General features: G+C 68.0%; 47 protein-coding genes, 1 tRNA gene and 4 pseudogenes (1 of these 52 running past the window's edge). 25 read left to right on the top strand and 27 right to left on the bottom strand.

Features of this window, described 5'->3' with window-relative positions; genetic code table 11:
- The 7 genes and pseudogenes from EPN51_RS12195 to EPN51_RS12165 form a co-directional block, all read left to right on the top strand.
- Window positions 1-459 carry the end of an acyl-CoA dehydrogenase family protein gene (locus tag EPN51_RS12195; RefSeq protein WP_293042576.1) on the top strand. Its footprint begins 492 nt before the window's first position, so only the last 459 of its 951 coding nucleotides appear in the window; the start codon falls outside the window, past its left edge; its stop codon occupies window positions 457-459.
- Window positions 456-1,229 carry a PIG-L family deacetylase gene (locus EPN51_RS12190; protein ID WP_293042574.1) on the top strand — a complete coding sequence of 258 codons (774 nt, stop codon included), beginning with the start codon at window positions 456-458 and terminating at the stop codon, window positions 1,227-1,229. Before EPN51_RS12195 ends, EPN51_RS12190 begins: the two co-directional genes overlap by 4 nt.
- 70 nt (window positions 1,230-1,299) lie before the next feature.
- Window positions 1,300-2,064 carry an endonuclease/exonuclease/phosphatase family protein gene (locus EPN51_RS12185; RefSeq protein ID WP_293042572.1) on the top strand — a complete coding sequence of 255 codons (765 nt, stop codon included), beginning with the start codon at window positions 1,300-1,302 and terminating at the stop codon, window positions 2,062-2,064.
- A 585-nt stretch (window positions 2,065-2,649) separates the two neighbouring features.
- A complete protein-coding gene (locus tag EPN51_RS12180; RefSeq protein WP_293042727.1) occupies window positions 2,650-3,420 on the top strand; it encodes an NmrA family protein in 771 nt (256 codons plus the stop codon).
- Complete coding sequence (locus EPN51_RS12175; RefSeq protein WP_293042569.1) at window positions 3,417-3,815, top strand: heme-binding protein; 399 nt, start codon at window positions 3,417-3,419, stop codon at window positions 3,813-3,815. The genes EPN51_RS12180 and EPN51_RS12175 overlap by 4 nt, the downstream gene beginning before the upstream one ends.
- Before the next feature lie 181 nt (window positions 3,816-3,996).
- Window positions 3,997-5,052: pseudogene (locus tag EPN51_RS12170) on the top strand (DNA topoisomerase IB).
- 267 nt (window positions 5,053-5,319) lie between these two features.
- On the top strand, window positions 5,320-7,113 hold the full coding sequence (locus EPN51_RS12165; protein WP_293042567.1) for a thiamine pyrophosphate-requiring protein: 1,794 nt from the start codon (window positions 5,320-5,322) through the stop codon (window positions 7,111-7,113).
- A 22-nt stretch (window positions 7,114-7,135) separates the two neighbouring features.
- Here the strand turns inward: EPN51_RS12165 and EPN51_RS12160 are convergent, their stop codons facing one another.
- Entirely contained in the window at window positions 7,136-7,651 is a 516-nt protein-coding gene (locus tag EPN51_RS12160) for a uracil-DNA glycosylase family protein (RefSeq protein ID WP_293042564.1), read from the bottom strand.
- 90 nt (window positions 7,652-7,741) lie between these two features.
- Window positions 7,742-8,302, bottom strand: coding sequence for a hemerythrin domain-containing protein (locus EPN51_RS12155; protein ID WP_293042562.1), 561 nt, complete (start codon window positions 8,300-8,302; stop codon window positions 7,742-7,744).
- 219 nt (window positions 8,303-8,521) lie between these two features.
- On the opposite strand from EPN51_RS12155, the gene EPN51_RS12150 reads away from it, so the two are divergent.
- Both EPN51_RS12150 and EPN51_RS12145 read left to right on the top strand, forming a co-directional pair.
- Window positions 8,522-9,532: a sensor domain-containing protein gene (locus EPN51_RS12150; protein ID WP_293042559.1), complete on the top strand. Its 1,011-nt coding sequence runs from the start codon at window positions 8,522-8,524 to the stop codon at window positions 9,530-9,532.
- Between the two features lie 96 nt (window positions 9,533-9,628).
- Window positions 9,629-10,600: an aldo/keto reductase gene (locus EPN51_RS12145; RefSeq protein ID WP_293042557.1), complete on the top strand. Its 972-nt coding sequence runs from the start codon at window positions 9,629-9,631 to the stop codon at window positions 10,598-10,600.
- Between the two features lie 8 nt (window positions 10,601-10,608).
- Here EPN51_RS12145 and EPN51_RS12140 read toward each other — a convergent pair whose 3' ends face one another.
- From EPN51_RS12140 to EPN51_RS12125, 4 genes are all read right to left on the bottom strand, one after another.
- Window positions 10,609-11,376 (bottom strand): SDR family oxidoreductase, encoded by a 768-nt coding sequence (locus EPN51_RS12140; protein ID WP_293042725.1) that lies wholly within the window; start codon window positions 11,374-11,376, stop codon window positions 10,609-10,611.
- 92 nt (window positions 11,377-11,468) lie between these two features.
- Window positions 11,469-13,268: a sensor domain-containing diguanylate cyclase gene (locus tag EPN51_RS12135; RefSeq protein ID WP_293042555.1), complete on the bottom strand. Its 1,800-nt coding sequence runs from the start codon at window positions 13,266-13,268 to the stop codon at window positions 11,469-11,471.
- Between the two features lie 91 nt (window positions 13,269-13,359).
- Window positions 13,360-15,537, bottom strand: a complete 2,178-nt coding sequence (gene glgX / locus EPN51_RS12130; protein ID WP_293042552.1) for a glycogen debranching protein GlgX — start codon at window positions 15,535-15,537, stop codon at window positions 13,360-13,362.
- A gap of 137 nt (window positions 15,538-15,674) precedes the next feature.
- Entirely contained in the window at window positions 15,675-16,382 is a 708-nt protein-coding gene (locus EPN51_RS12125) for a GAF and ANTAR domain-containing protein (RefSeq protein WP_293042550.1), read from the bottom strand.
- A gap of 366 nt (window positions 16,383-16,748) precedes the next feature.
- Between EPN51_RS12125 and EPN51_RS12120 the strand changes: the two are divergent.
- A pseudogene (locus EPN51_RS12120) lies at window positions 16,749-17,502 on the top strand (FAD-dependent oxidoreductase); the annotation flags it as partial.
- 91 nt (window positions 17,503-17,593) lie between these two features.
- Here the strand turns inward: EPN51_RS12120 and EPN51_RS12115 are convergent.
- Window positions 17,594-18,130, bottom strand: a complete 537-nt coding sequence (locus tag EPN51_RS12115; protein WP_293042547.1) for a DUF1360 domain-containing protein — start codon at window positions 18,128-18,130, stop codon at window positions 17,594-17,596.
- 65 nt (window positions 18,131-18,195) lie between these two features.
- Complete coding sequence (locus EPN51_RS12110; protein WP_293042545.1) at window positions 18,196-18,570, bottom strand: helix-turn-helix transcriptional regulator; 375 nt, start codon at window positions 18,568-18,570, stop codon at window positions 18,196-18,198.
- A 142-nt stretch (window positions 18,571-18,712) separates the two neighbouring features.
- Between EPN51_RS12110 and EPN51_RS12105 the strand changes: the two genes are divergently transcribed.
- Window positions 18,713-19,162, top strand: a complete 450-nt coding sequence (locus tag EPN51_RS12105) for an HSP20 family small heat-shock protein (protein ID WP_293042722.1) — start codon at window positions 18,713-18,715, stop codon at window positions 19,160-19,162.
- A gap of 90 nt (window positions 19,163-19,252) precedes the next feature.
- Window positions 19,253-19,933 (top strand): annotated as a pseudogene (locus EPN51_RS12100) (PAS and ANTAR domain-containing protein); the annotation flags it as partial.
- A gap of 89 nt (window positions 19,934-20,022) precedes the next feature.
- Here the strand turns inward: EPN51_RS12100 and EPN51_RS12095 are convergent.
- Window positions 20,023-20,691, bottom strand: a complete 669-nt coding sequence (locus tag EPN51_RS12095; protein WP_293042542.1) for a response regulator transcription factor — start codon at window positions 20,689-20,691, stop codon at window positions 20,023-20,025.
- Window positions 20,692-20,900: 209 nt separating this feature from the next.
- Between EPN51_RS12095 and EPN51_RS12090 the strand changes: the two genes are divergently transcribed.
- Complete coding sequence (locus EPN51_RS12090; RefSeq protein ID WP_293042540.1) at window positions 20,901-21,326, top strand: pyridoxamine 5'-phosphate oxidase family protein; 426 nt, start codon at window positions 20,901-20,903, stop codon at window positions 21,324-21,326.
- Here the strand turns inward: EPN51_RS12090 and EPN51_RS12085 are convergent, their stop codons facing one another.
- The 7 genes from EPN51_RS12085 to EPN51_RS12055 all read right to left on the bottom strand — a co-directional run bounded on the left by EPN51_RS12085 (window position 21,327) and on the right by EPN51_RS12055 (window position 31,446).
- Entirely contained in the window at window positions 21,327-22,301 is a 975-nt protein-coding gene (locus EPN51_RS12085; RefSeq protein WP_293042538.1) for a nitroreductase family protein, read from the bottom strand.
- A 185-nt stretch (window positions 22,302-22,486) separates the two neighbouring features.
- Window positions 22,487-23,680 (bottom strand): cation:proton antiporter, encoded by a 1,194-nt coding sequence (locus EPN51_RS12080; RefSeq protein ID WP_293042720.1) that lies wholly within the window; start codon window positions 23,678-23,680, stop codon window positions 22,487-22,489.
- Between the two features lie 32 nt (window positions 23,681-23,712).
- A complete protein-coding gene (locus EPN51_RS12075; protein WP_293042536.1) occupies window positions 23,713-24,789 on the bottom strand; it encodes a PDR/VanB family oxidoreductase in 1,077 nt (358 codons plus the stop codon).
- Between the two features lie 14 nt (window positions 24,790-24,803).
- Window positions 24,804-25,721 (bottom strand): alpha/beta fold hydrolase, encoded by a 918-nt coding sequence (locus tag EPN51_RS12070; protein ID WP_293042534.1) that lies wholly within the window; start codon window positions 25,719-25,721, stop codon window positions 24,804-24,806.
- Window positions 25,722-25,738: 17 nt separating this feature from the next.
- Window positions 25,739-26,662 (bottom strand): metal-dependent hydrolase, encoded by a 924-nt coding sequence (locus tag EPN51_RS12065; RefSeq protein WP_293042532.1) that lies wholly within the window; start codon window positions 26,660-26,662, stop codon window positions 25,739-25,741.
- Between the two features lie 19 nt (window positions 26,663-26,681).
- The gene (locus tag EPN51_RS12060) at window positions 26,682-29,933 is read right to left on the bottom strand and encodes a thioester reductase domain-containing protein (protein ID WP_293042529.1); all 3,252 of its coding nucleotides are present in this window, start codon (window positions 29,931-29,933) and stop codon (window positions 26,682-26,684) included.
- Window positions 29,934-30,414: 481 nt separating this feature from the next.
- Window positions 30,415-31,446, bottom strand: a complete 1,032-nt coding sequence (locus EPN51_RS12055; RefSeq protein WP_293042718.1) for a diacylglycerol kinase family protein — start codon at window positions 31,444-31,446, stop codon at window positions 30,415-30,417.
- Between the two features lie 184 nt (window positions 31,447-31,630).
- Here EPN51_RS12055 and EPN51_RS12050 point away from each other — a divergent pair, with 184 nt between their 5' ends.
- From EPN51_RS12050 to EPN51_RS12035, 4 genes are all read left to right on the top strand, one after another.
- On the top strand, window positions 31,631-32,512 hold the full coding sequence (locus EPN51_RS12050) for an oxidoreductase (RefSeq protein WP_293042527.1): 882 nt from the start codon (window positions 31,631-31,633) through the stop codon (window positions 32,510-32,512).
- A 105-nt stretch (window positions 32,513-32,617) separates the two neighbouring features.
- Window positions 32,618-33,535: a DMT family transporter gene (locus tag EPN51_RS12045; protein WP_293042524.1), complete on the top strand. Its 918-nt coding sequence runs from the start codon at window positions 32,618-32,620 to the stop codon at window positions 33,533-33,535.
- A 158-nt stretch (window positions 33,536-33,693) separates the two neighbouring features.
- Window positions 33,694-34,230, top strand: a complete 537-nt coding sequence (locus EPN51_RS12040; RefSeq protein WP_293042521.1) for a hypothetical protein — start codon at window positions 33,694-33,696, stop codon at window positions 34,228-34,230.
- A gap of 23 nt (window positions 34,231-34,253) precedes the next feature.
- Window positions 34,254-34,742, top strand: coding sequence for a glutathione peroxidase (locus tag EPN51_RS12035; RefSeq protein WP_293042519.1), 489 nt, complete (start codon window positions 34,254-34,256; stop codon window positions 34,740-34,742).
- Window positions 34,743-34,764: 22 nt separating this feature from the next.
- On the opposite strand, the gene EPN51_RS12030 is transcribed toward EPN51_RS12035, so the two are convergent.
- Window positions 34,765-35,559 carry an RsiV family protein gene (locus EPN51_RS12030; RefSeq protein WP_293042517.1) on the bottom strand — a complete coding sequence of 265 codons (795 nt, stop codon included), beginning with the start codon at window positions 35,557-35,559 and terminating at the stop codon, window positions 34,765-34,767.
- A 226-nt stretch (window positions 35,560-35,785) separates the two neighbouring features.
- Window positions 35,786-35,862: transfer RNA gene (locus EPN51_RS12025), tRNA-Met, on the bottom strand.
- Between the two features lie 199 nt (window positions 35,863-36,061).
- On the opposite strand from EPN51_RS12025, the pseudogene EPN51_RS12020 reads away from it, so the two are divergent.
- Window positions 36,062-36,193, top strand: a pseudogene (locus EPN51_RS12020) (AraC family transcriptional regulator); the annotation flags it as partial.
- Window positions 36,194-36,196: 3 nt separating this feature from the next.
- On the opposite strand, the gene EPN51_RS12015 reads toward EPN51_RS12020, so the two are convergent.
- Both EPN51_RS12015 and EPN51_RS12010 read right to left on the bottom strand, forming a co-directional pair.
- Entirely contained in the window at window positions 36,197-39,178 is a 2,982-nt protein-coding gene (locus tag EPN51_RS12015; protein ID WP_293042514.1) for a UPF0182 family protein, read from the bottom strand.
- 74 nt (window positions 39,179-39,252) lie between these two features.
- Window positions 39,253-40,278: a PDZ domain-containing protein gene (locus tag EPN51_RS12010; protein ID WP_293042512.1), complete on the bottom strand. Its 1,026-nt coding sequence runs from the start codon at window positions 40,276-40,278 to the stop codon at window positions 39,253-39,255.
- A 92-nt stretch (window positions 40,279-40,370) separates the two neighbouring features.
- On the opposite strand from EPN51_RS12010, the gene EPN51_RS12005 reads away from it, so the two are divergent.
- The 3 genes from EPN51_RS12005 (at window position 40,371) to EPN51_RS11995 (ending at window position 44,102) form a co-directional block, all read left to right on the top strand.
- Window positions 40,371-41,774: a zinc-dependent metalloprotease gene (locus EPN51_RS12005; protein ID WP_293042509.1), complete on the top strand. Its 1,404-nt coding sequence runs from the start codon at window positions 40,371-40,373 to the stop codon at window positions 41,772-41,774.
- 36 nt (window positions 41,775-41,810) lie between these two features.
- Window positions 41,811-42,668, top strand: a complete 858-nt coding sequence (locus EPN51_RS12000) for a cyclodehydratase (protein WP_293042507.1) — start codon at window positions 41,811-41,813, stop codon at window positions 42,666-42,668.
- A gap of 90 nt (window positions 42,669-42,758) precedes the next feature.
- Complete coding sequence (locus EPN51_RS11995) at window positions 42,759-44,102, top strand: AarF/UbiB family protein (RefSeq protein WP_293042504.1); 1,344 nt, start codon at window positions 42,759-42,761, stop codon at window positions 44,100-44,102.
- Between the two features lie 82 nt (window positions 44,103-44,184).
- On the opposite strand, the gene EPN51_RS11990 is transcribed toward EPN51_RS11995, so the two are convergent.
- The 3 genes from EPN51_RS11990 to EPN51_RS11980 all read right to left on the bottom strand — a co-directional run bounded on the left by EPN51_RS11990 (window position 44,185) and on the right by EPN51_RS11980 (window position 47,008).
- Window positions 44,185-44,466 (bottom strand): WhiB family transcriptional regulator, encoded by a 282-nt coding sequence (locus tag EPN51_RS11990; RefSeq protein ID WP_293042501.1) that lies wholly within the window; start codon window positions 44,464-44,466, stop codon window positions 44,185-44,187.
- Between the two features lie 142 nt (window positions 44,467-44,608).
- Complete coding sequence (locus EPN51_RS11985) at window positions 44,609-44,779, bottom strand: hypothetical protein (protein ID WP_293042498.1); 171 nt, start codon at window positions 44,777-44,779, stop codon at window positions 44,609-44,611.
- A gap of 117 nt (window positions 44,780-44,896) precedes the next feature.
- Window positions 44,897-47,008, bottom strand: coding sequence for an ATP-dependent DNA helicase UvrD2 (locus EPN51_RS11980; protein WP_293042716.1), 2,112 nt, complete (start codon window positions 47,006-47,008; stop codon window positions 44,897-44,899).
- A gap of 259 nt (window positions 47,009-47,267) precedes the next feature.
- On the opposite strand from EPN51_RS11980, the gene mrx1 reads away from it, so the two are divergent.
- Window positions 47,268-47,522: a mycoredoxin Mrx1 gene (gene mrx1, locus EPN51_RS11975; protein ID WP_293042495.1), complete on the top strand. Its 255-nt coding sequence runs from the start codon at window positions 47,268-47,270 to the stop codon at window positions 47,520-47,522.
- Between the two features lie 21 nt (window positions 47,523-47,543).
- Here the strand turns inward: mrx1 and nudC are convergent, their stop codons facing one another.
- Genes nudC through EPN51_RS11955 form a run of 4 tightly spaced genes read right to left on the bottom strand, consistent with a single transcriptional unit; the run spans window position 47,544 to window position 56,085 of the window.
- Window positions 47,544-48,476, bottom strand: a complete 933-nt coding sequence (nudC, locus tag EPN51_RS11970) for an NAD(+) diphosphatase (protein WP_293042493.1) — start codon at window positions 48,474-48,476, stop codon at window positions 47,544-47,546.
- Complete coding sequence (locus tag EPN51_RS11965; protein WP_293042490.1) at window positions 48,476-49,546, bottom strand: potassium channel family protein; 1,071 nt, start codon at window positions 49,544-49,546, stop codon at window positions 48,476-48,478. The genes nudC and EPN51_RS11965 overlap by 1 nt, the downstream gene beginning before the upstream one ends.
- Before the next feature lie 48 nt (window positions 49,547-49,594).
- Window positions 49,595-52,948, bottom strand: coding sequence for an ATP-dependent DNA helicase (locus EPN51_RS11960; RefSeq protein WP_293042488.1), 3,354 nt, complete (start codon window positions 52,946-52,948; stop codon window positions 49,595-49,597).
- A complete protein-coding gene (locus tag EPN51_RS11955) occupies window positions 52,945-56,085 on the bottom strand; it encodes an ATP-dependent DNA helicase (RefSeq protein WP_293042485.1) in 3,141 nt (1,046 codons plus the stop codon). Before EPN51_RS11955 ends, EPN51_RS11960 begins: the two co-directional genes overlap by 4 nt.
- Window positions 56,086-56,207: 122 nt before the next feature.
- Here EPN51_RS11955 and EPN51_RS11950 point away from each other — a divergent pair, with 122 nt between their 5' ends.
- From EPN51_RS11950 to EPN51_RS11940, 3 genes are read left to right on the top strand one after another with little or no spacing between them, the layout of a single operon-like run.
- Complete coding sequence (locus tag EPN51_RS11950) at window positions 56,208-56,411, top strand: hypothetical protein (RefSeq protein ID WP_293042482.1); 204 nt, start codon at window positions 56,208-56,210, stop codon at window positions 56,409-56,411.
- Between the two features lie 45 nt (window positions 56,412-56,456).
- Window positions 56,457-57,242 (top strand): alpha/beta hydrolase, encoded by a 786-nt coding sequence (locus tag EPN51_RS11945; RefSeq protein WP_293042479.1) that lies wholly within the window; start codon window positions 56,457-56,459, stop codon window positions 57,240-57,242.
- Window positions 57,243-57,244: 2 nt separating this feature from the next.
- Window positions 57,245-57,553, top strand: a complete 309-nt coding sequence (locus EPN51_RS11940; protein WP_293042476.1) for an MGMT family protein — start codon at window positions 57,245-57,247, stop codon at window positions 57,551-57,553.
- Window positions 57,554-57,671: the final 118 nt, after the last annotated feature.

The following is a 57,671-nucleotide window of genomic DNA, read 5'->3' as shown; positions in this document are numbered from 1 at the left end:
GGAGACTACCTGAATCGGCCGGGGTTCTGGCACGGCGCAATCGGTGTCGCCGCGTGTTGGCTCGGCGGTGCACGCAGGGTCGCCGACCCGCTATATCGTTGCGCCGCAAGCAAATCAGCCGACGCGTATTCGCTGGCGCACTTGGGTGCGGTGGATGCCGCGCTGGCCGCCAGCGACGCGATGCTGGCCGAAGCGGCGATCCAGGTCGACGCCGATCCGTTCGACCGATTCGGTACCGCGCAACTGCTGGCCCGCCGGGTCCGTACGGTCGTGGAACACGCTGTCGACGAAGCAATTACGCGCAGCGGGCGCGCCCTGGGCCCCGGCCCGCTCTGCCAGGACGGACGGCACGCTCAACGGGTCGCCGATCTGAGCATCTACATCCGGCAGAGTCATGCGGAACGAGACCTGGCCGAGCTCGGGCGGCTGGCGGGCAAGCAGGCGATGAGGGCGCCGTGATCACCGTGCCGGCAGGCAACTGCGCAAGGTTTGCGGCCAAGCCGCTGACCCGCGGCGGTACCCCGGTGCCGTTGTGGCTGGCCGCTTTCGAGGAAAGGCCCCTGCCGGCACTGGATCTGACCGAGTGTCGACGGCTGATCGTCGTCGCCCCGCATCCCGACGACGAGACCCTGGGCTTGGGTGCGATGACCACGCAACTGACCGCGATGGGGGTTGACGTCCGGGTGGTCTCGGTCAGCGATGGGGGCGCCGCTCAACCCGGCGTGTCGGCTTCGGACCGACTTCGGATGGAAACCATCCGCAGATACGAATTGGGCAGGGCGGTCAGCCTTTTGAATATCCCCAGTCCGACCTCGCTGGGTTTTCCCGACGGTGAGCTGACAGATCACGAGGACGCGCTGGCCGAAACGCTGGCGGAGATCCTCGAGGGTGACGGTCCGGAGACCTGGTGTGCGGCGACGTGGCGGGGTGACGGGGACCCCGATCACGAAGCCGTGGGACGTGCGGCCTCGGCCGCGTGTGCCCGCACCGGCGCGACGCTGCTCGAATACCCGGTGCTGATGTGGCATTGGGCGCATCTCGCCGATCCGGCGGTGCCGTGGGGCCGGGCCTATTCGGTGCCCTCACCCAGCTGGGCAATGGGTCGCAAACGCCGCGCGGCGCAATGCTATCGAAGCCAGCTCGAGCCCGCCGGCGGGGAACCCTCACCAATATTGCCCAGGTTCGTGCTTCAGCGCATCCTCGCGGTGGGCGAGCTGGTATTTCGGTGACCCGCGCACCGACCCGCCGCGGGAATGCCGCGGTGCGTGCGCGAGCGGGAAAGTGGGTAGGCGAAAGCCTATGCGCGTGGCGACATTCAACATCCTGCACGGCCGCACGGTCGGAGATGGCGTCGACGTTCGGCGCCTGCGCGACTGCGTACGCCGCCTCGATCCGGACGTGCTCAGCTTGCAGGAGGTCGACTGTGATCAACCACGCTCCGAGCGGGCCGACCTGACCGCTGCGGCGGCCGAAGCCATGGGCGCGGTCGAGCACCGGTTCGTGGCGGCGATTTCCGGAACCCCGGGGGCGACCTGGATGGCCGCCACCGGCCGCGAACAGCCCGGGACCGCCGCTTACGGAATTGCCCTGCTGTCGCGATACCCGGTGGCCAGATGGCAGGTCTTGCGACTACCCCGCATCCCGATGCGGTTTCCGATGTACCTGCCCGGCCCCAACCGGGTGATGGTCGTCGATGAGGAGGCGCGCGCCGCGGTCATTGCGCAGCTGCACACCCCGATGGGCGGGCTGACGGTGGCCAACACGCACCTGTCCTTCGTTCCGGGCTGGAACCGGCGCCAGCTGCGCCGAGTGGTTCATGACCTGCGCGGCTTCCCCGGGCCGCGGCTGTTGACCGGCGACTTGAACATGACGCCGCAAACCGTTGGTCGCTGGTCGGGCATGCGCGCATTGGCTCTCGCGGAAACCTTTCCCGCCGATAATCCCAACCGCCAGCTCGACCACATCTTGACCGACGATCCCGGATTGCGCGGCGATGCGGTCGAGGCCAGCCGCATGCCGATTTCCGATCACCGCCCGCTGGTGGTGGACCTGCAGCGGGTGTGAGTCCGCGGGTTTAGCGCCGGTGGCCAGGTCACCCTGATGATCTCCACCCGACGTCGATGCTGTCGGCCGGGTGATGCTGGGGTACAACACGTTTCCCGGCGATGGTCATGACTTCCTCGCCGGCCGGCCGGCGCGCGGGACGGGCGGCCGGCACGCAGAAACGCGACAACTCTGGACACGCGAGCTCCAAAGCCCGTGCTCCACTTGGCTATTCCACCGCACGCCACGCACCGGCGGGCGGGTCATGCCAGGGACAGCCGGGCGCGGCGGTTTGAACACTGCGCGCGAAAAGGGGCCCGGCCCAACAATTGGACCGGACCCCCTAACGAAACGGCTTACTGATCTTTCTTTTGGCGCTCTTCGGCGGCGTCCGCGCCGGCTCGTGCCGACTCAGCTTCGGCTTCCTAGGGCGTTCCCGCCGCAGCCCGCACCAAACGCCCCGCCTCGCGTTGCGCCTGGACAGCGCCGGAAATGTGCGGGTGATCACGTGAATGGCTTTGCCGCCCAAGCTCACATATCAGACCGCCGGTCAAGCGGTTTGAACGGGGATTTACCGGGTAGTACTAGCCGGCGGCTCGAAGGGGGCTGAGCGCGGTGACCACGATCGCCGTGATAGGGGCGACCGGTACGGCCGGATCCCGCGTTGTTGCCCGACTGAGATCGCGTGACGTCGCGGTGGTGGAGATCTCACGCGAACACGGGATCGATCTATTCAGCGGGCGAGACCTCTCCGAGGCGCTCACGGGGATCGACGTCGCAATCGACGTATCCTATCCGGTGCCGCCCGAGCTCTCCGACATCAGCCGGACTCTGGCCATCGCTTCCCGCAACGTCGTGTGCGCGTGTGCCACACGAGAAGTGCAGCGTCTGGTGGTGCCGACGATTGCGGGCATCGAAAACCCGGAATTCGACGGCATCCCCTACTACGAAGCCAAACGGGAGGCGAAGAACATCCTGCTCGACGGCCCGGTACCGACCACGGTGGTGAAGTCAACTCAGTGGTATGAATGCACCGCCCATTGCGAAGCCGTGCGCTGTGAAGGTGAGCAGGTGATCGTCGAGGACTGGCTGATTCAGCCCATCGCCGCCGACACCGTCGCCGACGTACTCGTCGAAGCGGCCCTGGGGCAGTCGCGCACCCCGCGCACCATCACCGGGCCACACCCCATCCGGTTACCCGAACTGACCTCGAAGTTGCTTGCCCAGCAAGGTGATAGCCGGCGGGTGCGCGCCGTACCACCCGCGGTCGCCGCACTCGCCAACGGAGCGCTGTTGGGCTCCGCTACTTTGGATTTCGAGGATCGGGAGCCTCTGTCGAGAAAACCATTTCGTTTCGAAGGACAACAAACATCATGAAAATCAGCAGTATTGTCGCGCGCCGGCGAGTGGCCGGCATCAGCGCCGGCTGCCTGCTCGGGGGAATGGCCATGGGCGTCATCGGTGCGCCGTCGGCGGCCGCAGCACCCGACTGCAGCCCGGCCGGTGTGAACTCCACCGTCTCCTCGGTGCAGGGGTCCGCCCAGGACTATCTGGCGGCACACCCGGGGGCCAACCAGGCGGTGATGGCCGCCTACGGTCAGCCGCGGCCCGAGGCCGCAGCCAGCCTGCGCGGCTACTTCACCGGCCATCCGCAGGAGTACCACGACCTGCGCGGCATCCTGGCGCCGATCGGCGACACCGAACGGCAGTGCGGCGTCACGGGCCTGCCGCCGTACCTGGAGTCGGCCTACCACGAGTTCATGGCCGGCTGATCCTGCCACAGAGGCGACCCGCCACGATCCCGTTTCGGGCCGTGGCGGGTCGTTTCGTCGTTTCGATGCCGGCCTCGTTTCGATGTCCACCTCGTTTGATCGCGCCGTGTGAACGGCTTTCCCGGCGGGTACTTTCTGGCCAATATTTGTGCAGTCGGCAAACGGAACCGGAGGGTCGAAGATGCGACTGCGCCGCAGCGTGTTGAGCGAGCCGGGAATCGCGCGCAAGCGACGCGGGAAGGGTTTCGCCTACTACGCACCGGACGGCAAGGCGCTTCGCGATCCGCAAACCGTGGCGCGCATCAAGGATCTGGTCATCCCGCCGGCCTGGAAGAACGTGTGGATCTCGCCGTATCCCAACGGCCATATCCAGGCCGTCGGCGTCGACGCGGCCCGCCGCCGGCAGTATCTCTATCACTCCGCCTGGCAGCGGGAACGCGCTGAGGAGAAGTTCGATCGCGTGCTGGAGCTGTCGGCGCACCTCCCCGCGTGGCGGGCGGAGATCGCCAAAGACCTGGCGCGCAAGGGTTTAACGCGCAAGCGGGTGCTGGCGCTGGCGCTGCGGCTGCTCGATCGCGGTTACTTCCGTTCCGGCGGCGAGCAATACGCCGAGGAACACGAGTCCTACGGGCTGTCCACCCTGTTGTGTCAACATGTGGTGGTTCGGCGTGACGCCGTCGAATTCGACTTTCCGGCCAAGAGCGGGATCCGGCGCACCGTGGAAATCGAGGATGCCGATGTGGTCCGGGCGGTGCGCGCGCTGATGCGCCGACCGAACCGTACCGGGTGATTGTTGGTGTGCCGCAATGCTTCCGGGTGGATAGATGTGCACGCAGATGACCTCAATGCCCGATTCAAGGAGCTGGCCGGCGACGGCTACACCGTCAAGGATCTGCGCACGTGGCATGGCACCGTGCTGGCGGCGGCTGCCTTCGCCGCCGCCGGCCCGGCGGTCTCGCGCCGGGCCGCCAAGCGCATCGAGGCCGCCGTGATGAAAGAGGTGGCCGAGGAGCTGGGCAATACGCCGGCGGTGGCGCGCGGTTCCTACGTCGATCCCCGCGTCGTCACCGGCTATGAGCAGGGACTGACCATCGCCGCCGCGGCGCGCCGCGCCGAACGCGCTCGTCAAACCGACGTGACCCAGGAGATTCTGGACAAGGCCACCCGGATGCTGATCCGGCGCGTGGCCAGGGGCGACAGCGCCAACGCATCGGCCGCCCTGGGCAAGACGTCGTGAACAAATCCGCGATCACCAGCTTATAACTGGCTGTGAGTCACCTGGCCGGCTCGTTGAGGCGAATAACAAAAGCGATTCCGGGTAATCCGGCCGGTGTGGGAAGTGCCAGAGCGGGCTATCGGCGGCTGCCTGCCGTAGCGGCGCTGTCGGTGCCGGCGGCGATCCCATGGCCCGCACGTCCCGGGGCGATACGGGCAGGTGGTTCAAACAACAGCCACCGGCGCCCATCCGCCAGCACTGAAGAATCGTCTGCCCAGGAGGGAAATCATGTCCAAACAAGAGGTCTCCGACTACCTGCTGGAGCGGTTGCGGGCGTGGGGCGTCGAGCACGTGTTCGGTTATCCCGGCGACGGCATCAACGGGCTCCTCGCCGCGTGGGGCCGGGCGGACAACAAGCCCAAGTTCATCCAATCGCGCCATGAGGAGATGAGCGCCTTCGAGGCGGTCGGCTACGCGAAATTCACCGGCCGGGTCGGAGTGTGTGCGGCCACGTCGGGCCCGGGCGCGGTCCACCTGCTCAACGGCCTCTACGACGCCAAACTCGACCATGTTCCGCTGGTGGCGATCGTCGGTCAAACCAACCGCAGCGCCATGGGCGGGAACTACCAGCAGGAGGTCGACCTGCTGAACCTCTTCAAGGACGTCGCGAGCGACTACGTCCAAATGGTCACCGTCCCCGAACAATTGCCCAATGTCCTGGACCGCGCGATCCGCATAGCGATGACCCAGCGGGCGCCGACAGCGTTGATCATCCCCAGCGACGTCCAGGAGCTGCCCTACTCGCCGCCCGAACATGCGTTCAAGATGGTGCCCTCCAGCCTGGGCATCGAGTACCCGGACATCGTCCCCGAGGACACCGCCATCGCGCAGGTGGCCGACATCCTCAACGCCGGCAAAAAGGTCGCGATGCTGGTGGGTACCGGCGCGCGCGGGGCTCACCAAGAGCTGGCCGAAGTCGCCGACCTCCTTGGTGCGGGTGCGGCCAAGGCACTGTTGGGCAAGGATGTCCTGTCGGACGAATTACCTTGGGTCACAGGTTCTATCGGGCTGTTGGGGACGCGGCCGAGCTATGAGCTGATGATGGGCTGCGACACGCTGCTCACGGTGGGATCCAGCTTCCCCTACACGCAGTTCCTGCCCAAGTTCGACCAGTGCCGGGCGGTGCAGATCGACGTCGACGGCCGACTCATCGGGATGCGCTACCCGTACGAGGTCAACCTGGTCGCCGACGCGAAGACCGCACTGCGAGCCCTGATTCCGCACCTGCGCCGCAAGGAAGACCGGTCGTGGCGGGAAGGCATCGAGAAGAATGTGGCGCGCTGGTGGGAGACCATGGACAGGGAAGCGATGGTCAGCGCCGACCCGATCAACCCGATGCGGCTGTTCTCCGAGCTGTCCCCGCAGCTGCCCGACAACGCCATCGTGACAGCCGATTCCGGCTCGTCGGCCAACTGGTATGCGCGCAACCTGCGCTTCCGGGGCGACATGCGCGGCTCGCTGTCGGGCACGCTGGCGACAATGGGTCCCGGGGTTCCCTACGGCATCGGCGCGAAATTCGGCCATCCGGACCGGCCCGTCATCGTGTTCGCCGGTGACGGCGCCATGCAGATGAACGGGATGGCCGAGCTGATCACGATCAAGCGCTACTGGAGCGAGTGGAAGGACCCCCGCCTGATCATCGCGATCTTGCACAACAACGACCTCAACCAGGTCACCTGGGAAATGCGCGCCATGGCCGGTGCACCGAAATTCGCTGAGTCCCAGACCCTTCCGGACGTCGACTTCGCCGCGTTCGCGGCCAGCCTGGGCCTGAACGCCATGGCCATCAAGGACCCGGACGAATTGTCGGACGCGTGGCGCACTGCCTTGTCCGCCGACCGTCCCACGGTCCTGGACGTCTTTACCGATCCCGACATGCCGCCGATCCCGCCGCACGCCACCTGGGAGCAGTTCAAGTCGGCCACCGCGGCGGTGCTGTCCGGTGACGAGGACCGCGTGGGCTTCGTCAAGGTTGGCCTGAAAACCAAAGTGCAGGAGTTCATGCCGCACAAGAAGAGCTGACCCGGGCGGGGGTCGGCCGCCGTTACGCCAGCCCGGAGCGCGCGCTGCGCAGGTCGTCGACGAACGACCGGTAGACCTCGTCGTGTCGGTCGCTGCGGTCGCGCAACACCGACGAGGGATGAACGGTGGCCACCACGATCGGCTCGGGTGTCATCCGTACGTCGATGGACGACGGGAGCTCGACCTCCTGACCGCGCCGCACGGAGACCCGAAAAGCGGCTCCCAGCAACGATTGTGCGGCGGTCGCACCCAGACACACGATGACCTCGGGCTGCACGGCCTCGATCTCGGCGATAAGCCAGGGCCGGCAGGCGACGACCTCGGTGCGGCCCGGCTTGTGGTGTATGCGGCGTTTGCCGCCCTTGCGCGTGAACTTGAAATGCTTGACCGCATTGGTCTGATAGGTCAGCTCCGGGTGGGTGGCATCTTCGAAAGGCGAGCAGCCCTGGCATGTTTCGGCCGCGCTGCGCAGCGCGTCGATGCCCCGCTGCTCGGGGAGGTAGCGGGCGGCGCCGGGAATCTTCGATGTGGCGGTCACGTACTTGCGAGCCGACGGATACGAGTGCCCAGACGGCGTGGGTACCCCCGCTCCCCCACCGAGCGGGGGTACCCAGCCTCGGGCGGCTCGTCAGCCCTTGCCGATGATGGCGTCGCGGGCTCGGTCGAGCATCGCGGCGAACGGGCCCGCGGCCAGATTGGCCACCTGGGATTCCACCCCGGCGTGCGGCCGGGTGGGTGCGACGGCTTCGGCGAGCTGCGCGGCACGGCCCATGCGATCCAGCTCGTCCGCGCTCAATTCCTCACCCAGCTTGGCGAATTCATCCTGCTCCTCGTGCTCGGCGTGGTCGATCACCGCGTCACGCAGCTTGGTCAGTTCGCGGGTGAACTCCTCGCTGTCGACGTCGAGTGATTCGAGCTGCTGCAGGACGGCCTTGGCCTCGTGCTCTTCGTGGAGGCGCTCGTCGACTACGGCGGTGCCGTCGGAAATCTTGCGCTTGGCACGCGGGTGAACGATTTCCTCTTCCGCGGTTTCGTGCACGGCAAGCAGTCGCCGAAGTTCGACGAAGGCCTTCTCGCGTACTTCTCCGGATGCCGCCAGGGTTTCGGCGAACAGCACCTTGATCTGCTCATGCTGACTGACGAGAAAGTCGACCACGTCGGTGGGCGACTTGATGACGGTGTGTGCCATGGAGTCCCTCCCATCTCCTTTGGTGTCGGCGCGCGGGGCTGTCGCGCGCTCACCGAAGCGGCTACCCGACGAATACCGCCGTCAAACGGGTGGGCCGCGCCCAGGCGGGGTATGTGGTCAGCATCGCAAAGCCGCGCCTGTGACGGCCTCGGCTCAGGCGCGGGGGGCCCGTTATCGGCTACATTTCGGGCAGGTTCTCCCCGAGAAGGAGGCACCGGCGTGACCAACCCGCAGGACCCGTACTGGCAGAACCCGCTGAGCTACGACCCGCTCGGCCGGGTCCCGCCGCCCACGCCGCCGATGGAGCCGCCGGCGGAACCGCCCGCGTTCGCGCCGCCGCCGGCGCCCCCGCCGTACCGCCCGGCCGTCAACACCTTGGCAACGCTGTCACTGGTTTTCGCGTTCGTGTTCGCGCCCGCGGGAGCGATTTTGGGACACCTCGGGTTGGCGCAGATCCGGCGTACCGGCGAACTCGGCCGGGACCGCGCCCTGGTGGGGGTGACGCTGTCGTACGTGTTCATCATGTTGGCCGTCGTCGCGGTGGCCGGGTGGGCGACGCTGGGCGGTTCCCCCTCTTCCCATCGGGTGGCGCACGACACGACCACGTCCGCCGGGCCCCCGCCCCCCACGGTCCCGCCAGACACGATCACCACGCTGTTGCCGGGGCTGGATGCGCTGAGGAACATCACCGCCGATGCGAACCTCGAGGTCGGGCCGACGTGGAACAGCCCGGGCCGCTCGGCGCAGGACGGCAGCATCGACCGCCCGGAATGTTGGGGCAGCATCGCCGCCGGGAGCCCGGACGCCTACGTCCCCGGCTCCTTTACCGGCTACCACGCGGGCGAATTCACCGACACGCGCAGCATGCTGAAGTCGATGCAGGTCATCCAGGGCGTGGCGGCATTCCGCGATCCGGCCGGGGCGCAGTCACAGCTGGGCACGTTGCTGTCGGGATGGCGCCAGTGTGGCGGCTCGACCGTCACCGTGACAGCTCCGGGCGGGCAGCCGATCGCGATGTCGGTGAGCGCTCCCGCCGACGCCGGCAACGGCATCACCACATTGGACTTGACCCCCAAGGGAATACAGGTGCGCTCGGCGCGGGCCGTCGCGGCCAAGGCCAACGTCGTCATCGACCTGAACGTGTCCGCCAGCGGCACCACGGACAGCGAGCGGCCCCGGCTGGCCGCGGTCAACATCGCCAACTACATCCTCGGCAAGATCCCCGGCTGAACGGCCCAGCCGCACTTGCGATCGCCACCCGACTCATGCGTGGCGACCCGCTGCGCCCGGCCCAACCGCACTTGCGATCGCCACTAGGCTGAGCGGATGAAATATCTCGACGTCGACGGGGTCGGACAAGTCAGCCGGATCGGCTTGGGCACCTGGCAGTTCGGCTCGCGCGAATGGGGTTACGGGGACAGCTACGCGGCCGGCGCCGCGGGTGACATCGTGCGGCGCGCCCGCGCCTTGGGGGTGACGCTGTTCGACACCGCCGAGGTCTACGGGCTGGGCAAAAGCGAGCGGATCCTGGGCGAGGCGCTCGGCGACGAACGCGCCGAGGTCGCGGTGGCCAGCAAGATCATGCCGGTCCTTCCCTTCCCCGCCGTAGTCAAGCAGCGCGCACGGGCCAGCGCCCGGCGGCTGGGGCTGGACCGCATCCCGCTCTACCAGATCCACCAGCCCAACCCGGTGGTGCCGGACTCGGTGATCATGCCCGGGATGCGCGACCTGCTGGAGCACGGCAAGATCGGCGCGGCCGGCGTCTCGAACTATTCGCTGCAGCGCTGGCAGAAGGCCGACGCCGCGCTGGGCCGGCCCGTGATCAGCAATCAGGTCCATTTCTCGCTCGCCTATCCGAAGGCGCTCAAGAACCTGGTGCCGTTCGCCGAGCGGGAGAAACGCATCGTCATCGCCTACAGCCCGCTGGAACAGGGGCTGCTGGGCGGCAAGTACGGCGTCGAGAACCGTCCCGGCGGTGTTCGCGCGGTGAACGCGCTGTTCGGCACCGAGAACCTGCGCCGCGTCGAGCCGCTGTTGCAGTTGTTGCGCGACGTCGCAAGGCAACTCGACGCCAAGCCGGCACAGGTGGCGCTGGCCTGGTTGATCAGCTATCCGGGCGTCGTGGCCATTCCCGGCGCGTCCAGCGTCGAACAGCTCGAGTTCAACGTCGCGGCCGCCGACATCGAGCTACCCACCGAATCCCGGGACGCGCTGACCGAGGCGGCCCTGGCGTTCCGGCCGACGTCGGCGGCGCGCTTCCTCACCGACCTGGCGCGAGAGAAGCTGATCCGCCGCTGACCGGCCCGTTACGACTGATTGGCCTCGGCGAACGCGGCGGGGCTGGCCGGCGCGCCGCGGGCAACCACGAGCGGCATCGACGTCGAGGAGTTGGTGCGCAGGATCGTGTGCACCACGTCGATGAGGTCCTCGACGGGCATCAATTTGCCGGGCATGCAGCCGCGCGACGACCACAGCGGCACCGCCTTCATGGCGAGGTCCATGTCCCAGCCCTCGTTCATTCCCGTCGCCGCGTCGCCCTCTCCACCCGCGCACTCCCCGACGATCAGGCAGGTGAAGCCGACGTCGGAATGTTCGGCCCGCCACGCCTCCACCAGCCGTTCCAGGGCCGCCTTGCTGACGCCGTACGCGCCCAGGCCCGGCCAGGGCGGCCCGAACGTCCCGGCGTCCGAGGAGAGGTACACGGCCTTGCCGGCCGAGGCGGTCAGGTGCGGTATCGCCGCGGCCGTCACCAGCGACGCGCCGATGACATTGGTGTCGAAGATGCGCCGCCACGTGTCGGCGTCGGTGTCGACCATGCGGACCAGCGGCCCGACGGCGGGTGTGTAGACGATGTTGTCGATCCCGCCCAGGGCATCAGCGGCACCGTCGATGGCCGAGCGGCAGGATGCCTCGTCGGTGACATCGCATTCGACGGCGATCGCGTTCAGGCCGGCCTCCTCGGCCGCGGCTTCGATGCGCTGCAGACGCCGGGCAAGAAGCGCGACGTGCTCGCCGCGCTGCGCGAGACCGACACCTATGCAACGGCCCAGTCCACTGGAAGCGCCGACCACCACTGTCCTTGACATATTCGCCCTCTCTTGTAACGCAAGACGCCGTCGCGAGAAACCTACCGGATACGGCGCGGCGGGTGGTGATCACTCGCTACTTACGTCCGATCGGCGGTGTTTCGGTGGCCCGACTTGGCCCGGTACATGGCCTCGTCCGCTCGCGCGGTGACGGCGTCGACGGACTCGGCGGGACGGGCAAGCGAGGCGCCGATGCTCAAGGTGGCGCAGACCGTGTTGCCGGATACGTGGATCGGCTCGGCGACGCGGCGGCGAATCTTCTCCGCGATCTGGGAGAGCTCGTCGGCGCTGCGGACGCCGGGCAACAGGATGAGTATTTCGTCGCCGCCCGTCCGCCCCACGGTGTCCCCGCGGCGAACGCTCGCCCGGATCCGCGCCGCCACGGTTGCCAGTACGACGTCCCCCATGCCGTGTCCCCATTTATCGTTGATCGCCTTGAAGTGGTCGACGTCGCAGAACAGGACGCCGACGCGCGTTCCGAGGGGTTGCGGTTGCTCCAGCGCGGCCTCGAGCCGGGCGAGGGCCTCGGTCCGGTTCACCAACCCGGTGAGGGTGTCGAACCGCGCCAACCGTTCCAGTCGCTGTTCGGCCTCGACCTGATCGTCGACCACCCGCAACGCCGCGATCAGCCCATCGGTTTTGCGCTGGGCGTCGGTGTAGGGCTTTCCGTGACCGTCGACCCAGTGGTAATCGCCGTCGACGGAACACACCCGGAACCGTTGGAGGACCTGTTCGCCACCCGCGATCCGGCGCAGGGCCGTTTGGAGTTTGCCGCGATCCTCGGGGTGGATGCGGCGGGCGAGATCCGAGCCTGTCCACCGGTGCAGCGGACCGCCCAGCGCGGGTTCCACGGACGGCGAGATCCACGCGACCTCACCGTCGCGAAAGTGCACGATGATGTCCACCGCATTGTCCGCGAGAAGGCGATACCGCATCTCGGCCTCGGCGCGTTGCGTGCTGGCCAGCTCCTTGGCGATCAGGAGTTGCTGCTCGCGCTGGCTGAAGTAGAAGGTCACCGCCCCGACGATTGCGGCTCCCAACAGGATCGAGAAGGTCCACTGCGCGTTGTCGTCCGGGCCGAGCCCCAGAAAGATCGGTCTCGACAGGGCCACGCCGAGCGGAAAGCCGGCGAGGATGCCGAGCAACCGAACCAGTGACCGCCGGTCGGGACGGGCGAGCAGCCACGCCAGCGGAAACCGGTCCGGGCGTGCCAGCGAGGTGGCGACGGCCAGCAGCAGCAGAGCCAAGGCCGCGAGGAACGCCTGCCCCTTTGACGGCGAGACGCCCACCAACGCCAATGCATCGAACAAGTAGGCCGCGACCGTGACGAACGGGATGGCCGTACCACCCACAATGCACATCGGCCAGACCACGCGGACCCAACGGTCCACCCGGATCAGCGCAACGGCGGTCGCCGAAGGCAGGGCCGACAACGCGGTCTGAACGCTCGGGCGCCCCGGCCAGGACCACTGGTATGTGCCCACCGCGTTGCCGAACCAGACCCTGTCCAGGGTGAACGGGCCGACGCTCACGTACTCCGCGAGGACGATGACGGCGGACACACCCACGCCTGCGGCCAAGGTGCGTCCGACCCATACCCGTTCGCGCGATGGCCGGCCCCATTGCGCCAGGATCGCCGCACCCAGCCCGGCCAGCCACAGCGCGGTCCACGGCATCATTGGCGGCCAGGTCGGATAGATCCGCGTCAGCTGCTCGATGCCGGCCGCCCAACCCACCCACGTCAACACGGCGACGGCGAGCACCACCAGCGCGGCGACCCGCCCGGAGGTGTTCATCGGTGATTCCAGGCGCGCGTCGGGCCCCGGCCTGTCCATCTGCTGTCCCTCTCGTTCCCGGCGATCGACGCGCGGCATCGACATGTGCGAAAAAGTTAGCCGATGCGGCCTTGTCGGCGAGAGCAATTCGCTCGATCCGCGGAAAACGCCGCCGTCCCGAGCCGACGACGATCGGCTAGTTCGAGGGAAGTCCGCGCAGGACGACCGCGGTGTGGGCTGGCACGTCGAGCCCGCCGGCCCCGGGCACCTCGTCGGCGGGCGTGGTCTCGTCGGGCCCGGTGTACACGACGACCTGCCAGGCTGCACCGAATTCCTTTGGTGGAAGGGTGAATTCGATCGGTTCATAGTGCGCGTTGAAGCACAACAGGAACGAGTCGTCCAGCACCCGTTGGCCCCGCTCATCACGGCCCGGAATGCCGTGGCCGTTGAGGAACACCGCGACCGACTTCGCGAAGCTTGCGCCCCAGTCCTCGTCGGTCATCTCCGCACCCTCGGGGGTGAACCACGAGATATCGGGCAGGCCGTCCTGGCCCCGCCGGCCCACCGGCTTACCGGAAAAGAACCGGCGCCGGCGGAACACCGGGTGATCGGCACGCAGCGCCGACACCGTCCGGACGAACTCCAGCAGGCCCGCATCGGCGCTGCCCCAATCGATCCAGGTGAGCTCGTTGTCCTGACAATAGCCGTTGTTGTTGCCGTCTTGGGTGCGCCCGAGTTCGTCGCCGTGGCAGATCATCGGAACACCCTGGGACAACAGCAGGGTGGTCAGGAAGTTGCGCTGCTGGCGGGCGCGCAGGGCGTTGACGGTGTCGTTGTCGGTTGGCCCCTCGGCACCGCAGTTCCAGGACCGGTTGTGGCTTTCGCCGTCGTTGTTGTCCTCCCCGTTGGCCTCGTTGTGCTTCTCGTTGTAGGACACCAGGTCGCGCAGCGTGAAGCCGTCGTGGGCGGTGACGAAGTTGATCGACGCCACCGGCCGCCGCGCGGTGTGCTCGTAGAGGTCTGCCGATCCGGAGAGCCGGTAGGCGAATTCGTCGAGGGTGGCGGGCTCGCCACGCCAGAAGTCGCGGACCGTGTCGCGGTACTTTCCGTTCCATTCCGTCCACTGCGGCGGGAAGTTGCCCACCTGATAGCCGCCCGGCCCGACATCCCACGGTTCGGCGATCAGCTTGACCTGGCTGACCGTCGGATCCTGTTGTACGAGTTCAAAAAACGTCGACAGCCGGTCGACGTCGTAGAACTCGCGGGCCAGGGTGGCGGCCAGGTCGAAGCGGAAGCCGTCGACGTGCATCTCGGTCACCCAGTAGCGCAGGGAATCCATGATCAACTGCAACGCGTGGGGATGCCCGACGTTCAGGCTGTTGCCCGTGCCGGTGTAGTCCATGTAGTACTGCTTGTCGTCGTCGACCAGCCGGTAGTACGCGGCGTTGTCGATGCCCCGCATCGACAGGGTCGGGCCCAGGTGATTGCCCTCGGCCGTGTGGTTGTAGACCACGTCGAGGATGACCTCGATGCCGGCCTCGTGCAGCGACCGCACCATGGCCTTGAACTCCTGCACCTGCCCGCCGGGCGTGGTGGCGCCGGAGTATTTGGTATCGGGCGCCAGGAAACCGATCGTGTTATAGCCCCAATAGTTGGACAGCCCTTTGTCGATCAGGGTGGAGTCATTGGCGAAGTGGTGCACGGGCATCAATTCGATCGCCGTGACACCGATGCCCTTGAGGTGCTCGATGATCACCGGGTGCGCCACCGCGCCGTAGCTGCCGCGCAGCTGTTCGGGGATGCCCGGGTGGGTCTGGGTCAGGCCCTTGACGTGCGCCTCGTAGACGACGGTGTCGGCGTAATGGTGGTCGGGTGGGCGGTCGTTGCCCCAATCGAAGTAGGGGTTGATCACCACCGACTTGGGCATGCTGGGCGCCGAGTCGTCGTCGTTGCGGCTGTCGGGGTCGCCGAAGTTGTAGCCGAACAGGGACTGGTTCCACTCGAAGTTGCCGTCGATGGCCTTCGAATACGGATCCAGCAACAGCTTGTTCGCATTGCACCGCAGCCCCGCCGCCGGATCGTGGGGACCGTGCACGCGGTAGCCGTAACGCTGGCCCGGTTCGATGCCGGGGATGTAGGCGTGCCAGACGAATCCGTCCACCTCGGGCAGGGCCACCCGGCTCTCGGCGCCCTCTGCGTCGAACAGGCATAGCTGTACCCGCTCGGCCACCTCGCTGAACACGGCGAAGTTGGTGCCCGCACCGTCATACGAAGCGCCCAGCGGGTAGGCCTTGCCCGGCCACACCTCTCCGGTCGGCGTGGGGGCAGTGGCCTCTGAGGCCTCTGCGGCCTCTGCGGCCTCTGCGGGAGTCATGGCGCATTCAATACCCCGCCGGCGCCGGCGTCAAACTCCCGGGCCGCCGCCTCGCATGCCGACGGTAAGCGAAACCCCTTGCGGCAGATACGGTCACCCGTCGAAACGGCGGTGCCGCCCGCGGCGCCCGGTCGTGATCAGTGCCGTCGGTGCCGGAGCGGATGCTCGCTCTCGATCAGCGCCCGCGCGATTTCGATCAGCTTGATGTTGGATTGTTGCGAAACCCGGGTGAGCAACTGGAACGCTTCGACGGCGTCGATGTCGAAGCGCTCCATGATGACTCCCTTCGCCTGCCCGATGATGTCTCGCGATGTCAGCGCGCTACGAAATTGGTCCTGGCGGCGCATCATCGACCACGCCAGGGCGGTGTGCGTGGCGAATACCGTGCCGACTTCCACTGACTCCTCACCGAACGCGTGCGGCTGGTCGGCATAGAAATTGAGCGAGGCGATACTGCTGACGTCGATGAACAACTCGTAGGACAGGATGGAGCGGATCGGGGTCTGCTCGAGCGCCAGCCGGCGGTAACGCAACCAGCGCCGTTCGGAGTTCAGGTCGGCGATGTGCATCATGTGGTGCTCCCAGGCCGCGGCCAGGCAAGGCCCCTCGCCGGAGCTGTTCTGGATGGCGTCCAGGACCATCGGGTAGCGATGCGTGGCAACCACACTGCTGACCGACGTGCTCGCCTCGGCCAGCGTGATCCCGCCGTACTGCGAGCCGGTCACGTGGTGGACCCCATTGTCGAGGAGTTCGTGCAGCCCGGTCGCGGTGTCGCTTTGTTCACGCTCCAGATTGGTCAGCAGCTCCACCAGTTGATTGGCAATCGTGGCATTGCCATCTCGCATAGCATCACCCCCGGAGCCGTCGTGACCCGCAGAGCCCTCATAGCGTCGCGGTGGTATTGCCAAATCCGCGAATACCAACGCTCAACGAGAAGTCTAAGATCCATTTAACGAAACGCAAGCGAGATAGCGAAACCGGTAGATGCTTGCGGCGGTCCCGGTCTCCGAGCGAGGAAGCATCCCGGCGGCCGATACCGCGGTTCGTATAATAAGGCATTGCTGCTCAACGGTTTTCATGGTTCGCATCCGAATTATTGCCGCTCAAATGCGGCGCGGCCCTGCCCACCGCGGAGTCCGCCTACACTCGGGACGGTGACCTCCATCGTGATCGTGGGAAGCGGCTTCGCCGGATTCACGTGAGCCCGGCGCCTGGCCCGAATTCTGCGCCGGCGGCACGCACCCGTCGACATCACGATGATTTCTCCGGTCGACTACATGTTGTACACACCGTTGCTGCCCGACGTGGCCGGCGGGGTCGTCGACGCCCGCTTTGTCGCTGTCCCACTGGCTAATTCGCTGCGGGGCGTGCACGCGGTGCGCGGTCGTGTCGATGGGGTCGACTTCGCGCAACAGACGCTGACATACTGCGATCCCGAAGAACGCAGCCATTCCATGTTCCTGGGACCGGCTGGTGCTCACGCCGGGGTCGGTGACGCGGTTACTCGAGATCCCGGGGCTCGCGACGCACGCGCGCGGGTTGAAGACCACCGCCGAGGCCCTCTACTTGCGCGACCACTTCGTCGAGCAGCTGGAGCTGGCCAACATCGAAGACGATCCCCGGGTGGCCGCCGCCCGGCGCACCGTCGTGGTGGTCGGCGCCTCATATTCGGGCACCGAACTGGTGGCGCAGCTACGGGCGCTCGCCGACGCGGCAGCCAAACAGATGGGCTTCAACCCTTCCGAAGTGCGCTTCCTGCTGCTGGACCTGGCCGAGCAGGTGATGCCCGAGGTGGGCAAGAAACTCGGCGAGGCCGCGCTCAAGGTGCTGCGACGGCGCGGAATCGATGTCCGGCTCGGTGTCACACTCAAGCAAGCGCACGCCGATCATGTTGTGCTAAGCGATGATTCGCGTATCGACACGCACACGATCGCCTGGGTGACGGGGGTGGCCGGCGCCCCGTTGTCTCCATCGGGTTGTCCTCCGAGAACGACGCACGATTCACGGCCAGCGAAGGCATCCCGATGCCCAAGACGAGCTGAGCACGCGGCCCGAGTCAGCCTTCGGCCGACTGCTGCGCCTTCGCGTAGGCGAGCTGAAGAAAATCCGCTCCGGCCAACGCGCTGAAGACACCCGCGATCAGTCGGGTGAACTGGGGCACGAACACCAGGCCGATGGCAAACCCGGTGGCGACCCACATGTCCAGGCAGAACGGGCAGGTCAACAGCTCCCCCATGCTGTGCCGCAGCTGGCTGTGCTCCCGGGCCTCTTCGTGGACCTCGGCCGGGCCCCCCGTGCCGGCATAATGCGTGAACGGAGCGCGTAAGGGGCTCGTCACCGCGTCTTTGCTCAGCGTTCGCGAGAGCTTGTGGGTGCCCAGGGTGAGAATGATCAGATCCTGGATCCGCCAGCGCGCCGGCAAGCTACGGCCGCTGACCACGCCGGCCGCCACCGCGGCCGTCACCACGACGCCGTAGACCGCCAGCACCACCAGATAGCCCCCCAGTGGCCGGGGATTGTCGCCGCGGTAGGCGTCCGCTTCCTGACGTGCGCCGTCCACCACCTGAGCGCCGGTTTCGGTCAACTCACCCATCGTCTCTCCTTCGAAGGCATAACGGGTCGAATACCCGACGCCCGTCGGCGCAATCGGCGGTCAGCTCAGCGTGGCGACTCTTCCCCATCCCGAGACTCGGCGGACTTCGCCACCGTGGCGGCCTCTCGCAGCGTGCGGTTGGTGGACCGCAGGTCGGTGTTGGCGGCCGACAGCGTCGCGTTGTCGTCTTCGAGATCGAGGATGCGCGCGATGCCGGACAGGTTGACGCCGGCCTCGACCAGCCCACTGATGCGCTTGAGCCGCGTCAGGTCGTCGGCGCTGTAACGGCGGGTTCCCCCTTGACTTCTCGCCGGTGTGAGCAGGCCATAGCGTTCGTAAAGCCGCAATGATTGCACGGGAATCCCGGACAGTTCGGCGGCCACCGAGATGCCGTACACGGCATGGTCGGACGCCGGGGCATCGCCACGGTGGTCGACCATCGCACATCCCCTCAGTTGATTCACCTAAGAAATCTTCATAGCACACTTGCGTCAATGTGTCGATGGTGCTATATCAAATCTATGTCGTTAGACATAGACAATTTCCGGACCACCGCCTAGATCGGAGTGAGAGGTGACAACCATGCTGATGCGTTCAGATCCCTTCCGTGATCTCGACCGCTTTGCCCATCAGGTTCTCGGTACGGCCGCCCGGCCGGCGGTCATGCCGATGGACGCCTGGCGCGAAGGCGAGCAGTTCGTCGTCGAGTTCGACCTGCCCGGCATCGATCCCGATTCACTCGACATCGACATCGAGCGCAACGTGGTGACCGTGCGGGCCGAACGGCCGGCCGTCGACCCCAACCGCGAGATGCTGGCCACCGAGCGGCCGCGCGGCGTGTTCAGCCGCCAGCTGGTGCTCGGCGAAAACCTCGACACCGACAAGATTCAGGCCTCCTATTCCGAAGGCGTCCTGCGTCTGCGCATCCCGGTGGCCGAGAAGGCCAAGCCCCGCAAGATCGCGGTCGGCCGCGGCGACGCTCCCCCGGCCGTCGCAGACAGCGCCGTCCAGCACGAGGTGATCAACGCCTGACCGAACGGCGGGCCGGGCGGCGGCCGCAGGGGCACGCACGCGTATCGGCCTCGCGGCCGCCGCCCGCAGGGCACTGAGCTAGGAACCAAGGTGGAAGCGACACGGGAACTCAACGGCCAAACGGCTAGCGTCGAACGGGCCCTATCCGGCGGCGACGCGCAACCCGCGGGCTGGTTTCGGTTTTACTTCACCGATCAGCGGTGGGAATGGTCGGAACAGGTGCAGCGAATGCACGGGTACGAGCCGGGCAGCGTCGTTCCCACCACCGATCTGGTGCTCTCGCACAAACACCCCGATGACCGCGGACAGGTCGCGGCCACCATCGATCAGATCGTGAATACCCGCCAGGCGTTCAGCACCCGCCACCGGATCATCGACACCGGTGGAAACGTACGCCACGTCGCCGTGGTCGGCGATCGGCTCTACGACGACGAGGGCTACGTGATCGGAACGTACGGGTTCTACATCGACGTCTCCGGACCGAACGGACAGGTGCACGAGGACGTCGTGAGCGCGAAACTCGCTGAGATCAGCGAGAATCGGGCCGGCATCGAACAAACCAAGGGCATGCTGATGCTGATCTACGGACTCAGCGACAGCGCGGCCTTCGAATTGCTCAGGTGGCTTTCGCAGGAGTCGAATGTCAAGCTGCGACCGCTCGCCGAGCAGATCGCCCAAGACTTCCGCGGCGCCGGCATGCCGCTCAACACCCAGTCGGAATTCGACCACCTTCTCCTGACGGCGCACCGGCGCGTTCGGCCCGCCGATACCGGTGAGAAAATTGCTGCAGGACAATATGTTTCGTCGTCAGCGATCGAGCAGCGAAGCGATCCAGTGCACCCCGGTGCCGCCGTCGCCGGTCACCCCGACCAGTCCGGCGGAGTCGGCGGCTGGCCGGCCTGCTGATTCAGCTTCGACGCAAACACCGCCGCCTGGGTACGGCGCTCCATGCCGAGTTTGGCCAGTAACCGGGACACATAGTTCTTCACCGTCTTCTCCGCGAGGAACATTCGCGCGGCGATTTGCCGGTTGGTCAGCCCCTCGGCGAGTAGTCCGAGCAGCGTTCGTTCCTGTTCGGTCAAGCCCGACAGCGGGTCCTCGCGCGTCGCCGAGCCGCGCAGGGTCGCCATCAGCGCGGCGGCCGCCCGGTTGTCCAGCAGCGATTTCCCGGCGCCCACCTCTTTGATCGCATGGGCCAGCTCCATGCCCTTGATGTCTTTGACGACAAACCCGCTGGCGCCGGCCAGGATCGCCTCGAGCATCGCCTCGTCGGAGGTGAACGACGTCAACATCAGGCAGCGCAGGTCGGGATGATCGGAGATGAGGTCGCGGCACAGTTCGATGCCGTTGCCGTCGGGCAGGCGTACGTCGAGCACGGCGACGTCGGGCTGTGCCGCCGGTATCCGTGCCTTCGCTTCGGCCACCGTGCCGGCCTCGCCGACGATTTCCAGGTCGGGATCGGAGGCGAGAAGGTCGGAAAGGCCACGGCGGACGACTTCATGGTCATCGACCAGGAACACTCTGACCATGGCGCGCTCCTCCTGCCGGTCCGGCAACTGACACATGTGCGGCAAACACGTCCAATATCCCATATATTCGATGGGAAAACGTCGAGGTGTAACTGGTTCAACGACATTGGTCCCCGCGGGATGGGACCTTCGGCCGGCGAGTTGCCGGCGGCGGGTCAATAGCATTGTGGGAGCGGCCGATTGCGGGCATGCACAGAAGGGAACGGTCGATGGCCGATGACGGGGTCGTCATCCTCGCAGCGCATGAGTGCTGGGAGCTCCTCGCAAGCCGGGCGCTGGGGCGGCTGGTCACCTACGCCGGCGGTCAACCCGACATCTTCCCGGTCAACTACGTCGTCCAACGGCGTACCGTGCTGTTTCGCACGGCGGAGGGAACCAAGTTGGTCAGCTCCGCGATCAACAATCGCGTGCTCTTCGAAGTCGACGACCATAACGTCGCCGAGGCATGGAGCGTGATCGTCAGGGGGACCGCACGTTCACTGCGCACGCCGGAGGAACTCGAGGACGCCGAGCGCGCGCAGGTGTTGCCGTGGACGATGTCGGAAAAGACGCACTATGTGCGCATCGTTCCCGAGACCGTCACCGGCCGCCGATTCCGGTTCGGGTCACCCCTGGATGATGTCCGGGGCAGCTGATCAGTTCACCCAGTCGACGAAGTCGTCGAGGTCACGCCGCGGCGTCGCCGGCAACGGATCCGCGTTGATCGGCGCCCAGCCCACCCGGAGCAGCATCTGCGGGTAGTCGCTGTCGCCGAAGATGTCGGAGCGGACCGCTTCGCGCGTTTCGGCGGTCTCCAACGGTTCGGTGACCGGGCAACTCGCCAACCCCGTCGACGTCGCGGTGAGCAGCACCGCGCTGGTGGCTTCCCCGGCGCGTAGCCGCGCCATCCGGTCGTCGCGGCGGGTTCCCAGCGCGAGTACCACGGCATTGTCGTCCGCTGAGGACGAGTCCGGTGCCATCGGCAGCGCCGCACCGGCGAACAGGCGACTCGGGATCTTGGCCTCCGGGTCCGGTAAGGGCGCATTGCGGGCGGGGACACCCGCGACCGAGAAGTAACGCCCACTCCATTCGGTGAGCTCCGCGAGATAGCCCTGGGTCAGGTGATCGCGGACCGATTGAGCGACGATCTCATGCAGGCTGTCGATGTCCTCCACCTGGCACAGCGTGACGCCGGTGCGCGCGGCCCGCGCCGCCATGAGCGCGATATCGCCCATGGGCACCGGCCAGGAGTTGTAGTGGCGCCGATCCGTTCGCCGCCGCGGGATGGCCGCGGCGAGCGCGATGTCGACGAAATCGGCCGGGTGAGGGGAAAGTTCGATCGTGGCGAGATGACCGGGTTCGGCGGCATCCGGCAGCCGAGCCACCGTGGATCGCCATCCGACCGCCGCGAACGCCACGACGCAGTGATGCAGCGCCGTGCCGCAACTCAAGATCAAATCACGGCCGTCGGGGTCGGTGTTGGGCAGCTGCCGGCCGGCGTCCGCGTGCAGGTGCAGGCCGGCCGCGTCGACCCGCCACCGCCACGGTTGGGTGTTGTGCACCGAGGGGGCTCGCGATGCGAGCGTCAAAGCCGTCCGGACCGTTGCCGCGTCCGGAAAGCGGGGGGTCATGCCATGGTCCCCTCTCTTAGCGCCGTGTTTGTCTCCACGATCGCGGCTTCGGACCGAGGCCACGAGGGCACGAGGGCACCAGCTGAAGGGACTTTTGGCTATATCCTCCGACGGTCCGTCGCAGGGCTGGCCGTATTCACGCTGGCCCGATGGTGAATCAGGGCCCTTGGCCCGGATCCGTAAGGCTACTGGGATCTCTGCGGCGCGAGGACATCTGGCGCGTCAGCGGCGCCCCGGCTGCGCGCGGCCGACACGCCGGCGATCGATGTGCAGGCGATGGTGAGCAAGGAGCCGAACATCAACGCCGACGCTTCGCCTGCGGCAAGGAGGTGCTGCTGGGTGCCGATGGTGGCCGCGGCCACCGGCACGCCGAGCTGCGCCGCCGAAAGCACCCCGAACGCGAGTGGTTGCCCGAGCAGCCACCCGGCGCAATGGGCCAGCACGGCGCCGAATCCCAGTCCCGCACCCAGCAGAATCAGCCTCGGGTGCGCGCCCAGTTCACGTACCTGCAGCGAAGCGCCCAGCCACACGAAAAACAGCGGGCTGAAAAACCCCTCGGTGATGCCGAATAGCTGACGTGCCAACCGCCGCGGTTCGCCGACCGCGCCGATCACCAGGCCCACCGCGAAACCCGCCAGCATGATGGACACGTGGGTGGTGACGGCCAGCGCCGCCAACCCAAACAGCACCAGCAGGCTCGTCCGCAATTCCAGCGCAAACCGGTGCTCCTCGGAATAGCGGTGGAGGCGGGTGCGCCAGCCCTTTCGGTCCACGGTGTGAAGCACCACGAAGAGTGCCACCGCGAAACCCGCCACCGCCAGCGCGCCGAGCGCCGCCGTCGGCGCCCGCTGGGTATCAATCACCAAGGGCAGTAACACGATGCAGGCGGCGTCCGCAATGGCGATCTGGGTTGTCACGGACAGCACCTGCCGTCCCCGCAACCGCAGCGAATCGATTACCGGCAAGGCCAGCGCCGCCGATGACGAGGCCATCAGAACCGCATAGAGCGCCGGATGGCCGGTTCCGAATATCGCTGCCAGGCCGAACCCCAGCGCCACCGCGACGCCCCCCGCCAGCATCGCGCGTGCCGCGGCCCGCGGCAATGCCGAGCGCACGGCGCCGGTCCGGACCGGAACATGGGTACCCACAACGAACATCACCAGCGCGAAGCCGATATTCGCCAGCAGCTGAAATGTCGGGTCGGCGACATCGATGAGGTCGAAGCCGGTCCTGCCGACCAAGCAGCCCACGACCAGCTCACCGATGACCACCGGTATCCGGAAGCGCCTGACGGAGGCCAGCAGTGGACCGGCAAACCCGACGGCGCACAGCAGCGCCAGGGTGTGGAAGCCGAATTCTTGCACCAGGCCATTTTGCAGTGTCGCGCATCAAACGGGGCGCATCGGCGCGCTCAGGCGTCGATCACCACGCGGCCGTTTTTCGCCCGGGAAACGCAGACGAGCATCTCGTCGTCGCTCTCCGCGGCGCTCCCCCGCCGATCAACCTGTCCGGCAAGCACTTTCACCTTGCAGGTGCCGCAGAAGCCCTGCTGGCACGAATAGGCCGTCGTCGAGTCGCGGTCGAGCATGACGTCCAGCGCTGAGCGGTTCGCCGGCACGCACAGCACCCGCTGCGAGCGCGCCAGTTCCAGTTCGAAGGGGACGCCGTCGATCACCGGCGGCGGTCCGAATCGTTCGTAGTGCAGCGGCGCGTCGGCGTGTTCGTCGCGCGCGGTGCGCACCGATTCCAGCAGCGCGGTGGGGCCGCACACGTAGACGGCTGTCGTCGGCGCCGCGCCGGCGAGCAGGTCCGCCGCGGTGGGGATGCCGCCGCGCTCGTCGTCGGCCCACACGGTGACCCGGTCCGGTGCGACCGCCACCACGTCGTCGAGCAGCGGCATGTAGTCCCGGCTGCGCCCGGCGTAGACGGCGCGCCAATCGATCCCGCGCTGCTGCGCCGCCTGGATCATGGGCAGGATGGGCGTCACCCCGATGCCGCCGATCACGAACAACACCTCGCGCTCGTCGGTGACGAGATAGAACGCGTTGCGGGGTCCCTCGAACTCGAGCGCATCTCCCACCTTGAAGGTGTCGTGCATTTCGTTTGAGCCACCGCCGCCGTCGGGAATGCGGTGAACGGCGATGCGATAGTCGGTGCGCCGCCCGGGTGCACCGCACAGCGAATACTGCCGGCGGCGGCCCGACGGGAGCCGGACGTCGATGTGCGCGCCGGGCGTCCAGGACGGCAGCAACCCACCGTCCGGGTCGGCCAGCGTCAACGCGACCACATCGGGCGTCAGCAGCTCACGTTTGGTCACGACCGCGATGTTGGTCCGCTGCACGGGCGAGACCTGCGCGGGCGTCCACCGCGACGCCGACGCCATGCCGCCGAACAGTGTGCCGATCCCGTACAGCGCCGTGTACATCCGGTCGCGTCTGCGCCGGCCGTACAGGTCGGCCGGAATGCTGTCCCAAATGGCCCGTGTCACAGTCGTCCTCACATCTAGCCCACGTCGTCGCGACGTGCAGGCTCCGAAGTCGTGTCGACCCACTCGCCGGTGAACCCGGCGATGACGTCGGGATGCGAGGTGACCGCCCAATGGCCGCCGTCGATCGGGACGACCCTGCCGCCGTCCGGAATGGAGCCGGTAAACCGTTGCAGGGCAGGCGATACGAAAAAGTCCCGGCGGGCGATGAGCACCTGCACCGGTATCCGGGTCTGCGGCAGCCGCTGCAGGGGTGACAGGATCGGCCCGGGCATGTTCGCCCGGTACAGGTTGAGCCCGTTGAGGTAGTCATCGGCTGACCGAGTCGTCGCCGCACGTAGCCGGCCGCTGCCGCGCCGGCGGCCGATGCGTTCAACCGCGGCGAAGACTTTCACGGTCGCCCGCGACCGGATCGCCAACTCCGGCACGCCCGGGCAGAGGAAGAACCAGATGTACGAGGAGGCCAGGACCTGCTTGACGACATCGAAGACGGCGCGCGGGGTGCGCGCCGACCGCAGGAACCTGCCCGCATAGTTCAGGTGCGGCCCGGAGATCGACGTGAACGAGGCGATCTTGTCCATCACCGAGTCGTCGGTGACCGCCGCCCAGCCCTGGATCGAACCCCAGTCGTGGGCCAATAGGTGAACCCGGCCCACCCCGAGGCTGTCGATCACCGCGCCGATATCGGAAACAAGCTGGGGCAGAAGGTAACCCGTGCGCTTTGCCGGCCTGGAGGATTCACCGGCCCCACGCACATCATAAGCCACGACGTTGAACCGGTCGGAAAGTTCTTGTGCGACACCGTCCCACACGTGGTGGTTATCCGGATAGCCGTGGATCGCCAACACGGTGGGGCGCCGGCGGTCGATCTCCGTGTGGGCGTGGACCGCCAGAGAAACGCCGTCGGAGGCGATCACGGTGCTGGACTGGGTCATTCTCGAGCGCTCCGTGTTCAGTGCGACGCGCGGGCGGCGGGTGAGCGGGCCAGGTAGTCGACCGCGCGTCCCACACCGCCCAGCTGGGATGGGTGGAAACTCGGCGTGTAGTAGGCACCGATGACCCGCAGGAACTGAAATGGCCCGGGCACCAAGCCTCTTCGGGCCGCACCGAAGTAGTCCCGCCAGCGCGGTTTGGACCCCGGCGGCAGGTAGGGGTCAACGGAGTACATGAATCGCACGCCGCGGATGAACAGCCACAGCAGCGCCGGCGTCACCAGCAGCTGGGTGCGCACCTGCCGCCAATACCCGGCGCGCAGATGCTTCATGGTGTCGAAGGCGACCGCTTTGTGCTCGACTTCCTCCGCGCCGTGCCAGCGCAGCAGGTCCAGCATCACCGGGTCGGTGCCCATGGCGTCGTGCTGCGGGGTGTCCAGAATCCATTCGCCCAGGATCGCGGTGTAGTGCTCGAGCGCCGCCACCATCGATACCCGCTCGAGCAACCAGCTCTGCCGTCGGCGCCGGCTCCAGCGCGGGCGATCACCGATGAGTTGGCCGAACAGCCAACGCATCTGGTCGGTGAACGGCGTGACGTCGACGTCGTTGGCCGCGAAGTGTCCGACCACCCCCGCGTGCGCCTGGGAGTGCATGGCCTCCTGGCTGATGAATCCCTGCACATCACGGCGCAATTGGTCGTCCTTGATCAGCGGCAAGGTGTCCTTGAACGCGTCGACGATGAACTCCTCACCCGCCGGCAACAACAGGTGCAGCACGTTGCAGAAGTGGGTGGCGAAGGGCTCGTTGGGGACGTAGTAGAACGGCAGCGTCGACCAGTCGAAGTCGACGTCGCGCGCCTGCAGGACGATCCGCTCGTGATCGAGCGAGGCGTCATGCGGACCCGCTGCCTTGTCATCGACGGTGAACATCGGGGCACCCCTCATGTCGCTAGGTTGTCGCGTGCTAGGCGCTGCGTTGTGCGTCATCCTCCACCTCGGTGATCAGACGCTCGCTGCGCAGGAACCGGACCAGATGATCGACGGTGTCGGTCAGGGCCGGCTCGCGCAGACGGACCTTGGCCAGCCCCCGCCGGTGGCGGTACTGCGTGTTGTCGTAGCGCTTGTCGCGCATCGCCGCGATCTTGCCGGCCGACCGGCTGAGGAAATCGACCAGCGGATACATCTGGTCATTCGGCGTGCAGCGGCGGTTCAGCTGCTCGGTGAAGGACGGGATGTCATGGTAATCAAAGCGATACCCGTACCGTTCGGACAAGATCCGGGTGATGTCGGTGAGGTTGTAGTAGTCGTCGGCGGTCATATTGAAGACCGGCGCCCCGGTGCTGCCCGGCTCATCCGGCAGGTCCATCAGCGCGACGATGTGATCCGCGATCAAGTCCGCCGGCAGCAGGCTGATCTGGTTGAGCGCGTTGACGGCCAGACCGTGCTCGATCATGAACGCCGTCAGGCGCACCAAGATGTCGTCCTGGCTGCCGAAGCCCGCCCGCGTGGGCGAGATCAGCGACGGCCGGTAGATGCGGACATCGAGCCCTTTGCGCTGTGCGGCCAGCGCCAGCTGCTCGCCGACCCACTTGGTCTGCGAGTAGCCGAAGTCCAGGCCGGTCATCTTCTCGTTCGCGTCCCACTCCCCGACCACCGGCTCGGTGCTCCAACCGTAGATGAAGGTGCTCGAGACCAGATGGAAAGCCTTGCGGTGGGCGGTCATCGCCAGCCGCAGCAGCTCGCGGGTGCCCTCCACGTTGGCGGGCCGCAGGGCGTCGTAGGTGCGGACGTAGTTGACCAGGGCGCCGTTGTGCACGACGGCGCCGATGTCCTCGGCCAGTTGCCCGAAGGCCGCCTCCCCGATGCCCAGCGCGGGCTCGGCGAGATCGCCACAGATCACCCGCACCCGCGCCCGGACCTCGGCTTCCAGCGCCGGTGTCCAGAGCTGGGCGCGCCGCAGCGACGCGACGATGCGGTCCAGACCGTGCGCCGCATCCGTGGCGCGCACCAGCGCGTGCACGGTGTGGGGCGTGCGGCCGAGCAGGCTGGCCACCAGGAACGGCCCCAGGAATCCGGTCGCGCCGGTCAGCAGGATGTCGGTGGGCGCGCCCGGTCGCGCGGGCGCCGGCTCCGGCAGCGGCAGGGCGGCGTCGGCGCGCATCTGGGCGGCCTCGTATGCCTCGTACTCGGTAGAGATCTGATCCAGCGCGCGGCGCAAGGCGTCGAGCGGCTGCCCGGACCCCTGGCCGAATTGCCTTATCAGCCCGAAGAATTCGGCCACCGTCAGCCGCTGGAGCAGGCGCGTGTTTACCTCCTCGGCGAGCTCGCCCGCGCCGTGCTCTTCGAGCAGGGTCTGCAGGTCGGTGCGGAGTTCGGCCAGGCTCAGTGAGTCGATGCCGAGATCGGCAAAGGAGCAGTCCTCGTCGCCGGTGAGGTCGTAGCTCTCGATGAGGTTGCGGAAGCGGCCCAGCGGGCCCGCGGTTGCGTCCGGGTCTTCATGTGCCCGATGGGTGTGGCTCGCCACCACGGCGAGCTGACCACCCAGCCAGAGCTGGCGGGTCCGCGCGCGCCGCACCTTCCCGGAGGTGGTCTTGGGAATGGTGCGCGGCGGCACGAACACGATGGTGTGCGGGTCGATGTGGCAGTGCCTGCGGATCATCCGGGCCAGGGCCTTCCCGTCCGGCAGTGCGTGTTCGTCGCGCACCTCGGCCACCAGGACCAGCGCTTCCTGCTCCTCGTGCTCGACCGAGAACGCGACGACGCAGCCGTTGCGGATTTGCGCGGCCGACCGCTCGGCGACGGCCTCGACGTCCGAGGGGTAGGTGTTGACGCCCCGGATGATGATCAGGTCCTTGGTCCGGCCGCAGACGAACAGCTCGCCCTCGTACAGGAAGCCGAGATCACCCGTCCGCAGATAGGTGTGCTCGTCGTCGCCCGCGATGCGGGCTGCGAACACCTCCGCACTCAGCTCTGGGCGGCGCCAGTAGCCGCCCGCCTTCGACGGGCCATCCACCCAGACCTCGCCGATCCGGCCCTCACCCAGGTCTTGCTTCGTCTGCGGATCGACGACGCGGACGATACTTCCTGCGATGGGCTGGCCGCTGCTCACCAGCGGGGTCTGGTTGTTGTTCTCGGGCAGGGCCTTTTCCACCCGCACCACGTTCTCCTGCAGCGCCCGCTTATTCACGGCCAAGGTCTGGCGCCCCCGCAGGGTGACGCCCAGGGTGTTCTCCGCCAAGCCGTAGGCGCCGGTCACCGCGTCGGCCCGCAGACCGTAGGCACCGAAGCGTTCCCGGAAGCGTGCGAAGGTCTTGGCCCGCAGGGGCTCCGCGCCGATGACCATGGAGTCCAGGCTGCTCAGATCGATCCCGTCCAGCTCCGACTCCGCGACCTTGTCCTCACGCAGGCAGTACTCGAGAGCGAAGTTCGGCGCCGGCGTGCGCGTGGCGCGCACGTCGCTGATCAGCCGCAGCCAGGCCGACGGTCGCTTGAGGAAGTCCTCTGGTGACATGCCATGTGTGGTCCCGCCGATCACGACCACGAACAGGTAGGCGGAGATCAGGCCCATGTCGTGGTGCTGGGGGAGCCAGCTGACCGCCACTTCGCTGGTCGTGAAGACCGACGCGTTGGCGATGACGTTGGCGTGGCTGACGACCACGCCTTTGGGATCGCTGGTTGAGCCGGAGGTGTACTGCAGGAAGAGCACTGGGCCGGGGGTGTCCGCCACCGGTGCGCCGCCGAACTCCTGGGCAGCATCGGTCGCGAACCAGGGCAGCTCCGGAAGTCGTTGGTTGTCCGGCCAGGGCAGTCCGCCTTCTCGCTGACCGACCAACAGGTTGTACGTGTGCTCAAGCTGCTTGGTCGACAGCACCGCCTTGGCCTGGCTGTCCCGAGCGATGAAGCTGAGTTTGGCCAGCCCCGCTTCGAACGCCATGGGCAGGGGCGGGCTGACCGGCACCGCAATCACGCCGATGCGCGCGCAGGCGAAGAATGCCGCGACCATTTCCAAACCCGGGGGGTAGACCAGCAGCGCCCGGTCTCCGGGCCGCAGCCCGGCTTCCACCGACAGGTAGGCGGCCAGCTCGCGCGTCCGTTCGCTGAAGCTCTGGTAGGTGTAGCGACTGAGCTCCCGGCGTTCGGCATCGACGAACCGGAAGAGGGTCTGCTCCGGCCGCCGCGTTTCCCACATCTGCAGGTAGTCAATGAGCGTCTCCATCGTGGGAGTCACCCCTTCCGGGTCGGATCATAAATGTGAACAAAGTTTCAGATCAATTCAAAACCAATCTAACTCCATCGAGCGGCATCAGGCAAAGCATCTGGCGGCATTAATGGGGTTTGCACAACATTTTCACAGGGGCGACATAAGCGCGGGAATTAATTTCACAAATGCTGATCTACGCCGCTACGTATTTCAGTATCTCAGTGGAAGATGAGCAGCTGTTTCCCCGGATATCGTCCTAAAATACTGACCTACGGATCTACTAATCCACGTATTTCATATTTTCGATTTCGCCGGGGAATGATCTTATTCACTGTCCCGGGCGGGTGATGAATTGGCAAAGCTGAAAAGCCAATTCCGCAATTGGGTTTACAGGGCAGTTCCGCGCGTTGTCAAGGCGCCCATCGTCCGTCGGGCGTTGAACGGCCCACGAGTACCGGGCCGATCTAGCGAGATGTGGAGCGCTCGGTGAGGAGCATCACGTCGCGGTCGCGCTGCGCACCCGGGCGATGGTGGTCGGCACGACCTGGGCGATGCGGATGCGCGGTCCCGCCCGGGCCACCAGCTTCACGATGCCGAGGAAGCGCTCCCCATCGATGATGGGTGACAGCGGCTCGTCCACGGCTTCGATGATCATCTCGCGGCCGTTGACATCGCGCAGCCCGTCGCCGCGCAGCATGCCGTTGGTGAGCGCCGTGGGAAGCTGCACCACAATTTTCGAGGGCCGGAGGTATCCGGCCTGAAAGTGCAGCGCACCGGGCTCGGAAGCCTTGGGAAACAAGCGCAGGGGCCCGCCGATGCGCAGGTCGATCGCGCCGGCGTGCAACAAGCTGTGCGTGCGCGACGGGACCTCGTCGCCGTCGATGACCACACGCGCGCTCGTCGGGGTGAACAGGACCGAGGCGTAGTTCGGGGTTTTCACCCGACTCGGGGCGACCTTGGAGGTGATGTAGTCGCCGAAGCTGCGAGCGATCACCCGCGCGACGGCCAGCCGACCGTGATCGGGGGCGTCGTAATACCGGTCATAGAAACGGTTGCCGACACCCCCGGCCGCCAGCCCGAAGCAGAGCCGATGAAAGGGTGCGCCGTCGGCGGTTTCGCCGTCGAGTACCAGAGTGTCCAGGCATACCTCGGGCGGAGGCTGATCGGCCTCGGCGGCGTTTGCCAACGCGCGGATGATCGCCTCCGGCCGGCCGCGCACCCGGGCCTTTCGCGCAACGGCGTTCACGCTGCCACCGTTGGAGGGGACGAACGTCGGCCAGCGTTCCGAATCCGGTATGCATCGCTCGATCTCGTTGATCAACCAGTGCAGCGCACCGTCGCCGCCGTCGCCGACCAGGTGGGTGACCCGCGGACCGATCCGCTGAATGGTTTCGCGGAGATCTTCGACGGACGCGGTCTCGTGCACCTCGCCCCACGGGCCGACCAGGCGACGCAGTTCGTCGATGCGATCGCGGGGAGCGGCACGATTCTTCCGCGCTTCCGGATTGACGATGACGCCTAAATACATCCGGCGATCCCCCACGCATACCTGACAAAACACCGTCGTCGCGGCGCCCGCACCGGTGGAATGTCGCTGGTCATCCCAGGCACGATACCCGTGAGCACCGCTGGACAAGACGCGTCCTCGGCGCCGGCGCACACCCGCTCGGCCCAGCGGCGGCCGTGGCGGTTACGTAGTTAGGGTGTCTGCCATGGCCGATTGGACCGCAGCCGAGCTGCCCTCGTTCACCGGACGGATTGTCATCATCACCGGGGCCAACGCAGGGCTGGGCGAGATCACCGCCCGCGAGTTGATTCGGGTCGGTGCCCACGTCATCCTGGCCGTCCGCAACACCGACAAGGGACACGCCGCCGCCGCGCGCATGCCGGGGTCGGCGGCCGGTCGGGTCGAGGTGCGTCAGCTCGACCTGGCGGACCTGTCGTCGGTGCGGCGCTTCGCCGACGGCATCGACAAAGTCGACATCCTGGTCAACAACGCCGGCATCATGGCCACCAAACACGCGGTGACCGTCGACGGCTTCGAGGGCCAGATCGGCACCAACCACCTCGGCCATTTCGCGTTGACCAACCTGCTGTTGCCCAATCTCACCGACCGGGTGGTGACGGTGTCCTCGCTGATGCACCACTTCGGCTATATCAGCCTCAAAGACTTGAACTTTGCGTCCCGGCCGTATTCGGCGTGGCTGTCCTACAGCCAGTCCAAGCTGGCCAACCTGCTGTTCACCAGCGAGCTGCAACGGCGTCTGGACGGCGTTCCCACGTCGGTGCGCGCCCTGGCGGCTCACCCCGGCTGGTCGCACACGAACCTGCAAGGCAACTCCGGCCGCAAACTCGGCGACGCGGCCGTGCTGGCGATCGACCGCATCGTGGCCACCGATGCCGACTTCGGGGCCCGCCAGACGTTGTACGCGGTCTCGCAGGATTTGCCGGGCAACACCTTCGTCGGCCCGCGGTTCGGACTGTACGGCCGCACCCAGCCGACGTGGCGCAACTGGCCGGCCAAGCGCGGGGGCACCGCCGCCGCGCTCTGGGAGCTGTCCGAGCGGCTCACCGGAACCACGTTCCCGCTCTGAGCCTGCCGCCCCATTTCGCGGCCGGGACACCTTCGGCGCGGTGATGGCGCGGGCCGCGATTAAATTGGTAGTCAACCGCGAGCCAGGTGGGAAGGAGGTCACGCCATGTCGGACGCGAATCTGGCGGCCATTCTTGCCCTGGGCGCCGCGCTGGCATCCGCGATCGGCAACGTCGTCCGTCAGCGGTCCGCGCAGGAGGTCACCGACAAGCGGGTGGGCCACCTGGCCTTGTTCGGCATGTTGCTGCGCGACACCCGGTGGTGGCTGGGCGGTGTCGGGGACATCGGCAGTTACGTGCTGCTGGCCGCCGCCCTGGACGATGGCTCGGTTTTGCTGGTCATGTCGCTACAGGTAACGGCGCTGCTGTTCGCGCTGCCGATTTACGCGCGGATGACCCATCACCCGATAACCCGGCGGGAGTGGACGTGGGCGCTGCTGCTGGCAGTCGCGCTGGCGGTGCTGATCGCGGTCGGAGACCCGACCGGCGGACAGCAGCAGGCACCCCTGCAGACGTGGCTCGTGGTAGCGGCGGTGATCGGCCCGCTGTTGTTGCTGGGTTTGCTGGGCGCCCGCATCTGGGTAAATCGCCCGATCGCGGCGCTGCTGCTGGCGGCGGTGGCCGGTTCGCTGCTGGCGGTGTTCGCGGTCCTGATGAAGGGTGTCGTCGACATCCTGGAGCACCACCCGGGCCAGGTGTGGCAGTCATTCGAGTTCTATGCGCTGGTGGCCTGCGGGGTGGCCGGAATGATCTATCACCAATCGGCGTACCGGGCCGGCGCGCTCACCGCCTCCCTGCCGACGATCATCGTGGCGAAGCCGGTGGTGGGTGGGATCCTGGGGATTGTCGTGCTCGGCGAGACGTTGGCGGCCGGCGGCTGGGACTGGGCTGTGATCGCGGTGACCGCGGTGGTGGTGATCGTCGCGACGGTGGGCCTGGCTCGCGGCGAGGCGGCCACCATGTCGGCCGGCGCGGGGCGTGACGTGAAACCCACCGACCGGCCGAAGGCCGCCTACCAAGCTTGAGCCAGGTCTGAGCGGCTAACGCGTGACGGCGGTGCGGGCACCGCACTGTGAACCGCCGTGTGCGGACTCAGGCGGCCTCGCCGATCACCCGTCCTCGGTAGCGATAAGCACGCCCGCCGCCCCGTCTACGCTCGAGTAGCGGTGAGGAAAGGTGCGCAATGCTCGCAGCGTTCGGATTCGAATCCCTGGGTGTGGTCGTCGGAGACATGTATTTCGTCGACCCGTCCCCGCTCGACGGTCAGGAAACCCCGGAGCGGGGCGTCAGGCTGGAACTGCGCCTCGTCGACCGGGCCGAGCCCCGGGGCTCGATCTACGCCGGCGTCCCGATCGCGTTCACCCGCCCGGTGTGGCGGGTGGATCTTTTCGGCTCCACCGAGAGCCCGCCGGGGACGCTGGACCGGGCCCATCACCACCCCCGTTTCAACGGTTGGGAACCCAGTCGTCGGCACTTCGTGCCCGCGCTGTCGGCCGACCCACTGTCCTGGTTGGCCGAGCAGCTGGCCGACCCCGCCGCCGTACTGGCCCGGGCCGGCGTCGACTCCGGCGAGGTCAGTGACGCCGATAAGACAGGACTCGCCGCGGCGGCCCCGGAGATCGTCGCCGCGGTGAAGCGGTTGCTCGACGGCGTGCGCGACGGGGAGCTGGCCCCGGCCCCCGCCGAGCCGGTCGCCGCCGCCCGCACCGGCTGGCTCTAGGTCTTTGCGTTAGCGTCGTGAGCGTGACCCTCAAAGACATCGCCCTGATCACCCTCGACGGCCAGCCGACCACGCTGGCCGAATTGTCCGACGGCGCAACGCTGGTCGTCAACGTCGCCTCCAAATGCGGACTGACTCCGCAATACACGGCGCTGGAGAAACTGGCCAAGGACTACGGCGACCGCGGCCTGACCGTCGTCGGCGTCCCCTGCAACCAGTTCATGGGCCAGGAACCCGGTACGGCCGATGAGATCCAGGAGTTCTGCTCGACGACCTACGGGGTGACGTTCCCGCTGCTGGCGAAGACCGACGTCAACGGCGATGACCGCCACCCGCTGTACGCCGAGTTGACCAAAGCCGCCGATTCCGACGGCAGCGCGGGAGACATCCAGTGGAACTTCGAGAAGTTCCTCCTCGCGCCCGATGGCGCGGTGGTGCAGCGATTCCGGCCCCGCACCGAGCCCGACGCCGCCGAGGTCATCAGCGCCATCGAGGCCGTGCTGCAGCGATAGGTACGGGCTTTCCCACGGCTCGCTAAGCAAGCATGGGGTCGATCGCCGAGCGCGGCACCAACACCTGAGTGGCGCCTGCCGCGTCGGGCAGCATACGACCTTGGTCGAAAAAGAAGATCACACCGTCGTTCGTGACGGCGAAATTCTGATAGTTCGCCGGGTCGTAGGCGGCGGCCGGCGCGATGGTCACCGGCGGTGGCGTCTGCGTCGGGCTCGCCGGCGGTGGGGGCTGCGTCTGGTTCGCGGGCGGCGCGGGCGGGGTCGGGGTCGCGGGCGGCGCGGTCTGCTTCTGCAGCTCGCTCTGCACGATCGGCGCGACGGTCTGCAGCGGGTCGTCGACGCGCCACAAGGGCGTGTTGTTCTTGTCGTCTGCCGCCGCGGTCCACACGATCGCCTTGCGATAGGTCTGGTCCCAGTTGAACGACTTGAACGTCGTCTGGGGGTGTGCGCCGACGTTCTCGACGACCTTCAACACCACCGCCTCGGTGCCGCGCGGTGGAATCGCCGACCCGTAATTCGCCGACGAAATGGTCAGCTGGTAGGGCTGATCGCGGGGTGCGGAGGATTTGGCGACATTGAGGAAATCGTCGCGCTCCTTGGTGATGAAGTCGGCCACGGACTTCTCGTCGGGGTAGCTGACCGGGAAGCTGATGTCGACGTTGTAGCCGGCGTCGGCCATCTGGATCCGGCATGCCTGGCCGGTGTTGGCGCCCTTGAGTTCGGCGCAGTAGTCCTTCGGCGGCGCGGCAGCGGCGATGGCGGCAGAGCCAAAGAGAACGAGGGCCGTGGCGGACGCTGCCACCGTGAAGCTGCGCATGTTGGATCTCCTCCGACAACTCGCGGTACCGATGCGACGGATGGAGGTAAAGATAAGCCATCGCGTCGCCGACCATGATTGCCGGACTTCCTGAGAGGGCTTATCAGCTACTTCGTGACCACCGCAGAATCTCTTAGCCGATTTCCTCACGGCGGCCCTGCTCCGCGAACATGTTCCCACGGGCATGGAAACGGCCCCCGGAGAATCTCCGGCGGCCGTTTCCACATGGTAGCGGGGACAGGATTCGAACCTGCGACCTCTGGGTTATGAGCCCAGCGAGCTACCGAGCTGCTCCACCCCGCGTTGGTGAATGCCAGGTTACCGAACCGATGTCGCGGCCACCAAATCGCACGCTCAGCGGGGTCACTGACCTCGTTCAGTGCGACGGCGCGTTCGGCCCGTAGCGCTGCGCGATGTCGTCCATCCAGGCGGGCGAGCCGTAGGTCAGCCCGTACTTGTCGGCGAGTTCGCCGAACTCGGGCAACTCGCGCAGCGGCTTACCGGCCGGTCCGTCACCGAGACCGCGGGCGTGGCCGGCTTCGGCAGCGTCGAAACGCTGCGACGCGCATTCGTCACCCATTTGAGCATCAGCCCGAAAGCCTCTCGCGACAGGTTCCGGACGGCCTACGCCTGAAAGTTACTTGGTGTTGTTGTACTTCGTGATCGCGTCGTCCAACCGCTGCAGCGCCGCGCCGTAACCGGCGAAATCGCCCTTCTTCTGCGCGTCTTTGGCCGCGCCGATAGCCGCCTGGATCTCTTGCAGCACAGCGGCTTTGGCCGGTGACAGCGCCGCCGATCCGTCCGGAGCCGGCGGGACGGCCGCGGGCGGCGGAGATCCCGGTGTCGCGGCCGGCGCCGGCGCACTGGCCGGCGGACTCGCCGCGGGCGTCCCCGCTTCGGTGGGCTGAATCCCCGTTGCCGCCGCACCGGCGCCGGGACCGAACAGCCCGGTGAGGGCGTCGCGCACGGTGGGGCCGTAGCCGATCTTGTCGTTGTACATCATCGCCACCCGGATCAGTCGCGGGTAGGACGAGGCCGCGTCACTGGCCCCCGGGGAGGCGTACACGGGTTCTACGTAGAGCAGCCCGCCCTGACCGACCGGCAAGGTGAGCAGGTTGCCCCACCGGATCCGGTTTTGGTTGTCGCGCCCGATCACCCCGAGGTCCTGGGACACCGCCGGGTCGGTGGTGATCGCGTTGTTGGCCAGCTTCGGCCCGTTGACCTGACCCGGGATGGTCAGCACGGTGATCCGACCGTACGTCGCCGGGTCGGAGCTCGCGCTGATGTAGGCGGCCAGATAGTCGCGCTTGAACCTGTTCATCGCGCTCGTCAACTGATACGACGACGAATTATCGTTCTTCGCAATGTTTTTCGCGACGATGTAATAGGGCGGCTGATAGCTGCTGGCCGTCGGGTTCGGATCCAGCGGCACGTCCCAGAAATCGGACGTGGAGAAGAACGTCACCGGATCGTTGACGTGATACTTCGCCAGCAGCATCCGCTGCACCTTGAACATGTCCTCGGGATAGCGCAGGTGTTCGGCCAGCTCGGGGCTGATGTCGCCCTTGGGCTTGACGGTGCCCGGGAACACCCGCATCCACGCCTTGAGCACCGGATCCTGTTCGTCTTGCTGGTACAGGCTCACGGTGCCGTCGTAGGCGTCCACGGTCGCCTTCACCGAGTTGCGGATGTAGGAGACCCGCTTGTCGGGCGCCAGCCTGTTGAACGCGACCTCATTGGAGTCCGCGGTGGCCGATTCCAGCGATGTGAGTTCGGAGTAGGGGTAGTTGTCCAGCGTGGTGTAGCCGTCGATGATCCACACGAGTCTCTTGTTGACGATCGCCGGATACACGGAACTGTCGGTGGTCAGCCAGGGCGCCACCGCCTCCACCCGCCGCGCCGGATCACGGTTGAACAGGATCTTGCTGTTCGAGCCGATCACATTGGAAAACAAGAAATTCCGCTCGGCGAACTTGGCGGCGAACACGCTGCGCGACAGCCAGTCGCCGAGGGTGACGCCGCCGAGTCCGGTGTAGGTGTAGTTCTTGGTTTCGTTGCTGGTCTCGTAGTCGTATTCGCGGTCGGTGCCGTTGCGTCCGACGATCGCGTAGTCCGCCGACGTGTTGGAGATGACGGGACCGTAATAGACACGCGGCTGGTCGAGCGGCGCCGGACCATCGGAGACCACGTTGCCGTTGGCGCCGACGACGTTGACCAGAAATTCGGGATAGCCGCCGTTTTGGTTGGGGTCGTTGGCGATTCCGCGCACCGTGTTGGCCGGCGACGCGATGAACCCGTTGCCGTGGGTGTAGACCGAGTGCCGGTTGATCCAGTCACGCTGGTTATCGATCAGCCGGTCGGGGTTGAGTTCGCGGGCTGCCACGACATAGTCACGCAACGACCCATTGCGGTCCAGGTATCGGTCGATGGAGAGCTGGTCGGGGAAGTAGTAGAAGTTCTTGCCCTGCTGGAACTGGGTGAACGCCGGGCTGACGATGGTCGGGTCGAGCAGCCGGATGTTGGAGGTGGTCGCGCGGTCATCGGCGACCTGCTGGGCGGTGGCCTGCGGGTCACCGGTGTAGTTGCGATAGGTGACCACGTCGGCGGTCAGGCCGTAGGCCTGCCGCGTCGCGGAAATGCTACGGCTGATGTATTCGCTTTCCTTTTGCGCGGCATTGGGTTTGACGCTGATCTGCTCGACGATCAACGGCCATCCGGCGCCCACGATCAACGACGACAGCAGCAACAGGACCAACCCGATCGCGGGAATCCTCAAGTCCCGCAGGACGACCGCGGAGAACACCGCGGCCGCGCAGATCAGCGCGATCGCCATGAGGATCAGCTTCGCCGGCAGCACGGCGTTGATGTCGGTGTAACCGGCGCCGGTGAAGGGCTTACCGCCGCGCGTATGCGACAACAGCTCGTAGCGGTCCACCCAATAGGCGACCGCCTTGAGCAACACCAACAGCCCGACGAGGGTGACCAGTTGGATCCGCGCCGAACGGCTCAGCGCACCGGTGCGACCGGACAGCCGAATGCCGCCAAAGATGTAGTGGGCCAACAGGTTGGTCACGAAAGCCAGGAACACCGCCACAAACAGGTAACTGAGCAGCAGCCGGTAAAACGGCAACTCGAACGCGTAGAAGCCGAGGTCCTTGCCGAACTGCGGGTCCTTGATACCGAAGTCTCCGCCGTGCAGGAACAGTTGGATCCGCACCCAATAGCTCTGCGCGATCATGCCGGCCAGCAAGCCGATCGCCACCGGGACGCCGGCGCTCACCAGGCGCAGCCGGGACAGGACCAGGGTGCGGTATCGCGCCACCGGATCGTTGTCGTTGCTCGGCACGAACACCGGGCGGGTGCGGTAGGCCACCGCAAGCCCGGCGAACACGATGCCGCCCACCAGCAGGCCGGCGATCAGAAAGACCACGAACCGGGTGACGAGCACGGTGGAAAACACCGAGCGGTAGCCGAGCTCGCCGAACCACAGCCAGTCGACGTAGGCGTCGATCAGCCGCGGGCCCGCGAGCAGCAGAGCGATCACACCCAGTGCGATCAGGATCAGAATTCGGCTACGCCGAGTCAACTTCGGCATTCTTGCGGCGGGCCGCATCCCCACTGGCTACGCTCCCTGATCGATTGCTAGACGGTGACAACTCTACGCATTGCGGCAACCGGCGATCCCGCGCTCGTCTAGCAACTCGACGGCTGCCCGCCGGACGTGATCGCGTGCAGCGCGTCCACCGCCTGACCGAGCGTCTCGACCTTGACCAACCGCAACCCGGACGGATTGTCCGCACTGGCCTCGTAACAGTTCTTCGCCGGCACCAGGAACACCGTGGCCCCGGCCGCGTGCGCGGCGACCATCTTGTGGGTGATGCCGCCGATCTGCCCGACCTTGCCGTCGGCGGAAATGGTCCCGGTTCCCGCGACGAAGTTCGACCCGGCCAGGCTCCCGGTGGTCAACTTGTCGATCACGGCCAGGCTGAACATCAGTCCGGCGGACGGCCCGCCCACATTGGCGAGGTTGAAGTCCACGACGAACGGCGCCCACGGCGCATCGAGCACCGCGACGCCGAGGTAGCCGTAGTCACGGTCCTTGTTGGAGCCCAGCGTGATCTGCGCCACACCGGCGGGCTCGTTCTTGCGGCGGTAGTCGATCGTCACGGTCTGACCGGCTTTGGTGTTCTTCAGCAGCCCGGTGAATGCGTCGACGGTCGCGACCGGGGTGCCGTCGACCGCGTCGATCGCATCGCCGGCCTTCAGCTTGCCCGCCGAGGGACCGGGCTCGGGGACCACCTTGGCCACCGTGACCGCCGGGGGGTACTTCAGATAACCCAGCGCCGCGTAGGCGGCGCTGTCCTCGGATTGCTTGAAGTCCGCGTTGTTGGCCTTGTCCACATCCTCCCGCGACTGGCCGGGCGGGTAGATGAGATCGCGCGGCACCAGCTGTTCCTGGTCCGACAGCCAGAGCGTCAGCGCCTCGCCCAGCGTCAGACCGTCGCGCTGGGAAACCGTCGTCATATTCAGGTGACCGGTGGTCGGATGCGTCAGCGTGCCCTGGATCGCCACCACCTGCTTGCCGTCGACCTCGCCGAGCGTGTCGAAGGTGGGACCGGGACCCAGCGACACGAACGGCACCGTCACCACCGCCAGCAACACGCCGAACACCACGATCGGCACCAGCGCGACCATCAAGGTCAGGATGCGCCTGTTCACGCCGAATACACTAGACGGGGCTCGCGGCCCGATATTCAGCTGCAAGGTTCAGCTACAAGCTGACGCGTCGCCGCGCGCCTTCCGATCCCACGGTGAGTACCGTTGGGGTCATGGCTGACCTGCCGTTCGGCTTCTCCCATGGGGAGGACCCCGACAAACACGGGAAAAAAGATCCCGATTCAGGCTCGAACCCGTCCGACCCGTTCGCCGCGTTCGGCATGAGCGGTGATTTCGGCATGGGCGACTTGGGGCAGATCTTCACCCAGCTGGGTCAGATGTTCAGCAGCGCGGGCACTGTCGGAACCGGCGGAACGAGTTCGGGGCCGGTCAATTACGAATTGGCGCGGCGAGTCGCGTCGAATTCGATCGGGTTCGTGGCGCCGGTGCCGGCCACGACGACCTCGGCGATCGCCGACGCGGTGCATCTGGCCGAAACCTGGCTGGACGGAGCGACGGCGTTGCCCGCGGGCACCGCCAAGGCGGTGGGTTGGACCCCCGCCGACTGGGTCGACAACACGTTGGGGACGTGGAAGCGGCTGTGTGATCCGATGGCCCAACAGATCTCGACGGTGTGGGCGGCGTCGCTACCCGAAGAAGCCAAGAGCATGGCCGGCCCGCTGCTGCAGATGATGTCGCAGATGGGTGGCATGGCGTTCGGCTCCCAGCTCGGGCAGGCGCTGGGCCGGTTGTCCCGCGAGGTGCTGACCTCGACCGATATCGGTTTGCCGTTGGGGCCCAAGGGAATTGCGGCGATCATGCCCGACGCCGTCGAATCGTTCACCACCGGACTCGAGCGGCCGCGCAGCGAGATCCTGACCTTCCTGGCGGCGCGCGAGGCCGCCCACCACCGGCTGTTCAGTCACGTCCCCTGGCTGTCGAGCCAATTGCTGGGCGCGGTCGAGGCCTACGCGATGGGTATGCAGATCGACATGTCCGGAATCGAGGAGCTGGCTCGCGACTTCAATCCGGCGTCGCTGTCGGATCCGGCGGCGATCGAAAACCTGTTGGGGCAAGGCGTATTCGAGCCCAAGGCCACGCCGGCACAGACGCAGGCGCTGGAACGGCTGGAGACGCTGCTCGCCCTGATCGAAGGTTGGGTGCAGGTGGTGGTGGCCGGCGCCCTGGGCGACCGGATTCCGGGCGCGGCCGCACTCGCCGAGACGCTGCGCCGGCGCCGCGCCAGCGGCGGGCCGGCCGAGCAGACCTTCGCGACGCTGGTGGGACTGGAGCTGCGGCCGCGCAAGATGCGCGAGGCCGCCGCGTTCTGGGAGCGCCTGACACAGGCCGGCGGGGTCGACGTCCGCGACGGCATCTGGCAACACCCCGATCTGCTGCCCGGCGCCGAGGACCTCGACGAGCCGGCAGGTTTCATCGACCGGGTCATCGGCGGTGACACCAGCGGCATCGATGAGGCGATCGCCAGACTCGAGCGCGAGGGCCCGGACGGTCCCGACGCCGCGGGACCCGGTTCCGCCGGCGGCCCTGTGGACAACTGAGCGAGGCCATCGCCTTCGGCGTGACACAGTTGCGCGGTGCCGTCGGCCGTGCTGTCCACCTATGCGCTCGACCCCGCGATGCCGGTATTGCTGCGACCCGACGGCGCGGTCCAGGTCGGCTGGGATCCGCGCCGCGCGGTGCTGGTGCGCCCCCCGAGTGGCTTGCCCGCCGCCGAGCTGGCCACGCTGTTGCGGTCCATGTGGTCACCGACCCCGCTGCCGGAGCTGCGGCGCCGGGCGCTCGACCGCGGCCTGACCGACGCCGACGGCCTGCGAGACCTGATCGCGCAATTGGTCGGCGCCGGGGTGGCGACCGAATGCGGGCGATCGCGCGGCCGGGCTCCCTCGGTGCGCATTCACGGGCGCGGACCGCTCACCGAGCTGCTGGTGGAGTCGTTGCGCTGCTCGGGCGCCCGGATCGCGCACAGCAGCCAACCACACGCCGCGGTGTCGGCCGACGACGTCGACCTGGTGGTGTTGTCGGACTACCTGGTCGCCGACCCGCGCATCGTGCGCGATCTGCATGAGCAGGGCGTCGCGCATCTGCTGGTTCGGGTGCGCGACGGCATCGGGCTGGTGGGTCCGCTAGTGATTCCCGGCGTGACCAGCTGCCTGGTATGTGCGGACCTGCATCGCAGGGACCGCGACGCGGCGTGGCCGGCGATCTGTGCGCAGCTGCGGGAAACCGTCGGAATCGCCGACCGGGCCACCGTGCTGGCGACCGCGGCGCTGGCGCTTTCTCAGGTGAACCGGGTGATCGCGGCCGTGCGCGGGCGGGAGGCGGCGCCCGATCCGGACGCACCCCAGACGCTGAACGCAACCCTGGAATTCGATCTGCACGCCGGCGCGATCATCGCCAGGCGATGGGACAAACACCCGCTGTGCGCCTGCTGATGCGGACGCGCCGCGGCGGGTCCGCCGACCTGCGCCCACTGAGTGTGACAACGACCGTTGTCGACTTCTCTCCACATCGCGCAGGCCATCATGGATGATGGGTACGTGGCAGACATCAAACGGGGCCGGGCCGCGCGTAACGCGAAGCTGGCCAGCATCCCGGTGGGGTTCGCCGGTCGGGCAGCGATCGGATTCGGTAAACGGCTGACCGGAAAGTCCAGGGACGAGGTCCAGGCCGAGCTTCTGGAAAAGGCCGCCCACCAGTTGTTCACCGTCTTGGGTGAGCTCAAGGGCGGCGCGATGAAGGTGGGCCAGGCCCTATCGGTGCTCGAGGCCGCGATTCCCGAGGAGTTCGGCGAGCCGTACCGCGAAGCGTTGACCAAGCTGCAAAAGGACGCCCCGCCGCTGCCCGCCGCCAAGGTGCACCGCGTGCTCGACGCCCAACTGGGCACCAAGTGGCGCGAGCGGTTCAGTTCGTTCGACGACACCCCGGTGGCCTCGGCCAGCATCGGCCAGGTGCACAAGGGGGTGTGGTCCGACGGCCGCGAGGTGGCGGTCAAGATCCAGTACCCCGGAGCCGATGAGGCACTGCGGGCCGACCTCAAGACCATGCAGCGGTTGGTCGGGATCTTCAAGCAACTCGCTCCGGGCGCCGACATCCGAGGCGTGGTCGACGAGCTGATCGAGCGCACCGAGATGGAACTGGACTATCGGCTCGAGGCCGAGAACCAGCGCGCCTTCGCCAAGGCGTATCAGGACCACCCGCACTTCGCGGTGCCGCGAATCGTGGCGAGCGCACCGAAGGTGGTGATCCAGGAGTGGATGCAAGGCATCCCGTTGGCCGAGATCATCCGCCACGGCACCACCGAACAGCGTGACCTGGTCGGCACCCGGCTGCTCGAGCTCACCTTCGACGCGCCGCGCCGGTTGGGGATGCTGCACGGCGACGCCCACCCGGGCAACTTCATGCTGCTTCCCGACGACCGCATGGGCGTGATCGACTTCGGCGCGGTCGCGCCACTGCCCGGCGGTTTGCCGATCGAGCTCGGGATGAGCATCCGGCTGGCCCGCGACAAGAACTACGATCTGCTGTTGCCGACGATGGAGAAGGCCGGGTTCATCCAGAAGGGCCAGCAGGTGTCGGTGCGCGACATCGACGACATGCTGCGCCAGTACGTCGAACCGGTCGAGGTCGAGGTCTTCCACTACACCCGCAAGTGGCTGCAGAAGATGTCCGCCATCGAGATCGATCGGTCCGTGTCACAGATCCGCACGGCGCGTCAGATGGACCTGCCGCCGAAGCTGGTGATCCCGATGCGGGTGATCATGTCGGTGGCCGCGATCCTGTGTCAGCTGGATGCCCACGTGCCGATCAAGGCACTGTCCGAAGAGCTGGTGCCCGGGTTCGCCGAACCCGACAGCGCGGTGGTCTAGTTCGGGCGGTCGTCAAGTTCACGAGACTGCAACTACCGACACCCGTACTCGAGAAACGTGTCGGCAGTTGCAGTTTCGCGGCCTAAGCGGCCGCTCCGTCCTGCCGGCTCTTGCGGGGACGTCCGCGGGGTCGTTTGAAGCTCAGGACTGCGCCGCGGTCGAAGATTTCGCCGCCCCACACGCCCCAGGGCTCGGCCCGTTCCAGCGCGGCCGCCAGGCACTGGCGGCGCACCGGGCAATCGACGCACAGCGACTTGGCGCGCTCGAGATCGGCCGGGGCTTCGGCGAACCAGAGGTCGGGATCGCCGGCGTGACACGGCAGGGCCGGTCGGGGGGCGGGTCTGGGGATTGTCGGTGCCGACACGTCCTACCACCTACTTCCTGGTCTGGGTTGCTGTCCTCGGCAGTGATCCGGACCAGGTCGAAAGGTTGTCGACCCGACAACTATGGCCACGGATCCTTGACTTCGGGTCCGTGGCCATCTGGGTGAAAACCGGGGCTAGCGCTTACCTTGCCTTCGGTGGGCCCCCGACTCCTACGGACGCGTCGGTCGCGGCGGCGGCGCGATGCTTACGCGCGGCCGCCGACACGGCGGCGTGTGCGGCATGGGGGCTTTCCGTGGACAGGACAGGGCGGGTCGCGCGGGCCACGCCGACACCGAACGCGTCGTTGATCATCGCAGCCACCCTCCTTACTTCCCTAATGCCGGCTTCCTGAGTACCGAGTCGCGGTATCGAGGGTAAACGGTCACCCTCGTCGACCACAACCGATTTTGTGACCTGCGAGTTTACCGGTCAGCGACCGCGAACCAGCTCCAGCACGTCGGGGCCGTACTGTTCCAGCTTGCGCGCGCCGATGCCGGGAATCGCGATCAGCGCCTCGTCGTCGCCAGGCCGCAGCTCGGCGATGGCGATCAGCGTGTTGTCGGTGAAGACGACGTAGGCGGGCACCTTCTGTTCCTTGGCGACATCCAACCGCCAGGCCTTCAGCCGCAGCAACAGGTCCTCGTCGATGTCGGCCGCACACGTCTCGCAGCGGCGCAGCATGACGGCCGCCGGGGTGGTCAGGTTCTTGTTGCAGATCCGGCAGCGGGTCGCGGTGCCCCGGTTGCGCCGAGATTTGCTCGGCCCCGGCTCGGCCCGCGCCTGGGGTGCGATGCCGTTGAGGAATCGCGACGGCTTGCGGCCCTGGCGCCCGCCCGGGCTGCGGGCTAACGCCCAGCTCAGCGCCAAATGCACTCGGGCCCTGGTGATTCCGACGTAAAGCAGTCGGCGCTCCTCCTCGACCGCCTCGCTCTCGGCGCCGTGAGCCAGCGCGTGCGAGATGGGTAGCGTGCCGTCGGCCAGGCCGACCAAGAACACCGCGTCCCACTCGAGTCCCTTGGCGGCGTGCAGCGACGCCAGCGCGACGCCTTGCACCACCGGGGGGTGCCGGGCATCGGCGCGCATCCGAAGCTCGGCCAGCAGTCCCGGGAATTCCAGTTGCGGGCGTTGCGCCACCTCGTCATCCACCAGTTCGGCCAGTGCGCTCAAGGCTTCCCAGCGCTCGCGGGCCCGGGTGCCGACCGGCTCTTCCGCCGTCAGCCCCAGCGGTTCCAGCACCGCGCGCACGACCTCGGGCAGGGGTCCTGCTGGGCCATGCTCAGAGCCGCGCTCGGCGGCACGCTGCAGCGCCAGCAGGGCCTGTTTGATCTCCTGGCGATTGAAGAATCCCTCGCCGCCGCGGATTTGGTAGGCGATGCCCGCCTCGGTCAACGCCTCCTCGTAGATCTCCGACTGCGCGTTGACCCGGTACAGCACCGCGATCTCCGACGGGGGCGTGCCGGCTTCGATGAGTCGCGCGATCGACGCGACGACGGCGGCCGCCTCGGCGGGCTCGTCGGCATGCTCGTGGAACGTCGGCGCAGGGCCCGGCGCGCGCTGGCCCACCAGGTGCAGCTTGCTGCCGGCGACCCGGCCGCGCGCCGCGGCGATCACCTGGTTGGCCAGCGACACCACCTGGGGGGTGGAACGGTAATCACGCTCCAGGCGCACGACCGTGGCGTCGGGGAAGCGGCGGGAGAAGTCGAGCAGGAACCGCGGCGATGCCCCGGTGAACGAGTAGATCGTCTGGTTGGCATCGCCCACCACCGTCAGGTCGTCGCGGTCGCCCAACCAGGCCGTCAGCACCCGCTGCTGCAACGGCGTCACGTCCTGGTATTCGTCGACCACGAAACAGCGGTAGCGGTCCCGGAACTCTTCGGCCACCGCCGGGTCGTTTTCGATCGCGGCCGCGGTGTGCAGCAGCAGATCGTCGAAATCGAGCAGGGTGACATGCTCGCCGCGGGCCTTCAGGGCCTCGTAGGCGGCATAGACCCCGGCGATCTGAGCGGCGTCCAGTGGAATGTCCCGCCCGGCGGCGGCCACCGCGGCCGGGTATTCCTCGGGGCCGATCAGCGACGCTTTGGCCCACTCGATCTCGCCGGCCAGGTCGCGCACGTCGTCGGTGCCGGCATTGAGTCGGGTCCGGCTGGCCGCGCGGGCCACGACGGCGAATTTACTGTCCAACAGCTGCCAACCGGTGTCACCGACCACCCGCGGCCAGAAGTACCGCAGCTGCCGGTGGGCCGCCGCGTGAAACGTCAGGGCCGAGACCGCGCCGACGGCCGGCCCCGCGCCCGCCGCGGCGTCGATCGTCCGCAACCTGGAGCGCATCTCCCCCGCCGCCCGCTGGGTGAACGTGACCGCCAGCACCTGACCGGCCGCGACATGACCGCCGGCGACCAGCTGGGCGATCCGGTGAGTGATGGTGCGGGTCTTACCCGTTCCGGCGCCCGCCAGCACGCAGACCGGGCCGCGCGGAGCCAGCACTGCCTCGCGCTGCTCGTCGTCCAGCCCGGCTGTCAGTGGTTCGGCGACCGTCGGCATGGCGTCCATCTTGGCCTCCCATACTGACAAGCCGCCGACGAACCTGATGCATCGCCACGCCCAAATCGGAAGGCCTGGCGTGTCGCGCCGGCGAGTCGGCGCCCCCAACGCGGAATGCATCGTCGCCGGGCTACAACCGATCGCCCACTCCTCCGCATCCCGCTGCGCGGAATGCATCGTCGCCGGGCTACAACCGATCGCCCACTCCTCCGCATCCCGCTGCGCGGAATGCATCGTCGCCGGGCTACGTTATCGGGCTATGACCTCTGCCCCGCTCACCGTCTACACCACCTCCTGGTGTGGCTACTGCCATCGGCTCATGACCGTGCTCAAGTCCAACGGAATTGCGTACGAGGCTGTCGACATCGAGCACGACGCGGCGGCCGCTGATTTCGTCGGCTCGGTCAACGGCGGCAACAGGACGGTGCCGACGGTGAAGTTCGCCGACGGGTCGACGCTGACCAACCCGAGTGCCGCCCAGGTGAAGGCGAAGCTGGCCGAAGCCGGCAACTGAGTCCCGGGCGCGGCGCGCGAGTCAGTCGATCGCAGCCCAGGATTCGATGATCACGCGCGCGATCGAAATCGACCCGGGCAGTAGGAGTTTCGACTCCGAGGAACTCGACCAATCCCCGGCCGCCAGGGCCGCGCGCACCTCATCGCGGGTGAACCACGCCGCCTCGGCGATCTCGCCGTCGTTGAACGAGAACTCCTGCGCCGGGTCGCCGACCGCGTGGAATCCGACCATCAGCGAGCGCGGGAACGGCCACGGCTGACTGCCCAGGTAGCGCACGTCGCGCACGGTCAGCCCGATCTCCTCGCGGATCTCCCGAGCCGCACACACCTCGAATGATTCACCGGCCTCGACGAATCCGGCCAGAAGCGAGAACATCCGCTCCGGCCACACCGCCTGTCGGGCCAGCACCGCGCGGTCCCCGCCGTCATGGACCAGACAGATCACCGCCGGGTCGATGCGCGGGAACTCCTCGTGACCGGTGACCGGGTTGATGCGTGACCAACCCGCCCGGGCCGGTCGTGTCGGTGAGCCGTCCACCGAGCTGAAACGCGCCTTCTCGTGCCAATTCAGCAGGGCGACGGCCGATGACATCAGCTGGCCGCTGGTGTCGTCGAAGATCGGGCCGAGGCTGCGCAGGTTCACCACCTCGGTGTGCGCGTCGGGGTCCGCCGGGGCCTGCAGCGCGCCACGGACGGCCCACACGTGGCGGCCGTCCTCGAGGCGCCCCAGAAACACCGCTTCCGACGGCGGCTTGTCCCCCAGCTCCGCGGCGGCGCCCAGCACCACCCGTCCGTCGGCCACCAGCACCTGATTGCGCGAGTCCACCCGCAGCAGCGCCGCCTCGGCCCAGCCGGCGGCGGCCGCTTCGACGTCGGTGCGTAGCTGATCGGCTCGATCGGCGCCGACGCGCGACAGCAGCGGGACGCTACGCAGCTCGAAGTCTGCGATCGCCATCAGTGCCCCACGCTTCGGATGTAGAGCAACCGGTCGCTGGCCTCGACGGCGTCCACCTCCGGCGCATCGATGCGCCACAGGTGGCCGTCGCGCACCACGCCGAGCACGATGTCGCGCAAGTGCCGGGGTGAACCGCCGACTTCGCTCTGCTCGACTTCTCGCTCGGCGATCGCCAGGCCCGCCTCGGGCGTCAGCAGGTCCTCGATCATCTCCACGACGCTGGGCGTGGTGGTGGCCAGCCCGAGGAGTCGACCGGCGGTCGCCGAGGAGACCACCACCGAGTCCGCCCCCGACTGCTGCAACAGGTGCTGATTTTCGGTCTCCCGGATCGAGGCGACGATCTTGGCGTTGGGCGCGATCTCGCGCGCCGTCAGCGTCGCCAGCACGGCGGTGTCGTCGCGGCTGGCGGCGACGATGATGGATGCGGCGTGTTGGGCCCCGGCCAGCCGCAGCACGTCGGCTTTGGTGGCGTCACCATGCACGGTGACCAGGCCCGCGCTCTCGGCGTGCTCGAGCGTGCTGCGGTCGGTGTCGACGACGACGACCTCCGACGGGGTGGTTTCGTCACCGAGGATGGCGGCGACCGCTGTTTTGCCCTTGGTGCCGTAGCCGATCACGATGGTGTGGTTGCGCACTCTGCTCCTCCAACGCTGAATCTTCCACCCTTGGCGAGACCGCTCGGAGAGCACTTCGAGCGTGGTGCCGACCAGCACAGCCAGGAACGCGATCCGCAGCGCGGTGAAGATCAGCGTATGCACCAGGCGCGCGGTTTCGCTGTACGGCGTGATGTCTCCGTAACCGGTGGTCGACAACGAAACCGCGGAGAAGTACACGCAGTCCAGAAATGTCAGCGGCTCGTTGCGCACATCGCGGAAGCCGGCGCGGTCCACATAGACGATGACGGCCGCACCGAACAGCACCACCAGGGCGATGGCCAGACGACGGGTGATGACGCGGATGGGGCTCGCGTGCTCCTCGGGGATACGCACCACGCCGATCAGCTGGTGACCGCGCTGGGCGGTCAGCGCTTCATCCAGACCGCTCAGCTTTCGCGCCCTACCGTTGCCCACGGCGGCCCGTCGCCGGCTTGACTACTGCGCACGAGACACGCACGCGTCTTATGTAACCACGGACACAGCTTCCCCAATACTTGGGCGGCACGGGTCACCCGGGGCACCGTCGGGATCGATCAGCAGCCCGGCGACCTCGGCGGTGCTGGGCAGTTCATCGGGGACCACGGTGGTGCGGGCGCGCACGTAGTAGAAGGCGGTGCGCACCGACGATTCCGGGACCCCGGCCAACGCCGCCCAGGCCATGCGATACACCGCGAGCTGGACAGCGGCCTGGCGCAGCGCCTCCGGGCCGTGCGGCGGTTCACCGGTTTTCCAGTCCACCACGGTGGCGCCGCCGTCGGGATCGGCGAACACCGCGTCGATACGGCCGCGGACCAGGGTGTCACCGATCGGCATTTCGAACGGCACCTCGACGGCGACAGGAGTCCTTGCGGCCCAAGGTGATTCGGCGAACACGGCTTGCAGTGCGGCCAATTCGGCGGTGTCGCCGACATCGGAGTCCGCCGCCCCGGGCAAATCACCGAGATCAAACAGGCATTCGGCGCCATAGAATTTCTGAACCCAGGTGTGAAAAGCGTTGCCGAGCAACGCATGCGGGTCCGGCCGCGACGGCAGCCGATGCCTCAGCCGCTGCGCCGCACCCGCCGGGTCGCGGGCCAGGCCGACCAGAGAGCTGACCGACAGCTGGCCGGGTAGCTTCCTGGTCGGCGGCTCGGTCAACCGCGCACGCTCGGCCAGTAACGCGTCGACGTCGGCGGCCCAGCCGTCGATGTCGGCGCCCGGCCCGCCGGGCTCGGCCAGCGCCTGGCTCACCAGCGCCGCGCCGCGCTCGACATCGCCGCGCCGCACCGCCAGCGGGTCGGCGGGCCACACCGCTTCGATGGCGTTGTCACGTAGCGGGTTTCGTTCACCGTCGGCGGGTGACGGTGCCCACTGTTCCACGGTTCCGCAGGGATCGCCGACCGCGGCCGAACCGTCGATGACGTCCCTGATCTCCAACAGGAAATCCGACGGGCCGCGCGGCTTGATCCCGGTGGCTCCCCAGTGGTGTCCGGAGACCAGCAGGGTGTCCTCGGCGCGAGTGATGGCGACGTACAGCAGTCGGCGCTCCTCGTCGACGCGCCGTTGCTCGAGCTGGCGGCGATGCTCGGAGATCTTGTCCGACAGTTGTTTCCGATTGGTGACATCCGAGGTGTCGAGCACCGGGATGCCCAGCGCGCCCGCGCAGGCGCGGTCGCCGCGGAGCAGCGGTGGCAGCTCTGCGGCGTCGGTGAGCCAGGTGCTCTTGGACGCCGTCGACGGGAACGTCCCACCCGACAGGTGCGCGACCGCCACCACCTGCCATTCCAGCCCCTTCGCGGAGTGCACGGTGAGCACTTGGACGCGGTCGCGTGCGACCGCCAACGGGGCCGGCGCCAAACCGTTCTCGACCGTCTCGGCGACGTCCAGAAATGCCAGCAGGCCGGCCACCGAGGTGGTCGTCGACGCGTCCAGCGGCGTGGACGTGCCGTCAGCGCGTTCGGCGTAACCGGCGACGACGTCGGCGAACGCGTCCAGATGCTCGGTGCCGGCCCAGCCCGCTTCCACCCCCGCCGCGGCGCGGACTTCGCAGTCGACACCCAGCACACGTCGTACCTCGGCCACCAGCTCGCCAAGGGGATGGCCGAGGTGGGCGCGCAGGGCACCCAGTTCAGTGGCCAGCGCGATGATGCGCTGATACCCCGGAGCCGAATACGAGCCGGCCGGGCCCGGATCGGCGATCGCGTCGGTCAGGCACACGGTGTCGGCGTCGACGTGGGAGGGATCAGCGGCGCTCGCGATCGCCTCGGGCGAGGACGGCGCACCGGCCGCCACGGTTCCACCGAGTGCACGCGCACGCTGCCACAGCGCGGCGATGTCGCGGGCGCCGAGGCGCCATCGTGCACCGGTGAGCACCCGCATCGCCGCCGCACCGGCCGTCGGATCGGCGACCAGCCGCAGCATGGCCACGACCTCGGCGACCTCGGGGACCGACAGCAGGCCGGCCAGCCCGACGACCTCGACGGGGATGCCGCGGGCGCGCAGGGCATCGGCGATGGGCGCGGCGTCGGCGTTGCGGCGCACCAGCACCGCGGCCGTCGGGGGGCTGACGCCGTCCGCCCGGGCCCGTTGGTAGTGGGTGGCGAGGTGGCCGGCGATCCACTCGCGCTCGGCCACCACGTCGGGCAGCAGGGCACAGCGCACGGTGCCGGGTGGGGCGTCCGGACGCGGGCGCAGGGCGTGCACGGCAACGGATCGCCGCCGCGCCTCGGCGGACACGGCGTTGGCCACCCGCAGGGCCCGCGGCGGATTGCGCCAGCTGGTCCGCAACTCCAGGACCGGCGCGGGCGTGCCGTCGGACCGGGGGAAGTCGGTGGTGAAGCGAGGCAGGTTGGTCGCCGAGGCCCCGCGCCAGCCGTAGATGGACTGGATGGGGTCGCCGACGGCCGTCAGCGCAAGTCCGTCGTCGGCTCCACCACCGAACAGGGCCGACAGCGCGATGCGCTGGGCGTGTCCGGTGTCCTGATACTCGTCGAGCAGCACCACCCGGTAGCGGCCGCGCAGGTCCGCGCCGACCTGTGGAAAGCCCGCCGCCAGCCGCGCCGCGGACGCCATCTGCATCCCGAAATCCATCACCTTCGCGGCGTGCATGCGCTCGTTGAGCGCATCCAGCAGTGGCACCAGCTCCGCACGCTCGGTCTGGGTGCCCAGCAGCCGCAGCAGCCATTGGCTGGGTCCGCGCTCTCGCTGATAGGGACCCGCGGGCAGGGTATGGACGAGCCGCTCCAGCTCCACCTGGGTATCGCGCAGCTGCCCGGTGTCAACGAGGTGTTCGGCCAGCTGTCCCCACAGCCGCAGCACCATCGAGGTGACGGCGGCCGGGGTCTTGTCGGTGTGCAGCTCGCCGCGGTACCCGTTCACGACGTCGAAAGCCAGCTGCCACAACTCGGTTTCGCCGAGCAACCGGGTGTCGGGTTCGATGGGCAGCAACAGCCCGTAGTCACGCAGCAGCGAGCCCGCGAACGCGTGGTAGGTGCTGATCACCGGGGCGCCCTCGGACTCCACGGCCGCATTGCCGTAGGGGCCGGTGACGCCCAGGCCGACGCCGGCCAACCGGGCCAGCCGGGACCGGACCCGGCGCAGCAGCTGGCCGGCGGCCTTGCGGGTGAACGTCAATCCCAGCACCTGGGAGGGTTCGGCGTAGCCGTTGGCGATCAGCCACACCACCCGTGCGGCCATGGTCTCGGTCTTACCGGCGCCGGCTCCCGCGATGACGACCAGCGGTCCCGGCTGCGCGGCGATGACCGCGGACTGCTCCTCGGTAGGCGGGAAAACCCCTAGCGCGCGGGCTAATTCGTCCGGGCTGTAGCGCGCGCTCATCGGGCCGACCCGTCGGTATGCGCCGGGCAGCACGGCCGGATGGGGCAGTGCGTGCAACCGTCGTTGCGCCGCGCGATGAACTGCGGGCCCGCCGTCGCGTCCGCCGCTCGCCGGATGACCTCTCGCCATTCGTCGCCGACGGCCGCCGTCAGCGGGTCCTGTTCCCGTTCGACCACCCCCGCCGCCCCGGTCTTGCCGACGTAAACCAGCCGCGCACCACCGGGTTCCAGATTGCCGCCTCCTGCGGCCACCAGGCCGTCGGCCACGGCCAGCTGGTACATCGCCAACTGTGCGTGTTGTTGGGCGTCGTCCTTGCTGACCGGGGATTTGCCGGTCTTGACGTCGACGATCACCAGCCGGCCGGCGGCATCGCGCTCCAGCCGGTCCACCCGGCCGCGCAGCCGAACCTGCCCCCCGTCCCCGGTTTCCAGCGTTCCGTCGATCTCGACCTCGACGCCGACCTCGGTCAGCGCGCCCCGGGTCCGCGCTCGCCACTCGACGAACGCCTCGAGCATCGCGCGGTGGCGGGCCAGCTCGTTGTCCGAATGCCATTGCGCGGCAAAGGGCAGGTGCTTCCAGGCGCGCTCCAGCTCGGCCAGCAGTTCCGAGTCGCTTCGGTGCGGTTCGGCGATCAGTGCGTGCACCACCGAACCGAGGGTGGAGCGCAGATCGCGCGGGGTGGTTCCGCCGTGCCGTTCGGCAAGCCAGCGCAGCGGGCAGTCGGCCAGGGTCTGCATGGTCGACGGGGTCAGCGTGACGACGTCGACGCCGCTCCGCAGCGGTTCGCCGGTGCTGACCGGGGTCAGGCCGTGCCAACCGGCCGGGTCGGCACCGGGCACCCCGGCCTTGGCCAACCGGGCCAATTGCGTTGCCGCGCAATCCCGGGCGAGCTCGTCCACCGCACCGTCGGGCGCACACACCACGCCGCGCAGCCGGCCCACCAGCGCGGCCGCCGACAGCATTCGCGGGGCCGAAAGAGGCTGTAGCGAAGCCGATTCCACGTCATCATCGGCCCATTGCGCGATGTCGAAGAAGAACATCGACGGCAGTGTGGCCGCGCGGTCCGCCCCGCCGGTGTCGCTGTCCACGGCCGTCACCAGCAACCGCTGCCGGGCGCGGCCCATCGCCGCCACCAGTAGCCTGCGCTCCTCGGCCACCAGCGGCGCCCGCATCGAGGCGTCCGCGGTGACCCCGTCCAGCTCGTCGAGCAGCCGCTGGGTGCCCAGCACACCGCCCCGCGGAACGGTGTTGGGCCACAACCCATCCTGCAATCCGGCGATGACCACGAAATCCCATTCATGTCCCAGCGCGGCATGCGCACTGAGCACCCTGACCTGCTCGGACACGGCCACCGGCTCGGCGTTGGCACTCGGCAGCTGCAGCGCGGCGACGTGCTCGACCAGCCCGCGCAACGACGCGCCCGAGGTGCGCGACACGTAGTCATCGGTGATGTCGAACAGCGCGGTCACCGACTCGAGGTCCCGGCTGGCCTGGGCGGCGGCCGGGCCACCGCGCTCACTGACCGACAGCCAGCGGCGCTGCAGCCCGGACCGGTGCCAGGCGGCCCACAGGGTGTAGCGCGGATCTTGCCCGGTGCGGTGGCAGCGCGCGGCCGCGTCCAGCACCGCGTGGACCTTGCGCAGCGAACGGAACTGCGGACCCGGCGGCGGCGGTACGGCACCGTACAGCGCCTCCACCAACAGCGCGGCGAAATCACCCGGCGGGCGATCGGGGTTGGCGCGCTGCAGCGTTCGGCGCAGCTGGCGCAGCGAAACCGGATCGACGCGACCGATGGGACCGGTCAGCAACGCCAGCGCCTGCCGCCCGTCCAGCCCGTCGGCGGCGGCCAGCAGCACGGTCAGCAGCGCGCGCACCGCCGGCTCCTCGGACAGCGGCCCGGTGGCGGCGGCCGCCGCCACCGGCACTCCGGCGGCGGCCAGCGCGCGCGGCAATCGCGCGCCGGCCCGCGGCACCGACCGGACGATGACCGCCATCTGCGACCACGGCACGCCGTCGACCAGGTGCGCGCGTCGCAGCGCATCGGCGATCGTCGCCGCCTCGGCGTGCGCCGACGAGGCGAGGCGCACCATGACCGATCCCTCCCCGGCCCCGGCGCCGTCGATCCGGCGGCCGGGGCTGCCGCCCGGTAACCGGCCGGCGATGCCGCTGACGGCGCGGGCCACGGCGGGAGCGCAGCGATGCGATGTCGTCAACGTCACCGCCGGGGTGTCGCCGTTGAGCAGCCCGGCGGGTTCGCCGCCCCGGAAGCCGAACACCGCCTGATTCGGGTCCCCGGCGACCAGTGCCAGGTCGGCGCCCGCCGCGAGCACGCGGACCAGGCGGGCCGCCTGCGGATCGAGCTGTTGGGCGTCGTCGACCAACAAAACCCGGATCCGGGCGCGTTCGGCCGCCAGCAGCTCGGGGTCGACGGCGAAAGCCTCCAGTGCCGCGCCCACCAATTCGGCGGCGCCCAGGGCGGGGGCCGTCGCCTCCGGCGCGGCCATGCCGACCGCCGCACGCAGCAACATCACCTGCTCGTACTGGCGCGCGAATTGACCGGCGGCCGTCCATTCCGGCCGGCCGCAACGACGGCCCAGCCGCTCCAATTCCTGCGGGTCGACACCGCGTTCGGCGCAGCGGGCCAACAGGTTTCGCAGCTCGGTGGCAAACCCCGCGGTGCTCAGCGCCGGCCGCAGCTGCGCCGGCCATGCCGTCGCCGCGCGCGGCCCGTCGTCAAGGTCTCCGACCAGCAGTTCCCGGATGATGGCGTCCTGTTCGGCGCTGGTAACCAACCGCGGGGGCGCATCGCCGGCACGCTCGGCGGCGCGCCGCAAGACCGCGTAGGCGTACCCGTGCACCGTCCGCACCAGCGGTTCGCTCACCGCGACCCGGCCCGGGCCGGCGGATCGCGAGCGCAGCAGCGCCGTCGTCAAGGCGCTGCGCTGGGCCATCCCTAGGCGACCGGAACCGGTAAGCAGCAGAACCGATTCCGGACTCATACCGGCGTCGATGTGGGCGACCGCGGCGTCGATCAGCAGGCTGCTCTTCCCCGTGCCGGGGCCGCCGAGCACGTGAGCGACCCCGTGCGAACCGGGCGCCAGCAGAGCGCTCGCGCCGGCCTCCCAGCTGTATGCCATGGCTGCATGCAATCACCAGGGTGTGACAAGTTGGCCCGGCGTGCACCGACTCCGTCTCCTACCCTGGATGTCGGAACAGCGCGAAGAATGGGCTCGACGAATGGAAGGAGGGGTTGAAGACCATGACCGACGACCAACACGGTTTTCCCATCGACGAGGCGCCCGAAGGCGATGCGGTGGAGCAACTGCGGCCCGCCGATTCCGACGACGAGGCCGGCCTGGACATCGATTACGTGACCGCCGGCGATCGGGAAGCCGACGAAGCCGATGTGATCGAGCAGGCCTATGTCGTCTCCGCGGAGGACGATCGGGATGATGCCCGCTGAGGACCGCCCGCGACCCGCGATGGTGGCGGCTGGCACCATCGACGGGTGACCGCTGAGTTGTATGTGCACCGCTACGGCCCGTCCGGTCCGGTGCGGATCCTGGCGCTGCACGGGTTGACCGGCCACGGGCAGCGCTGGCAGCAGCTGTCCGGCCTGCTGCCCGAGATCGGCCTGGCCGCACCGGATCTGCTCGGCCATGGCCGGTCATCGTGGGCGGCGCCGTGGACCATTGACGCCAACATCGCGGCGCTGGCCGCCCTGCTCGACGAGCAGGCCGACACGCCGGTGGTGGTGGTTGGCCATTCGTTTGGCGCGGGCCTCGCCATGCATCTGGCCACGGTGCGCGCGAACCAGGTGGCGGGGCTGCTGCTGCTGGATCCGGCGATCGGGTTGGACGGCGCGTGGATGCGCGATATCGCCGAGGCGATGTTGTCCTCGCCCGACTATCCGGACGCCGAGGAAGCGCGCATGGAAAAGGTGCACGGTTCGTGGTCGGATGTCGAGCCCGCGCTGCTGGACGCCGAGCTCGACGAGCATCTGATCACGCTGCCCACCGGGCGCTACGGCTGGCGCATCAGCCTGCCGGCGATGATGTCGTACTGGAGCGAGCTGGCCCGCGACGCCGTGCTGCCCCCGGCGAAAACGGCGACGATCCTGGTGCGCGCCACGCGGACATCGCCGCCCTATGTCAGCGACGAACTCGTCGCGGGACTTCAGCAGCGGCTGGGGTCGTGTCTTCGGCTGCTGGATTTCGACTGCAACCACATGGTGCCCTACGCCAAGTCGGAGGAAGTCGCCGCGTTGGCCCGCGAGCTGCTGGAAGCCCGCTGACCGTGGCGCCGGTGACCGACGATCAGGTCGAGCGGGTGCGTGAGCTGGTCGCCGCCATCCCGCCCGGCAGGGTGTCCACCTACGGCGACATCGCCTCCATCGCAGGGCTTTCCAGCCCGCGCATCGTCGGCTGGATCATGCGGACCGACTCGTCGGATCTGCCGTGGCACCGCGTGATCACCGCCTCGGGGCGCCCGGCGCGACACCTGAGAACCCGGCAACTGGAGCTGCTGCGCGCCGAAGGCGTCCTCGCCAACGACGGCAGAGTCGCGCTGGGTGAGGTTCGTTACGAATTCCCGGCCGGGGTTTAGTGGCGATCGCCAGCGCGGCGTAGCCGGGCGCAGCGGGTCGCCACGCGGTAGGGCCAGTGGCGATCGCCAGCGCGGCGTAGCCGGGCGCAGCGGGTCGCCACGCGGTAGGGCCAGTGGC

Origin of the sequence: Mycobacterium sp., assembly GCF_004298145.1 — a bacterium.
Taxonomy (GTDB): Bacteria; Actinomycetota; Actinomycetes; order Mycobacteriales; family Mycobacteriaceae; genus Mycobacterium.
The sequence above is the reverse complement of the archived record's forward strand: the minus strand, read 5'-3'. Positions and strand labels throughout refer to the sequence as shown.

Coding starts and splice junctions, on each gene's coding strand:
- EPN51_RS12185 (WP_293042572.1), top strand. CDS start 1,300: ATGCGCGTGGCGACATTCAACATCCTGCACGGCCGCACGGTCGGAGAT.
- EPN51_RS12175 (WP_293042569.1), top strand. CDS start 3,417: ATGAAAATCAGCAGTATTGTCGCGCGCCGGCGAGTGGCCGGCATCAGC.
- EPN51_RS12165 (WP_293042567.1), top strand. CDS start 5,320: ATGTCCAAACAAGAGGTCTCCGACTACCTGCTGGAGCGGTTGCGGGCG.
- EPN51_RS12155 (WP_293042562.1), bottom strand. CDS start 8,302: ATGGCACACACCGTCATCAAGTCGCCCACCGACGTGGTCGACTTTCTC.
- EPN51_RS12145 (WP_293042557.1), top strand. CDS start 9,629: ATGAAATATCTCGACGTCGACGGGGTCGGACAAGTCAGCCGGATCGGC.
- EPN51_RS12135 (WP_293042555.1), bottom strand. CDS start 13,268: ATGTCGATGCCGCGCGTCGATCGCCGGGAACGAGAGGGACAGCAGATG.
- glgX (WP_293042552.1), bottom strand. CDS start 15,537: ATGACTCCCGCAGAGGCCGCAGAGGCCGCAGAGGCCTCAGAGGCCACT.
- EPN51_RS12125 (WP_293042550.1), bottom strand. CDS start 16,382: ATGCGAGATGGCAATGCCACGATTGCCAATCAACTGGTGGAGCTGCTG.
- EPN51_RS12115 (WP_293042547.1), bottom strand. CDS start 18,130: ATGGGTGAGTTGACCGAAACCGGCGCTCAGGTGGTGGACGGCGCACGT.
- EPN51_RS12110 (WP_293042545.1), bottom strand. CDS start 18,570: ATGGTCGACCACCGTGGCGATGCCCCGGCGTCCGACCATGCCGTGTAC.
- EPN51_RS12105 (WP_293042722.1), top strand. CDS start 18,713: ATGCTGATGCGTTCAGATCCCTTCCGTGATCTCGACCGCTTTGCCCAT.
- EPN51_RS12095 (WP_293042542.1), bottom strand. CDS start 20,691: ATGGTCAGAGTGTTCCTGGTCGATGACCATGAAGTCGTCCGCCGTGGC.
- EPN51_RS12090 (WP_293042540.1), top strand. CDS start 20,901: ATGGCCGATGACGGGGTCGTCATCCTCGCAGCGCATGAGTGCTGGGAG.
- EPN51_RS12085 (WP_293042538.1), bottom strand. CDS start 22,301: ATGACCCCCCGCTTTCCGGACGCGGCAACGGTCCGGACGGCTTTGACG.
- EPN51_RS12070 (WP_293042534.1), bottom strand. CDS start 25,721: ATGACCCAGTCCAGCACCGTGATCGCCTCCGACGGCGTTTCTCTGGCG.
- EPN51_RS12065 (WP_293042532.1), bottom strand. CDS start 26,662: ATGAGGGGTGCCCCGATGTTCACCGTCGATGACAAGGCAGCGGGTCCG.
- EPN51_RS12060 (WP_293042529.1), bottom strand. CDS start 29,933: ATGGAGACGCTCATTGACTACCTGCAGATGTGGGAAACGCGGCGGCCG.
- EPN51_RS12055 (WP_293042718.1), bottom strand. CDS start 31,446: ATGTATTTAGGCGTCATCGTCAATCCGGAAGCGCGGAAGAATCGTGCC.
- EPN51_RS12050 (WP_293042527.1), top strand. CDS start 31,631: ATGGCCGATTGGACCGCAGCCGAGCTGCCCTCGTTCACCGGACGGATT.
- EPN51_RS12045 (WP_293042524.1), top strand. CDS start 32,618: ATGTCGGACGCGAATCTGGCGGCCATTCTTGCCCTGGGCGCCGCGCTG.
- EPN51_RS12040 (WP_293042521.1), top strand. CDS start 33,694: ATGCTCGCAGCGTTCGGATTCGAATCCCTGGGTGTGGTCGTCGGAGAC.
- EPN51_RS12030 (WP_293042517.1), bottom strand. CDS start 35,559: ATGCGCAGCTTCACGGTGGCAGCGTCCGCCACGGCCCTCGTTCTCTTT.
- EPN51_RS11995 (WP_293042504.1), top strand. CDS start 42,759: ATGGATGATGGGTACGTGGCAGACATCAAACGGGGCCGGGCCGCGCGT.
- EPN51_RS11985 (WP_293042498.1), bottom strand. CDS start 44,779: ATGATCAACGACGCGTTCGGTGTCGGCGTGGCCCGCGCGACCCGCCCT.
- EPN51_RS11980 (WP_293042716.1), bottom strand. CDS start 47,008: ATGCCGACGGTCGCCGAACCACTGACAGCCGGGCTGGACGACGAGCAG.
- mrx1 (WP_293042495.1), top strand. CDS start 47,268: ATGACCTCTGCCCCGCTCACCGTCTACACCACCTCCTGGTGTGGCTAC.
- nudC (WP_293042493.1), bottom strand. CDS start 48,476: ATGGCGATCGCAGACTTCGAGCTGCGTAGCGTCCCGCTGCTGTCGCGC.
- EPN51_RS11960 (WP_293042488.1), bottom strand. CDS start 52,948: ATGAGCGCGCGCTACAGCCCGGACGAATTAGCCCGCGCGCTAGGGGTT.
- EPN51_RS11955 (WP_293042485.1), bottom strand. CDS start 56,085: ATGGCATACAGCTGGGAGGCCGGCGCGAGCGCTCTGCTGGCGCCCGGT.
- EPN51_RS11950 (WP_293042482.1), top strand. CDS start 56,208: ATGACCGACGACCAACACGGTTTTCCCATCGACGAGGCGCCCGAAGGC.